Source organism: Nocardioides aquiterrae (assembly GCF_039526625.1).
GTDB classification, from domain to species: domain Bacteria; phylum Actinomycetota; class Actinomycetes; order Propionibacteriales; family Nocardioidaceae; genus Nocardioides; species Nocardioides aquiterrae.
In genome coordinates this window covers 15,801-69,274 of record NZ_BAAAJE010000034.1, presented here as the reverse complement: position 1 = coordinate 69,274, position 53,474 = coordinate 15,801, and the positions used below count along the sequence as shown (strand labels likewise).

Sequence of the window (53,474 nt, the reverse complement as noted above, 5' to 3'; positions counted from 1 at the left end):
GGGTACATCTAGACGGGGTCGATGTCGTCCGTGGTGATGGTGTCGAAGACCGGCTCCGGGAGCGGCTGCGGCTCGTGCTTCTTGGCCAGCCGCACCTCGCTGTGCGCGCCGCAGCCGTGGTCGAACGACACGATCCGGCCGTCGTCGTTGGCGTCGCCGTTGGCGCACACGCCGAACATCTCCGACAGCGGCCCGGCGATCCGCAGCAGGAACCCGCAGGTCGTGCACGCGTCCGGGGCCGAGCGAGCCAGCGGCGACTCCGGGCCGCCGTCGCCGTCGTACCACCGCTGCGCGGCGAGGTCGCGGCCCTCCGGGGAGAGCGTGCGGACCCGGCCGAGGCCGAGCTCCTGGGCGACGGCACGGACCTGCGCCTTGTCGTCGGCGTCCAGGGGGTCGTCGCCGAAGAAGTACGTCGGGACCAGGCGCGGGTCGTCGTCCTCGACCGGCAGCAGGTCGCCGGGCGACAGGTCGCCCGGCTTGATCCGCTCGCGGTAGGGCACCCACGGCGGCGCGACGATCGCCTCGTCGCCGGGGAGCAGCACGACCTCGTCGACCGTGACGTACTTCTGGCGCGGCGCGCGGGCCACCGTGACCGCCCAGCGCCAGCCGACGTACCCGGGCCGCTCGCAGGCGAAGAAGTGGGTGATGACCCGCTCCCCCTCGACCAGGTGGCCGAGGTGCTCGCCGACGTCCGCCGCGGCGACGTCCTCGAGGAGGGCGGTGCGGGCGGCGTCGACCGCCGCCACGGTGGCGGAGTCGGGCTTGGGGCGCACGGTCGTCGTCACGGACGAAATCATGACCCATGCGGGACGTCGATGTCAGGTCGGGTGGCAAGGAAGCGGGCAGGATGGGCTCCATGACGGACCTGCCGGACCCCGCGGCGCCCGGCGGCTCGCGGGTCGCCAGGGGCCTCGGGGCGACCGCTCGCGCGACCCGGCGGGCCGGCAGCTTCACGATGCGGACGGCGAAGCGCGCCGCCGAGGCGCAGGGCGCCGGCGAGTCCGGGCTGTCGCGGCTGATCCAGATGCACTTCTTCAACACCGCGGGCGACGCCGCGGTCGCGATCGCCCTCGCGGGGACCCTCTTCTTCACGGTGCCGTCGGGCGAGGCGCGCGGCCAGGTCGCGCTGTTCCTGGGCCTGACGATGCTGCCGTTCGCGATCGTCGCGCCGCTGATCGGCCCGTTCCTCGACCGGTTCGCCCACGGCCGCCGCTGGGCGATCGGCGCGACGATGGCCATCCGCGCCTTCCTCTGCTGGGTGCTCGCGGGCGCCGTGCAGACCGAGTCGACCTGGCTGTTCCCGGCCGCGCTGGGCGTGCTGGTGGCGTCCAAGGCGTACGGCGTGACCCGCGCCGCCGCCGTCCCCCGGTTGCTGCCGCAGGACTTCACGCTGGTCAAGGCCAACGGCCGGGTCTCGATGTCGGGGATCGTCGGCGTCGCGGTGTCGGGTCCGATCGCCGGCCTGGCCTCGCTCGCGGGCCCGGAGTGGGTGCTGCGCTACGCGTTCCTGCTGTTCGTCGCGGCCACCATCGCGGCCGTCCGACTGCCCCCCGCCGTCGACTCCAGCGCCGGCGAGGGCGACCTCGTGCTGCGCGGCGACGCCCGCGGGAAGCGCACGGGCAGCATGCGGATCCCGCCGGCGGTGGCGTACGCGCTGCGCGCCAACTGCGGCCCGCGCTGGCTGTCGGGCTTCCTAATCATGTTCATGGCCTTCCAGCTGCGCGAGAACCCGATCGACGGCTGGTCCACCGAGGTGCTCACCGCGCTCGTGGTCGGCGGCGCGGCGGCCGGCAACCTCCTCGGCGTCGTCGCCGCCTCGGTGCTGAAGCGGATCAACCCCGCGGTCACGGTGACCGCGATCCTGCTGGTCGACGTCGGCGTGGTCGTCTTCGCGTTCGTCCTGTACGGCGTGGTCGCGCTCGCGCTCCTGGGCCTGGTGGCCGGGCTCGGTCAGGCGCTCGCCAAGTTCTCCCTCGACGCGACCATCCAGCGCGACGTGCCCCACCGGGTGCAGGCCAGCGCGTTCGCGCGCAGCGACACCACGCTCCAGCTGGCGTGGGTGATCGGCGGCTTCGTCGGCATCGCGATGCCGATCGACCCGCCACGGCTCGGCCTCGGGGTCGCGGTGGCCGTGCTGGCCGCGTGGGCCGGGTTCGTGCTCACCCGGACGCCGCGGCGGACGCGGCCCGAGGTGCAGACCGGGAGCTGAGCGCGGGGCAGGGCAGGGCAGTCGTCGCGCGCAATTGCGCGACGAGACTGGGCTGGACGCGCTCCCACACCAGTCCGGCCCAGCAATTGCGCGACGAGACTGGGCTGGACGCGCTCCCACACCAGTCCGGCCCAGCAATTGCGCGACGAGACTGGGCTGGACGCGCTCCCACACCAGTCCGGCCCAGCAATTGCGCGGCCAGCCCGGGCGCGAGGGCCGTCGCGTGTCGGCTCTCGCCTACCGCTCCAGCTCGTCGGCGAGCGCGCGCAGCAGCTTGGCCGTCGGCCGGGCGGTCTTCGGGTCCGGGTGCCGGCCGTGGCGGTAGGCCTCGCCGACGTCGTCGAGCAGCCGGATCAGGTCCTCGACGATCGGGACCATCTCGTCCGGCTTCTTGCGCTTGGCGTCGCGCTGGCTGCGCGCGACCGAGGGGGTGCGGTCGAGCACCCGCACCTGGAGCGCCTGGTCGCCGCGGCGGCCCTGCGCGATCCCGAACTCCACCCGGGTGCCGGGCTTGAGGGTCGTGACGCCCTCGGGGAGCGCGTCGGCATGCACGTAGACGTCCGGGCCGTCCTCCTGCGACAGGAAGCCGAACCCCTTGCCGGCGTCGAACCACTTCACCTTGCCAGTGGGCACGGGTCTGTCCTCTTCCTGCACTCTGCCGTCGGACGGGGGGATGCTGCGGCGAAAGTCTAGAGGCGTTCGTTCATCGACCCCGAGCGGAATCCGCGCGGGTCGACCACGGCGACCTCGAAGCCCGCCTCGCGCACGCCGGCCAGCAGCCGCGCCTCGAGGTCGGCGGCCAGCGGCAGGAGGGCGGCGTCGACCTCGACCGAGGCCCGGTCCCCCAGGTCCCGCACCCGCAGGTCGACCAGCCCGGCCCCGCCCAGCGTCGCCCGCGCGGCGGCCTCCGCACGCTCGACCCGGCCGAGCCGGAACGGCGTCACCTCGACGCCGTACGCCACCCGGGACGAGAGGCAGGCCGCCGCCGGCTTGTCCCAGGTCGGCAGCCCCCAGCGCCGGGACGCCTCGCGGATCTGCGCCTTGGTCAGCCCGGCGTCGCGCAGGGGCGCGATCGCGCCCCGCTCGGCGGCGGCCCGGATGCCGGGGCGGAAGCCCGCGACCGCGTCGTCGGCGTTCGTGCCGGTGGCGACGTGGGCGAGGCCGCGCTCGGCCGCGAGCGGGGCGAGCACCTCGATCAGCTCGGCCTTGCAGAAGTAGCAGCGGTCCGCGCCGTTCGCGCGGTAGCCCTCGCGCTCCATCTCGTGGGTCTGGGGGGTCAGCACGTCGACCCCGAGGGACGCCGCGAACTCGCGGGCCGGGTCGCGCTCGACCTGCGGGAGCGAGTGGGAGTAGCCCGTGGCGGCGGCGACGTGCTCCGGGCCCAGCGCCCGGACCGCGGCGGCCAGGAGGAATGCGCTGTCGGCGCCGCCGCTGTAGGCGACCAGCACCGAGCCGCGCTCGCGCAGGTCCGCATCGAGCGCGTCGAGACGCAGCTGGAGGAGGTACCCGTCGAGCCAGGAGGGGAAGTCGCCGAGACCGTCGAGCACGACGTGCGTGCCGGCCGCGACGAGCTCCTCGCGCGTGCAGCCGCCGGTCAGCACCGAGACGCTGAGCGCACCCGCGGCCAGGGCGCCCTCGACGTCGTGCACGTGGTCGCCCACGTAGATCGTGGCGCCCTCGCGGCGTAGCACGTCGGCCTTCCCGACGCCCCACACCCAGCCCTCGAGGTGGTCGACGTCGAGCGCCAGGTGGTCGAGGTGCAGCTGCGCGTTCGCGGGGTACTTCCCGGTCACGACGACCACGCGGCCGCCGTACCGCCGGACCGCCTCGATCGCCTCGTGCGCACCGGCGAGGACCGGGACGTCGGCGATCGCGTGCTGGGGGTACAGCGCGCGGAACCGGTCGCCCGCCGCGGCGATCGCGTCGGCCTCGAGGTAGGGCTCGAGGACCTGGTCGAGCGGCGGTCCGAGCTTGGCGGTCATCTGCTCGACCGGGAACTCGACACCCAGCTCGGCGCCGAGCGCGCGGAGCACGCCCGCGAACCCGGGCACGGTGTCGATCAGCGTCATGTCGAGGTCGAAACCGACGACGAGGGGCGCTGACTGCATGGCCTCAGACTAGGGACCGAGGTGATGGAATTCGAAACTGCTGTCACAATGAGAGGCTCATGTGACGGCAGGGGGAACGGTGCGAGCGAGGATCGGGGCAGGCATCTCGGTGCTGGCGGCTGCCCTCGCGCTGGTGCTCCCGGCGCAGCCCGCCGCCGCGTCCGGCCCGGACGAGCTCTACCTCGTGACTCTCGAGGGCCCCGGCGCGACCGGCCTGCTCGGCCGCCTGGCGCTGCACGCCGAGCAGGACCGGGTGCTGGCCTCCGTCGGTGGCCCCGCTCCCGTCTACCGGTGGGCCACGGCGCTCAACGGCGTCGCCGTCCGCCTCTCCCCCGCCGAGGCCGCGCAGCTGCGCCGTGACGACGACGTCGCGCTCGTCGAGCGCGACGAGGTGCGCCCGCTGGCCGGCCGGCCGGCGCGGACCGGGCTGGTGCCGGGCCTCCCGGCGCGCGACCACGGCGGAGCCGGAGTGGTGATCGGGGTCGTCGACTCCGGCATCGCCCCGGAGAGCCCGGTCTTCTCGACCGTCACCGGCCTGGGCCGGTCGCCGCACGGGTTCGCGGGCGCCTGCCAGACCGGCGAGGGCTGGACCGCGGACACCTGCACCCGCAAGGTGATGGGCGCCCGATGGTTCGTCGACGGGTTCGGCGAGGACCGGGTGCGCTCGTCGGAGTCGCTCTCCGCACGGGACGCCGACGGCCACGGCACCCAGGTCGCGTCGATCGCCGCCGGCGACTCCGGCGTCACGGCGCGCGTGGGCGACCAGCGTCTCGGCACGTACGCCGGCGTGGCACCTCAGGCGCGGCTGTCGGTCTACAAGGCCTGCTGGACCGCCCCCGACCCGCACGACGACGGCTGCTCCACCGCCGACCTGGTCAGCGCCATCGACGCCGCCACCGAGGACGGCGTCGACGTCCTGAACCTCTCCGTCGGCGGCCCGGCCGGCTTCGACACCGTCGAGCGAGCGCTGCTCGGCGCCGCCGAGCACGACATCGTCGTGGTCGGGGCCGCGGGCAACGCCGCTCGCCGGTTCGCCGCGCACGGCTCCCCGTGGGTGACCACGGTCGGCGCGACGATCGGTCCGCTGCGGGAGGGACGCGTGGTCCTCGAGGACGGGACCTCGTTCACCGGCGCGATGGCCGCCGCGGACGAGGTGTCCGCGCGCCTGGTCGTCGGCGCCCACGCGGCGGCCGCCGACGCGACGCGGCAGGCCGCGCGGGTCTGCACGCCCGGCAGCCTGGACGCCGCCCGGGTGGCCGGCCGGATCGTCCTGTGCGAGCGGGGCGTGATCGGCCGCGTCGACAAGTCCGCGGCGGTCGCGCAGGCCGACGGCGTCGGGATGGTGCTCGCCAACCGCGGCCCGGGCTCCGAGGTCGCCGACTTCCACAGCGTGCCGACCGTGCACGTCGACGCCGCCGCCGGCCGCGCGCTGCACCGGTACGACGGCCGGGTGCGGCTGGTCCCGCTCGGCGCGGAGCGCACCACCCCGCAGGTCGCCCACTGGTCGAGCTCCGGGGACCCCGCCGGCCCGGCGCTGAAGCCCGACGTGGTCGCCACCGGCAGCGGCGTGCTGGGGGCGATCACCGGCGAGAGCTCCTGGGACCTCGCGGCCGGGACGTCGGTCTCCGCCGCGGTCACCAGTGGCGCGGCCGCCCTGCTCGTCGCCCGTCATCCCGACTGGTCGGCCGCGGCGGTCCGCTCCGCCCTGGTCACCACCGCTCGTGCCGTCCCCGGCGCCGGGGCGCTCCGGGCCGGCACCGGCCGGGTGGTCGCGGACCCGGCCCTGCGGCCCGGGCTGGTCTACGACGTCTCCCCCGGCGACTACCGGGCCTGGCTGACGGGCACGCTGACCGGCGACCTGAACACGCCGTCGGTACTGCTGTCCGGCGCCGCGGACACCGCCGTACGGACCGTCACGAACGTGACCGGACGGCGGCTCTACTTCTCCTCGCACGTGCGGGGCTTCGCACGCCACGACGTCCGGGTGACCCCGGCGGCGATGCGGCTCGGCCCGGGCGAGAGCGCGACCTTCACCGTGACCGTCGGCCGCACGTCGGTGCCGCAGCCGGACGACGACGGCTGGATCACCTGGCGCGGCGCGACCGGGACCGTGACCCGGATCCCCGTCGTGATCTCGCGCTGACCGTCCTGTCCCGTCGTCAGCCGAGGCCGAGAGCGCGGGCGGACTCCTCGCGCATCTGGACCTTGCGGATCTTGCCGGTGACGGTCATCGGGAACTCGTCGACGACCATCACGTAGCGCGGGATCTTGTAGTGCGCGAGCCGGCCGGTCGCGTACGCGCGGACGGCGTCGGCGTCGAGCGGGTCGGCCCCGGCGCGCACCTTGATCCAGGCGCAGAGCTCCTCGCCGTACTTCTCGTCGGGGACACCGATCACCTGGACGTCCTCCACGTCGGGGTGCTGGTAGAGGAACTCCTCGATCTCGCGCGGGTAGATGTTCTCCCCGCCACGGATCACCATGTCCTTGATCCGGCCGACGATGTTGCAGTAGCCGTCCTCGCGCATCTCGGCGAGGTCGCCGGTGTGCATCCAGCCGTCCGCGTCGATCGCCTCGGCGGTCTTCTCCTGTTCGTCCCAGTAGCCGAGCATCACCGAGTAGCCCCGGGTGCAGAACTCCCCCGGCTGCCCGCGCTCGACGGTCTCGCCGGTGACCGGGTCGACGATCTTGATCTCGACGTGCGGGTGGACCCGCCCGATCGTCGCGGTCCGCCGCTCGAGGTCGTCGTCGGCGCGGGTCTGGCAGGAGACCGGCGAGGTCTCGGTCATCCCGTAGGCGATCGACACCTCGGCCATGTGCATGTCCGTCACGCACCGCTTCATCACCTCGACCGGGCAGATCGACCCGGCCATGATCCCGGTCCGCAGCGACGACAGGTCGTGCTCGGCGAACGTCGGGTGGTTCTGCATCGCGATGAACATCGTCGGTACGCCGTACACGCCGGTGCACCGCTCCTCGGCGATGGTGCGCAGGGTGATCTCGGGGTCGAAGCCGGGGGCGGGGATCACCATCGTGGCGGCGTGGCTGGTGCAGCCCAGGTTGCCCATCACCATCCCGAAGCAGTGGTAGAACGGCACCGGGATGCACAACCGGTCCTCGTGCGTGAAGTTGATCAGCTCGGTCGTGAAGTAGCCGTTGTTGAGGATGTTGCGGTGGCTGAGCGTGGCGCCCTTGGGGTAGCCCGTGGTGCCGGACGTGTACTGGATGTTGATCGGGTCGTCCGGGTCGAGCGTCCAGGTTACCAGCTCGGCGAGCGAGCCGGACGACGCGGTGAGCTCCTCCCACTCCGGGGAGCCGAGGTAGACGACCTGCTCGACCGGGGTCTGGTCGAGCACCTCGGTGACCATCGCGCGGTAGTCGGAGGTCTTGAACGACGGCGCGGAGACGAGCAGCTCGGTGCCCGACTGGTTGAGGGCGTACGCCAGCTCGTGCGTGCGGTAGGACGGGTTGATGTTCACCAGGACCGCGCCGATCTTCGCCGTCGCGTACTGGGTGAGCGTCCACTCCGCGCAGTTGGGCGACCAGATGCCGACCCGGTCACCCTTCCCGATGCCGGCGCGGACCAGCCCGACCGCGAGCGCGTCGACGTCGCGGTCGAGCTCGGCCCAGGTCCAGCGGCGCCCGCTCGCGACCTCGACCAGCGCCTCGCGGTCCGGGTGGTCGGCGACGGTGCGCTCGAAGTTCGCGCCGATGGTCTCCTCGAGCAGGGGCGGCTCGAGCTCGCCCTTCGCGTAGGCCTCCATGGCAGGAACCTACGCCCGCCGGGGTTGGCTCAGCGTTGCGGCGCTCGACAACGGAAAGGCCCCGGTCCCACAGCCAGAATCAGGAGTTCTGTTCGGCCATCCGGACCAGGGCCTCGAGTGCCTGGGGGGTGTCCCCCGCGACCATCGGTCCCATGTCGACCGCCCCGGGGCCGGAGATGTGCGTGCGCACCGTCACCTCCGATCCGGAGTCCGTCGCCTTCACCTCGTGGTCGATGTGGAAGACGAGGTCGCCCATCGTGACCCGGTCCAGGAACCGGCTGCACGGCTCGACGATCTCGAGCACGAACGGCGCCTCGACGCCGCCGGTGAGGGTCATCGTGCCCGCCGCGCCCTCGGCGAAGTGGCCCTCCATGCAGACCTGCTGCACGGATGGATCCCAGCAGTGCCAGCTCCCGACGTCCGACCACAGGTGCCAGACGTCCTTCGGAGATGCGCTCGTCGTCACGGTGCCCTCGTACTCGAAGCTCATAGGGGCACGCTACGCATCAGGCCCCGTCGCGGGAAGGCCTGCGGGGAGGACCGAGTCGAGGTAGTCCCGGACCCGACCCTCGTCCCAGCCCCTCGACTCGCGGAGTCCGAGCGCCATCGCGTCGAGGTACGCCGGTGCGGGGTGCCGGTGCTCGACGTGGTCGGCGCCGTGCGGCGCGGTGAAGGTCAGCAGCGGCGCGCCGTCGTACCGGCCGACCTCGACGAGCGTCTCGTACCGGCCCGGCCCGAGCTCGTGCCGGCCACCGTCCAGGGGCGCCAGCGCCAGGGCCTCGAGCGGGTGGCCGTCGGCCGGGTCCCGGTACATCTCCTGGGCCGCGATGTCGGCGAGCTGGCCCGCGGTGACCAGGTAGCCGCGCGCGGCGGTGAACCCGGGCGTCTCGTGGTCGTAGAACGCCACGCCGCCGCCCCACTGCGGGGACTCGCCGGCGAAGTAGGTCGTCCCGGGCAGGTCGACGGGCACCGACCGGGCCGGGAGCGTGCGGTCGCGGGCACCGGGGTTGACGCGGGTGCCGCCGGGCGGGCAGCCGCCCTGCAGGTAGCAGGCCAGCCGGGCGGCCGACATGTTCGATCCGTAGGAGACGTACCAGACGTGCGACATGACCCCTCGACCCTCGCACAGCAAGCGGTCCGGAACGGGCCGGGCCCCGCCACCCAGGGGGTGACGGGGCCCGGCAAGGTGCTCCTGCGTCGGCTCAGCTGCGCCCGACCCGAACGGTCATCACGCCGTTCTTCGCGACCTTGACCACGCGGATGGTGGTGCCGGTCTTCGGGACGTTCACCGAGTACCAGCCCGGCTGGTAGAAGCCCGGGTGGGTCCCGCCGCTGGTGGTGTGCTCGTCGCTGTCGAACCACCAGTCGAGGGTGTCGTCGAACTGCGGCTGGGCCGGCTGGCCCTGCAGCGTGTACGGCTTGCCCTGGTAGTGCAGCTGCTGCGACGGGGTGCGCGTCAGCGAGAACGCCGAGTCGGCCGTGAGGACCTTGGTCCGCAGGATCGAGCCGTCCGGCGCGTGCTGGAACTCCGGGTGCGCGTCGACCGGCAGGATCTCGCCCTCACCCGGGTGGTCGCCCACGTTGTTGTCGGTGTGCGAGGTGTCCCAGTAGCTGATCAGGGCGCCCGGGGCGAACCGGAAGTGGTCGACCCAGTCCGGCTTCTTCGTGTTGCCCGCGAAGTTGTAGACGTGCTTCAGCGTCTTGTCGCGGCCGACGTACTGGCGGTTGTCCACGAAGTAGGCGTTGAGGAACGGCTTGGTCTCCTCGGAGTGCACGGCCTCGAACCCGTCGAACACCCAGCCCTGGTCGGCGGTCTCGGCGTCACCGATGTTCTCGCCGTCCAGGGTGATGTTGTCGACCTGGAAGCCCGGGTACGTCGCGGCGCCGTCGGTGAGGTACTCCCAGCGGATCGCGTTCGTGCCGACGGGGATGGTCGCCGTGAGGTCGACCCAGGCACCGTCGGTCGTCCCCGAGATGCCGGTGCCGCTGCCGTTGAACGTGCCCTGGTCCTCACCGGGGTAGCTCTGGCTGTTCGGGACGTCGGTCCACGTCTCGCCGCCGTCGCTCGAGGCCTGCAGGAACGCGTAGTCCCAGCCCTCCTCGATGTCGTACCGGACCTTCGCGGTCAGCTCCCCGCCGCCCGAGACCTCGCGGGTCATCGTGTGGTCGAGGTTGTCGCCCTTGCCGGAGTAGTAGAACTTCTCGCCGCAGGTGTCGCACGGGTCGCCGTACTGGAAGGTGACGTTCTTGTCCGGCAGCAGGACGACCAGACCGTTGGGGCGGGTGCCCGAGGTGGACTGGCCGGGACGCAGCTTGTAGGTGCCGGGACGCCCGGCGCGGGCGACGTCGTAGTCGAGCCAGCCCAGCTGGAACTTGTCCCACGCGCCGAACGGCTGCGGCTGCTCGCCGATGCCCTGGTCGCCGCCGAGGCTGCCGCGGGACTGGGCCATCAGCGACCAGTGCTCCACGGTGTTGCTCGCCCCACCGGTGTTGCCGGAGGTGTCGTACTCGTCCGGAAGGCCGAGGTCGTGGGCGTACTCGTGCGCGAACACGCTGAGGCCGCCGTTCTCGGGCTGCATGGTGTAGTCGCTGACCCACACGCCGGTCGGGTTGTTCGGGATCTGGACGGCCGCGCCGTTCGGGTCGGACACGCCGCCCTCGCCGACCTCGACGCCGCCGATGGCGGGGCCGGGGCCGGTGCCGTTGGCGTGGATGCCGACGTTGCCGCGGTGGCTCCAGATGGCGTCCTGGCCGTAGATCGGGTCACCGTCCGCCTCGTCACCGCCGGCGTGCACGATCTGGAAGTGGTCGATGTACCCGTCCGGCTCGCTGAAGTCGCCGTCGCCGTCGTAGTCGTAGCGGTCCTGCTTGTCGAACGTCTTGAGGTAGTCCTGGATCCGGGTCATCGACCAGCCCGCGTCCAGCCGCCCCTGGGTCCACTCGGCGAGCGCGTCGCGCACCAGGAACCAGACGTTGCTGCAGACGATCGAGCCGCAGTAGTCGCTGCCGTAGCGCGCCTCGTTGAAGGGGACCTTCACCCACGCCGTGACGTCGCCCTCGACCGAGTAGATGCCGGAGGACTGCTGCTCGTAGAACTTCTTCATCCGGTTGAAGTACAGGCCCTCGTAGTGGGACCGGTTGTAGTCCTTCTGCCAGACGGTGGAGTTGTCGACCGAGCGGTCGGGCTTCGGGATCTGGTTGTGCAGTGGGCCGTCGTACCGCTGGGCGCCCGACTCGGGGTCGTCCGGGAACGCGCTGTGCCGGGTGTCGCCGAACTCGGCGAGGACGACGAAGATGCGGTCCTTGCCGGTCTGCGCGACCTTGCCGTAGGCGCCGCGGCCGACCTTCTCGACCGCGCCCTTCCCGCCGGTCCGCAGCCGCTTCTCGAGGGCCTGCTGGCGGAGCTGGTCGTAGTGGGTCTTCCAGCCCGGCGTGATGTTGTCGGAGGGGGTGTCCGACCGGTGCTCGCCCGAGGGCGCCGAGCCGGCCGGCTCGGCGCCGGCCTGCGGGGTGGTGAGCGACAGCGCCGTGGCTGCCGCAAGGAGCGTTGCGGTCGCCGATGCGGCGACGCGGGTCCTGCGCAAGAGATGCCTCCTGGGGTGTCGGGGCGGTGGAACGCCCGGGGGCTCCTGGCAAGCTCGGCCGACACCGGATCGCAGTGCCGAGTCACTGGTCAGGAGGGGAGCAGTTGACACGCCGGGACGCGCGCAGCGGAAGAGGCGGGACCGTTCGTTACCGGACCGTTACCGAATTCGAGGAACTCCGCGGTCAGCTCTCCCGGGCGACCGACATGATCCGGTCGCCGAACCGGACGTGGTCGCCGTCGAGGAGCGTGGTCGGCCGGCCCGCCGCGAGGTCGCGGGCGACGCCCTGGCGGAGCAGCACCGTCCCGTTGGTCGAGCCGCGGTCCATCACGACCAGGACGCCGTCGGCGACCACCTGCAGCTGCGCGTGCGTCTTCGACAGCGACATGTCGTCGGACCGCAGGGCGACCAGCTGGCCGGGGTCCTCGCCCGACCGGGGCTCGGGCCGCCGGCCGACGAGCGTCAGGCCCTCGACGAGGAAGGACTCCCCCGAGTCGAAGCTGACCCGCCACCGCGCGGCCGGGCCCTGCGGCTCGGGCACCAGCGGGTAGCCGAGCTGCTGCCGCGGCACGCTCGGCTCCGGGCCGGGAGCGCGGTGCTGGGGGGCGGGTGCCGGCGTGGGTGCCGGCGTGGGAGGCGGCGTGGAAGGCGGCGTGGGAGCCGGGGTAGGAGGCGGGGTGGGGGGCGGCGGTGGGGCCGCGGGCGGCGGTGGGGGTGCCGGTACGGGTGCCGCCGACCGGGGCGGGGGCGGGGGCGGGGTGGTCGGCACGGGCACCAGGCGCATCGCGGTCAGGTTCACGACGTGCGGCGGCCCCTCGTCGACGACCGCGGGCTCCTCGGGGACCGGGCGCACGTCCAGCACCGCGGAGCCGGCCAGCCGGTCGTGCCACCCCTGCCGGCGGCCACTGGGGTCCATCGCCGCGGTCCAGGCGAGCGTGGCGGTGCCGAGCCCGAAGGTGGGCAGCGTCGCCAGCCCGAGCACCAGCTGCCGCACGAGCGCGCGCCGGGCGCCGATCGGGGCGCCGGTCCCGGCGTCGAGCACCCGGATGCCCAGCGCGGCGTTGCCGGGCGAGCCGCCCGTGCGGCCGAGCACCAGCGCGAACGCGGCGTACTCGACGAGGGCGACCGCGACGACCACCGCGATGCCGGCGACGACCCGGTCCCGGTCGATGAGGTAGCGCCAGGCGAGGTACGCCGCGACCGCCCCGACCGTCCAGGCGATCAACCGGTCGATCGCGAACGCGTAGAAGCGCCGGTCGAGGTCCGCCGCGGTCACGGGGCGACGACCTGGATGCTCACTCCGTCGCCGAGGTCGACCACGGCGCCGGGGATCAGCTGGGCGGCGACACCGGCCCTGAGGTCTTCGGGCGGCAGCCCCGGCTGCAGGAGCAGGGTGCCGTTCGTGGACCCGAGGTCGGTGACCACGGCCGACCCGTGGTCGGCGCCCGAGCCGGGCCGGATCTCGAGGTGCGTCGACGAGATCTCCTGGTGCGGGCTGGGCACGCGCACCAGGCGGGTCTCGCCCTCGGTGCCGGCGCGGACCTCGGGCGCCCGGCCGACGAGCACCACCCGGTCGACGTCGACGGTCTCGCCGTCCGGCAGGACCAGCCGGGCGACCGGCCGGGCGGTGACCGGCGGGGCCGGGGGCTGGCCGGGGATGCCGGGCAGCGGGCGGGCCGGGGTCGGCGTACCTCGCTGGGTGTGGCCGTCGTGGTCGGTGTCGACCCCGGGCTCGTCCCAGTCGGCCGACGCGATGCGGACCAGGCCGCGGGAGAGGACCAGGTCCTCCGGGGCGTGCTCTCCGGAGACCTCGAGGTGGATGCGGGTCACGCCGGTCAGGGTGCGCTCCACCCAGGTGGTGGCGGAGTCGCCGTCGACGTGCACGACGTCGTCGCCGGCGCCGGTGGCGAAGTGGGCGTACGCCTCCCCGCGCAGCACCACCCGGGTCTCGTCGCCCTCGCGGCTCACGAGGACGAAGCCCGGCAGGTCCCGCAGGCCGGAGGAGATCAACGCGTCGAGGGTCTCGTCGAAGCCGGCCCCGGCGTCGACGAGCTCCCACACGGCCGCGACCCGCGCCTTCTCCGTCGGCGGCAGCACGACGACGGCGTTCTCGCCGAACACGCCGAACCACTCGCCGCCGCGGTAGGACCAGGTCACGGACGTCCTCCCAGCTTCTCCTCGAGGCTGGCGCGCTGCCGGTCCGCGTCGTAGCCGTCCGTAGAGGCGGTCCCGACCACGTCGACGACGATCGCGGTGGCGTTGTCCTCCCCGCCGGCGACCACGGCGGCGGCGACCAGCCGGTCGGCGGCGTCGCGCGGGTCCGCGGCCTCGGCGAGGATCGTCGCGATCGCGTCGTCGTCGAGCATGCCGTTGACGCCGTCGGTGCACAGCAGGATGCGCTCGGCGTCCGCCAGCGGGACGACGAAGTAGTCGGCCTCGACACCGACCGCGTCGCCGAGCGCGCGGGTGATGACGTTGCGCTCGGGGTGGGTGGCCGCCTCCTCGGGGGCGATCTGCCCGGCGTCCACGAGCTCCTGCACCAGGCTGTGGTCGGTGCTGACCTGGTCGAGCCGGCCGCCGGCGAACCGGTAGATCCGGGAGTCGCCGAGGTTGGCGAGCAGCCAGGCGAGGCGGTCGTCGTCCTCGACGAGCAGCGCGGCGACCACGGTCGTGCCGGCACTGCGCCGCCGCTCGATCCCCTGCCGGGCCTGCTCGTCGGCGTACTCGAGGAGCCGTCGCTGGGCCGCCTCCAGCGCCCCGGCGACCGCCTCGCGGGCGCGGTGGGGGTCGTAGCCCGCCTCGGCCAGCCGGCCGAACTCCTCCACCGCGATCGCGCTCGCGACGTCGCCGCCCTCGTGGCCGCCCATGCCGTCGGCGACGACGTACACGGGCGGCACGGCGAGGTAGGCGTCCTCGTTGACCTCACGGACCCGGCCGACGTCGGTGGCGGCGCCGTGGTGGAGCTCGACCTGCCTCATGGGCGTGAGCCTGCCGGTAGCGTTGGGGGGATGTCCACGGGGTACCGCTCGCTCGCCGACCAGCTCAGGAGCTGGCCGGACGACCGGCTGTCCCGACTGCTCCTCGACCGCCCCGATCTCGCCACTCCGGCCCCTCACGACTCCGGCCAGCTGGCGTCGCGTGCCGCCACCCGGTCCTCGCTGCTGCGTGCCCTCGACCAGCTGACCCAGGCCGAGCTCAGTGTCCTAGATGCCCTCGTGGTCGTGGGCCAAACCACCGCCGCCGGGCTGGCCGGGCTGGTGCACGCCGCCCCGGAGTCGGTGGCCGCGGCGCTGGACCGGCTGCTCGGCCTGGCCCTGGCGTGGGAGTCCGCGCAGGGCATCCGCGCGCTCAGCGGCGTCGCGGACGCGCTCACGATCAGCGGGCTGCGCCCGTTCTCCGCCGAGCCGCTCGCACCGGAGGAGGTGCGCCGCCGGCTGGCGGAGCTGTCGCCGCAGGCGCGCACCCTGCTCGAGCACGTGCTGAAGTCCGGTGGCGAGGCGACCACCGGCACCTCCCGGCACACGGTGCTGCCCGACGAGGCCGAGACACCCGCCGAGGAGCTGCTCGCCCGCCGGCTGCTGGTGCCGCGCGGCGGCGGGGTGGTCGTGCTGCCCGGCGAGGTCGGGGTCGCGCTGCGCGGCGGCCGGACCACGACCGAGCCGGTCGACGAGGTGCCCGAGCTGGCGACCGCGGAGCGCGCGGAGTCCCTGGTCGACCGGGCCGGCGCCGGCGCCGCCTTCGAGGCGGTACGCCGGGTGGAGCTGCTGCTCGACCACTGGGGCCTGCACCCGCCGTCGGCCCTGCGCAGCGGCGGCCTCGGCGTCCGCGACCTGCGGGCGACGGCCGTCGAGCTGCACGTCGACGAGCCGACCGCCGCCGTCCTGGTCGAGGCGGCGTACGCCGCCGGGCTGCTCGCCACCGCCGCCGACCGCGACGGCAACCCCGTGTGGATCCCGACCGACCTGTACGACCAGTGGTCCCAGCGGCCGACGGCGGAGCGGTGGTCCACCCTGGTCGCCGCCTGGCTGGAGAGCCCGCGCACCCCGGGCCTGGTCGGTCAGCGCGACCCGGCCGGCAAGGTCTGGAACGCCCTCGCGCCGGAGCTGGCCGGCGTGCACCAGGTCGAGAGCCGGCGGATGGCGCTGGCCGAGCTCGCGGCGCTGCCGCCCGGCATCGTGCTGGCCGCGGGCACCGGGATCCCGTCGCTCGTGTCGCGGATCGCCTGGCTGCGGCCGCGGCGACCGCGGACCCGGGCGGACCAGGTCGCGTGGGCGGTCGACGAGGGCGCCGTCCTCGGCGTGGTGGCGCTGAACGGGCTCGCGTCGTACGCCCGCGCGCTCCTCGACGACGACCGGGCGGCGGCCGAGCAGGCGCTCGCGCAGCTGCTGCCCGAGCCGGTCGACCACGTGCTGCTCCAGGCCGACCTGACCGCGGTGGCGCCCGGGCCGCTGGAGTCGCAGCTCGCCCGGCGCCTGCAGCTGGTGGCGGACGTCGAGTCCCGCGGCGGCGCGACCGTCTACCGGTTCACGCCCGGGTCGGTGCGGCGCGCGCTGGACACCGGCTGGACCGCCGCGGAGGTGCACGAGTTCGTCGCGTCGGTCTCACGGACGCCGGTGCCGCAGCCGCTGAGCTACCTGGTCGACGACACCGCGCGCACGTTCGGCACGGTGCGGGTCGGCCACGCCGAGGCGTTCCTGCGCTCCGACGACGAGGCCGCGCTGACCGAGCTGCTGCACCACCCGCGCGCCGGGACGCTCGGGCTGCGCCGGATCGCGCCGACCGTGCTGGTGGCGACGACGCCGCTCGACGTCCTGCTCCCCCGGCTCCGCGAGCTCGGGGCCGCCCCGGTGGTCGAGGCCGCGGACGGCACCGTGCACGTCGCCCGCCCCGACCTGCTGCGGGCGCGGACGCCCAAGGAGCACCGCGGCCGGCACGCCCGCACCGCGCGGGACGCCGCCCACGTCTCGCACGCGGTCACCGCGATCCGGGCCGGCGACCGGGCCGACGCGGCCCGGCCCGCCACCCCGGCCGCGGCGCTGTCGCCGAGTGGGTCGATGGCCGCGCTCCGCGAGGCGGTGGAGGGCCGGGCGACCGTGCTGATCGGCTACGTCGACAACCAGGGGACCACCTCCGAGCGCCTGGTGGACCCCCTCCGGGTCGAGGGCGGCTCGCTCACCGCGCACGACCACCGCAGCGACGACGTACGGACCTTTGCCGTGCACCGGATCACGACCGTGCGCCCGGTCACCGGCTCCTAGGTACTGTTGAAAGGTGGACTTCCTCCGGTACGCCGAGGCCTCGGCCGCGCTGCTCAACGCCGACATGTCGCACGTCGACGGGCTGGTGGCGTACCTCGACGGCCGGGATCGGCTCCAAGCGCGCGCGACCGACCGGGACTGCATGCTGCTGCGGAAGTTCCAGCGCGAGCTGCGCCCGGTCTTCGAGGCCGGCGAGGCGGACCGCGTCTCCGAGGTGGTCGGGGGGCTCAACGAGCTGATGTCGCGGCACCCGATCACCCCGCGGATCTCCGACCACGAGGGGCACGACCTGCACCTGCACGTCGCCACCGACAACGCCAGCGTCGCCGAGCTGCTGGTGAGCGAGTCGCTGCTCGGCCTGGCGAACGTGGTCTGCGACCTCGGCCCCGACCGGCTCGGCGTCTGCTCGGCCACGCCGTGCACGAACGTCTTCGTGGACACCTCGCCGAACCGGTCGCGCCGCTACTGCTCGGAGCGCTGCTCGTCGCGCGCCAACGTCGCCGCGTTCCGCGCGCGGCAGAAGGCGGGTGCCGGGGCGTGACTCACGACGGTCCCCTCATCGTCCAGTCCGACAAGACCCTGCTCCTCGAGGTCGACCACGAGCGCGCGGACGACTGCCGCAAGGCGATCGCGCCGTTCGCGGAGCTGGAGCGCTCGCCCGAGCACGTGCACACCTACCGGCTGACGCCGCTGGGGCTCTGGAACGCACGGGCCGCCGGGCACGACGCGGAGCAGGTCGTGGACACGCTGCTGGAGTACAGCCGGTACGCCGTACCGCACGCGCTGCTCGTCGACGTCGCCGAGACGATGGCGCGCTACGGCCGGCTGCGGCTGGAGAAGCACCCGACGCACGGGCTGGTGCTGGTGTCGAACGACCGCCCGGTGCTCGAGGAGGTGCTGCGCGCGAAGAAGGTCGCCGGCATGCTCGGCGAGCGCATCGACGACGACACCGTGGCCGTGCACGCCTCCGAGCGGGGCAACCTCAAGCAGGCGCTGCTCAAGCTGGGCTGGCCGGCGGAGGACTTCGCCGGGTACGTCGACGGCGAGGCGCACGCGATCGCGCTCGACGAGACCGCCTGGCACCTGCGCACCTACCAGCGCGAGGCCGCCGAGTCCTTCTGGCACGGCGGCTCGGGTGTGGTGGTGCTGCCGTGCGGCGCCGGGAAGACGCTGGTGGGCGCGGCCGCCATGGCCGAGGCCCAGGCGACGACGCTGATCCTGGTCACCAACACCGTCTCGGCCCGGCAGTGGAAGGACGAGCTGGTCCGGCGGACCTCGCTGACCCCCGACGAGATCGGCGAGTACTCCGGCGCTGTCAAGGAGATCCGGCCGGTCACGATCGCGACGTACCAGGTGCTGACGACCAAGCGGAAGGGCGTCTACCCGCACCTCGAGCTGCTGGACGCCCGCGACTGGGGCCTGATCGTGTACGACGAGGTGCACCTGCTGCCCGCGCCGATCTTCCGGATGACCGCCAACCTCCAGGCCCGGCGCCGGCTGGGGCTGACCGCGACGCTGGTGCGCGAGGACGGCCGCGAGGGCGACGTGTTCTCGCTGATCGGGCCGAAGCGGTACGACGCGCCGTGGAAGGACATCGAGGCGCAGGGGTGGATCGCGCCCGCCGACTGCGTCGAGGTGCGGGTGACGCTGCCGTCCTCCGAGCGGCTGCTCTACGCGACCGCCGAGCCCGAGGAGCGCTACCGGCTGGCGTCGTGCACGCACCACAAGATCGACGTCGTCCGGTCACTGGTGGAGTCGCACCCGGGCCAGCCGACGCTGGTGATCGGGCAGTACATCGAGCAGCTCGACGAGATCGCCGCCGCCCTCGACGCGCCGGTGATCAAGGGCGAGACGTCCGTGAAGGAGCGGCAGCGGCTCTTCGAGGCCTTCCGCTCCGGCGAGGTCGGGCTGCTCGTGGTGTCCAAGGTCGCGAACTTCTCCATCGACCTGCCGTCGGCCGAGGTCGCGATCCAGGTCTCCGGCTCGTTCGGCTCGCGCCAGGAGGAGGCCCAGCGCCTCGGTCGGCTGCTGCGCCCCAAGTCCGAGGGCAAGTCCGCCCACTTCTACACGATCGTCTCCCGCGACACCGTCGACGCCGACTTCGCCCAGAACCGGCAGCGGTTCCTCGCCGAGCAGGGGTACGCCTACCGGATCGTGGATGCGGAGGACCTGCCGGCGTAGGGGGGTGGGGTGCCGTCGGTTTCCCCGGTCGACCGGGGAAACCTGCACTTGCTGGCCGAAACTTCGGCCGACAAGTGCAGGGATCGGCCGACAAGTCAGCCGACGTCGAGGACGTCGTTCTCCAGCCACGCGGCACCGGGCGCGCCGCCGACTTGCAGGCAGCGGACCACGATCCCGGTCCCGACGTCGAGCGCGACGTCGTAGTGGTCGGGATACTCCCGCCCGCGCCGAGCCTCCGGCACCTGGTCCAGGCTCTCGAAGTCGGCGAGCAGACCCGCCTCGCTGTAGAGCAGCTCGCAGCAGTTGCCGCCGCACCGCGGCTCGTACCCCGGCAGGGCGCGCAGGTCCGCACGCCAGGCGAGGCGTCCGGCGACCTCGTCCTCCCGCAGGTTCGTCACCTCGACGTGGTGGCTGAGCTCGACCGGGTCCAGCATCGCCACCCAGCTGTAGTTGCCGTACATCGGGTCGTCGTAGCCGACCTCGAACGACGACGGCCGCTGCGCGACGAGGCCGTCGGGGCGGTACGCCGGCGTCGCCTCGTGGGGCAGCACGGGCTCGGGAGGAGGCGGCGCCGCCGGAGACCCGTCGGGGACGAACGAGCCCACCATGACCCGGGTGTACGGCAGCCCCGACGCCCGGACCTCCCGGCCGTCGGGCAGGCGCACCAGCAGCTCGCCCGGCCGCCGCACCCACGCCTCGCAGGCGCCGGGATACGCCGACCGGTGCCGGAAGTGCAGCGTCGTCCAGCGCCACGGCGAGCTGCGCGCCAGGGCCTGGAAGTCGTCCGCGGTCGGGATCACCCGACCACGCTAGGCGCGCCGCTGGAGCGGGCCCAGCGAATTCCGCCCGGTCAGCCTCGGACGTACACCGTCCGCTCGAAGCGGAGCTTGCCGAGCCGTCCCCGGATCGTCAGCGCCTCGCGGCCCTCGTCGACCCCGTCCGCGCGGGTGGGGATCCGCAGCACCGCGCTCGTGCGGCCGTGCCGCAGCTGCTTGAACACGTACGGGTGGTAGGTCCACAGCGGCTGGTCGAGGTCGACGTCCTCGCCGACGTGCGACTGCACCCAGGCGGACCGGACGTCGCGCACGGCGACGTTCGGCGCCGGCCCGAGCACGACCTTGCCGCTCGCGTACAGGTCGTAGTCGACCGGCCGGGCCAGCGTGATCGCCCACTCGGCGGGCTGCCCCTCGTCCACCGTGCGGTGCACCGGGCGCACCGTCATCCGCGGGGTCGGGTCGTCGTCCACGACGGTCAGGCCGCCGACGTACGCGTCGGTCATCATGTTGCGCACCGCCCAGGTCGAGACCTGGGTGATCAGCTTCCCGAAGTCGTCGCGCCGGTCGGCCTCGTAGCGGATCGGGATGCTCCCGCCCGTCTGCCCCGGCGCGAGGTCGACCATGAACCGCTGGACGTCGCCGAGCTGCTGGCCGGCCGTGGTGACGGAGAACCGCGCCGGTCGGGTGACCTCGCCGTTGACCGTGAACGGCAGGCTCGCGGAGACCGTGCCGGGCCCGTCGCCCTCGGCGACGCGCACGTCGCCGACGTCGATGGTCGGCAGCCGCACGTCGGGTACGGCGGCCAGCGCGGCCGGCGCCGCGCCGAGGTCGGCCACCCAGATCCGCCCGTGGTCGCTGTCGGCCACCAGGTCGACCCCGGTGATCCGGCTGAGGTCGACACCGGTCGCCCCGGACGGGTCGACCATCAGCGTCTGCGCCCAGTACTTCTCGGTGTCGTCGCGCTGGCCGAGCGCGGGCAGCGTGCCGTCGCCGACCGGCGTGACCAGCGCGCTCGCGCCGTCCGCGTCGGTGAGCCGGACGCGCAGTCGCGCATCGCCCTGGTCGGGGTCGACGATCGTGCGCAGCTCCAGGCGGCCGGCGCTCAGGTCGAGCGGGTCGTCGAGCACGAACCCACCGGACTGGCCGGCCGCGGTCCACGTCATCTCGAAGAACTCGCGCGTCACCAGGTGCTCGTACTGCTCCGGCCAGTGCGGGTGCACGCCGGCCCACTCGATGCCGTACGTGCACGACGCGACCTTCGCGGGGTCGTTGGCGCCCTGGCACATCCGCGTGCTCGCGCCGTCCGCGAGGTCGAGCGACGCGGTGCCGCCGGGCGTCCGGACGTCGCGGCCGCCGCCGACCGCCTCGCTGAGCACCTGCGCGTCGCCGACCGACGGGACCGTCACGCGCGAGCCGTCGAACAGCGGCAGCACGTCCTGCTCGTCGTTCGCGAACAGGTGCACCGCCCCGGCGACGTACGCCGTGCCGACGCTCTGCTGCTCCTCGGGCGTGAGCCGGTCGGGGTTCTTCGTGCCGCACTCGTCGCGCTTCGGGCCGTACCAGTCGTCCCACGCCGGGGCCTGGGCGATGCCGGGCGTCCACTCGGTGTTGAAGTAGTTGTGGTTCGCGCCCATCACCAGCACCGAGCTCTTCAGCGACGTGTCGCCGGTCGTGAGGTCGCGCGAGACGTCGGTGAACCGCTGGCCCTGCAGGTCGCTGACGTCGCCGTCGCAGAACGGCAGCAGCGTCACCGTCGGCACGTACGGCGCGGTCTGGGTGCCGAAGTTCGTGGGCGCGATCAGCACCTGCCCGACGATCCGGTACGGCGCGCTCAGCGGGATCTGGATGGACGCCCGGTCGACGCCCTCGCCGCCGCGGCTGTGCCCGACCAGCACGACCCGGCTGAGGTCGACCTGGTGGGCGGTGGCGAGGCCGACCCAGTGGTCGAGGTGCTTCTCGACGATCTGGGCGCGGGCGTCGGCGCCGCCGTCGGCGAGCCGGTAGTCCTGGGCGTTGATGCCGTTCACGCGGATCGAGACCGTCGCGTAGCCCTGCGAGGCCAGCACCTGCTGGATGTAGTCGTAGCCCAGCTGGCTGGGGATCTCCAGCTGCGGCGGCCGGCACGGCCACGCGCCGTCGCCCGCGCTCTCGTCGTTCGGGTCGTAGCAGACGCTGTGCCGGCCGTGCAGGAACAGCACGAGCGGCCGGGGCCCGGTCGCCGCGTCGGCGGCGGGCTCGACCACGTGGCCGACCATCTCGATCGGCTCCGGCATCCCGGCGATCTTGACCGGGTCGAGCTGGTAGTCGCTGGTCGTCACGTCGTACGGGCCGGGCGTGGCCGGGTCGACCGGGAGCGTGGTGGCGCCGGGCAGGTCGAGCGCCTTGCCGGCGGCGGTCGTCCCGGCGCGCAGCCGGTCGTCGCCCCGCGCGTCGAGGCGGTCGCCGGAGAGCAGCACGTCGAGGTCGGCGGCGTCGGGACGGGTGTCCGCGCCGACCACCGCGTGGACCGTCCGCCCGTCGGCGGCGATCGTCGGCGGCCCGATCCGCAGGCCCGCCGGGCCGACGATCGTCGGCCGGTCGCCGGTCATCGGGAGCCGGCTCGGCGAGCGCCAGGACACGTCGTACCGGTCGCCGCCGAGCCACCGGACCTGCCAGGCGCCGCGGTCGGTCGCCTTCACCGGGGCGGCCGCGGCCACCGCCGGCGTACCCCCCGTGACGGCGGCCGTCGTGACGGTCGTGGTGAGGATCGCGGCGACGGCGACCAGGACGGCGCCGGTGCGCCTGCGAGCTCCCATGCCGTGCATCATGCCGTCTCCCACTCCCGCCTGCCGCCGATTACGCACGTACGACGCCGGGTGGGCCGGTCCGGTTGCGGTCCAGTCCGCGGGCCGCGAATTCGGGCGTTCCGCTGCGCGCACCGGGGAACCGACGTCTCCTACCGGTCATGACCATCCGCACCTTCATCGCGACGCTCGCGATCGCGCTCGCCGGCCTCGTCTCGGTGCCGGCGCACGCGGCCGCTCCGTCCGCCGACGCCAGCGTCCAGATCGCCACCCACCCCTGCACCCGGACCTCGAGCGGCTCCTGCATCCGGGGCGGCCAGTTCTGCCCGCAGTCCAAGTACGGCCAGAGCGGCTGGGACGCCCAGGGGCGGCGCTACGTGTGCAAGGGCGACCGCACGCACCCCCACTGGATGCGACCCTGACCCCGGCCCGGCGTCCCAGCGTTCGGCGTCGATTCGGGCGGGCGCCGGAGTCGACCTAGGCTGGATCACCGTGAAGGTGCTGCTGCTGGAGAACATCCACCCGCTCGCGGTCGAGATCCTCGAGGCGCGCGGCTTCGAGGTGGAGCTGCGCACCGGATCCCTGTCCGAGGACGAGCTGGTCGCGGAGCTGCCCGGGGTGCACCTGCTCGGGATCCGGTCCAACACCCACCTCACGAAGCGGGTGCTCGACGCCGCGCCGGACCTGCTGGCGGTCGGCTGCTTCTGCATCGGCACCAACCAGGTCGACCTGCTGGCGGCCGCGGACCGCGGCATCGCGGTGTTCAACGCGCCGTACTCCAACACGCGCAGCGTCGTGGAGCTGGTGATCGGCGAGATCATCATGCTGGCGCGCCGGCTGGCCGAGAAGACCGAGCGGATGCACGCGGGCGTGTGGGACAAGTCCGCGAAGGGCAGCCACGAGATCCGCGGCCGCACGCTCGGGATCGTGGGCTACGGCAACATCGGCACCCAGCTCTCGAACCTGGCCGAGGCGCTGGGGCTGCGGGTGATCTTCTTCGACACCGCCGACCGGCTCGCGCACGGCAACGCCCGGCGGATGAAGACCCTCGACGACCTGCTCGCCGAGGCGGACGTCGTGAGCCTCCACGTGGACGGACGGCCCGGCAACGCCGGCATGTTCGGCGCGGAGGAGTTCGCGAAGATGAAGCCGCGCAGCCTGTTCATCAACGCGGCGCGGGGCATGGTGGTCGACGACGTCGCGCTGCGGGAGAACATCCTGTCCGGCCACATCGCCGGCGCCGCTCTCGACGTCTTCCCGGTCGAGCCCAAGGCGCAGGGCGACCCGTTCGAGTCGGTGCTGCGCGGCCTGGACAACGTGATCCTGACCCCGCACGTGGGCGGCTCGACCCAGGAGGCGCAGGAGGAGATCGGCTACTTCGTGGCCGGCAAGCTCGCCGGCTTCGCGCTGGAGGGCCGCACCGAGCTCTCGGTCAACCTGCCGGTCGTGCAGGCGCCGCAGCTCGTCGCCGGGCACCGGATCGGCTTCCTGCACGTGAACCTGCCCGGGGTCCTGGCCAGCGTGAACGGCGTGCTCGCCGACGCCGGCGCGAACGTCACCGGCCAGTACCTCTCCACCCGCGGCGAGCGAGGGTACGTCGTCACCGACACCCTCGACCCGCTCCCGTCCGACGCGCTGGAGAAGCTCGCCGAGGCCGAGCACGCCGTCTGGCTGCGGACCTGGGACGCCCGCACGTCGTAGCCGCTTCTGGGGAACCGGCCGTCCATGGAGAAGATCACCGACCGGCTCCTGAGCTGGGCCTCGATCCTGGACGAGGGCACCCGCGCGCAGGCCGTGACCACGGCGGGCATGCCGTTCATCCACCCGCACGTCGCGCTGATGCCGGACGCGCACCTCGGGCTCGGCGCGACCGTCGGCTCCGTCATCCCGACGCTCGGCGCGATCATGCCGGCCGCGGTCGGCGTCGACATCGGCTGCGGGATGATCGCGGTCCGCACCCAGCTCACCCGGGACCGGCTCCCGGCCGACCGCCGCGCGCTCCGGCAGGAGATCGAGCGCGCGGTCCCGCTCTCGGCCGGCGCGGCCAACCGGACGATCAGCCGCGACCACACGCGTGAGCGGTTGGTCCGGCTGCGCGAGCTCGCCTCGCGGGCCGGGTTCGACCCGGCGTCGTACGTCAAGCGCTGGGACCTGCAGCTCGGCACCCTGGGGTCGGGCAACCACTTCATCGAGGTGACCGCCGACGAGTCGTCCCGCGTCTGGCTCTTCCTGCACTCCGGGTCCCGCGGCGTCGGCAACAAGATCGCGCAGCGGCACATCGACGTCGCGCGCCGGCGCTGCGCCGGCGAGGACCTGCCCCACCGCGACCTCGCCTACCTCACCGAGGGCACGCCCGAGTTCGACGCGTACATCGCGCAGATGCGGTGGGCGCAGACCTACGCGCTGCTCAACCGCGAGGAGATGATGGACCGGGTCGTGCGCCAGGTCTCGGCGTGGGCCGGCGAGGAGGTGCAGCGGCTCGAGGAGATCAACTGCCACCACAACTACACCGAGGTCGAGGAGCACTTCGGGAAGCGGGTGTGGCTCTCCCGCAAGGGTGCGATCAACGCCGAGGCCGGCCGGCCCGGGCTGATCCCCGGGTCGATGGGCACCGCGTCGTACGTCGTCAGCGGGCGCGGCAACGCGGACGCGCTGAACTCGGCGCCGCACGGCGCCGGGCGCGCCTACTCGCGGACGAGGGCCCGCAAGACCTTCTCGATCGAGGACCTGCGCACCGCGATGGGCGACATCGAGTACCGGGACACGTCCGCGTTCATCGACGAGATCCCCGCGGCGTACAAGGACATCGACGTGGTGATGGCCGACTCCGTCGACCTGGTCGAGGTCCGGCACACCCTGCGGCAGCTCGTGAACGTCAAGGGCGACTGACGGGCCGCACGTAGGCTCGGGGGCATGGCGGGGGTACGCGAGCGACTCGGGACCGAGCTCTTCCTGCGCGTGGCCGGCCCGGACGGCGCCAAGCACGCGGAGCGCATCCACGGCACGCCCGGGCCGCGCTGGTTCGAGCCGGACAGCCCGATCGCGCGGGTGCACGGCGACGCGGCGATGTTCGTCGGCGGCATCCGGGCGGTGCTGCTGCAGACCCTGCACCCGGCCGCGATGCGCGGCGTCGCCGAGCACTCCGGCTACCGCGGCGACATGTGGGGCCGGCTCGCACGCACCAGCCGGTTCATCGCGGTCACCACGTTCGGCACCGCCGACGACGCGGCGCAGGCGGTGGCCGCGGTCCGCGCCATCCACGAGCGGGTGACCGGCACGATGCCCGACGGCACGCCGTACGCCGCGAGCGACCCACACCTGCTGGGCTGGGTGCACGCCGCCGAGATCGACAGCTTCCTGCTGGCGCACACCGTGTACGGCGAGGAGCCGCTGGTCGGCGCCGAGCGCGACACCTACGTGGCGCAGGCCGCCGAGGTCGCCCGCCGGCTCGGCGTCGTCGACCCGCCGACCACCGAGGCCGAGCTCGCGGCCACGCTGGCGGCGTACCGCCCCGAGCTGCGCGGCACGCCGGAGGCCCGCGACGCGGTCGCCTACCTGGTGCTCCACCCGGAGCTCCCGCTGCTGGCCCGGGCGCCGTACGGCGTGCTCGTGGCCGCCGCCGTGGGCCTGATGCCGCGGTGGACCCGGTGGCCGCTGCGACTGCCCTGGCTGCCGGTCTCGGAGCGCACCGTGGTGCGCGCGCTGGGCGGCCTGGCGACCGGCACGATCCGCTGGGCGATGACTCCCGGCCGCGAGCAGCGCGTCTTGAGGAAAGCCTGAAGTTTCCTTGCACGGTGGTCCAGACGGGCTGCCTACGATGAGCACATGCGCTCCCCCGCCCGCGTGCTCGTCGCCCTCGCCGTCGTCCTCGTGACGGCGCTCGCGGGGCTCGCCGCGCCGGCGCAGGCGACCGACACCCGACAGCTGGTGTACGGCGCGATCAAGTGCCCGAAGCTGTCGAAGTGTCCCGGCATGAAGGTGCTGTGGTTCGACAAGAACTGGAACTACCTGGGCACCGCCCGCGCGAACGGCGGGGGCTACTCGCTCCGGCTCGCGCCCGGTGGCTACCACCTCCAGTTCGTCGACCAGCGCCCGGCGTACGACACCTCGAAGTACGCCCCGACCGACATCGCCGTCACCGTCGGCCGGCACACGGTCAGCAAGAGCGTGACGATGAAGCCGGGCGCCGCCATCACCGGCCTCGCCCAGGCGGGCGGCAAGCCGCTGCGCAACGCGCGGATCGTCGCCGCGAACAAGTCCGAGCAGTCGTTCGCCACCACCGCGAACAAGAAGGGCCAGTTCGCGGTCGGCGGGCTGCCGGCGGGCCAGTACTGCCTGTTCACCTACGACAAGGCCAAGAAGCACGTCGGCAAGTGCACCTGGGTCGGCGGCGTGAACTTCGGGCAGGTCAAGGACAGCCGGGTCACGCTGACCAAGACGGCCGGCAACCTCACGGTCTTCCTCAAGACCAGGGACGGCGGCCGCGCGCCCGCCTCCACCGTCACCGTCACCAGCCGGACGACCGGGCAGTGGTGGTCGACCAAGGCGCGCGACGGCAAGGCGGTGCTGCGCGGGCTCTACCCCGGCCGCTACAACCTCAAGTACGACGGCGGCGGCATCTGGCTCGGCGCGACCGGAGTGGTGCACGGCGGGTCGGTGCGGCCCCAGCGGATGGCGTTCGGCGACTTCACGGTGCCGAAGCGGGGAGCGTGGGTCACCGGGGCCGTGGTCGACGGCGGGGCGCCCTCCTACCCGATGGCCGATGCCCAGCTGCGCCTGTTCGACGCGGCCGGCCGACTGGTCGCCAGCGCCACGTCGGACAGCGACGGCAACTTCCGGCTCCAGGGCCAGCTCACCACCCAGGACGGGATGACGATCCTCGTCGACCCGAAGGCGAACAGCGGTGGGTGGATGCAGGGCGCCATGTGGTGCAAGTTCGACGAGGGCACGTTCGAGCCGGTGAGCGTGACGACCGGTGTCGAGACCTACGTCGGCGACATCCAGCTCCCGAGGTCGACCGGTTCCGACCAGACCGCGGAGTGCCGCCCGTAGGGTCAGCCGATCGTCATGTCGTCGTCGCCCCAGTAGGCGCGCATCGACGTGATCCGGCCGTCGTCGTCGAACGTCATCACGTCGAACGGCGCGAGCGTGTAGGTCACGCCGTCGGCGACCGTCTGCACCTCGAAGTGGAACGCCGCCTCGCCGCCGGCGATGCGCACCGCCAGCAGCCGGGTCCGCTGCTCCAGGCCCTCGAGCGCGGAGTAGAACGCGGTGATCGACTCGCGGGTCTTCAGCACGTCGGAGCCGACGGGGTCCTCGACGGTCGCGCCCTCGGCGTAGAGGTCCACGATCTCGGCCGCGGTGCCGCTGGCGACCAGGCCGACGTACCGGTCCACGACCTCGCGGATCCGCTCCCTGCTGGCGGCCACGGCCCGCCCTGCCTTTCTGTAACACGTTCCAGTTGTCCGGCCCACCGTAGCGCCTCCCGACCCGGTGCTGCTTCCATGTCCGGGTGGACCTCCTGCTGGCCTGGCCGCTGCCCGGCGCCCGCGACCTGGGCGCGCAGCTGGCCGCGTCGTACGCGCACCCGGACCGGGGCTACCACGACGTCCGGCACCTGACCGAGGTGCTCGAGCGGATCCACGAGCTGGCGTCGCACGGCGCGGAGTTCGACCGGATGGCCGTCGTGCTCGCGGCGTGGTTCCACGACAGCGTGTACGACGCCCAGCCGGACGCCGAGAAGCGGTCCGCCGCCTGGGCCGCCGAGGCGCTGCCGACGCTGGTCGAGCCGGCCATCGTCGACGAGGTGGTGCGGCTGGTGCTGATCACCGAGCACCACCGGCCGGCCGACCGCGACCGCAACGGCTGCGCGCTCTCCGACGCGGACCTGGCGATCCTGGCCGCCCCGCGGCAGCGGTACCGCGAGTACGTCGCCTCCGTGCGCCGGGAGTGGGCGCACGTCTCTGACGCCGACTTCGTCGCCGGCCGCTCCGCGATCCTGCGCGACCTGCTCGCCAAGCCGCACCTGTTCCAGACCCGCTACGCGCGGACCGCCTGGGAGTCCGCCGCCCGGGCGAACGTGGAGTGCGAGCTGGGCGCGCTGGTGGGATAGTCCCTGACGAACGTGTGGTGTGGGAACGTTCCCACACGACATTTTCGTCAGGGACTACCGCGGTTTGCGCCTCCGGAGGCCGGCCAGGGTGAGCCGGCGGACCAGCTCGCGGGACGACACCGGGGTGGCGCCGGCGGCCACGACCTGGTCGTACCACTCGGCGGGCACGTCGTAGTGGTCGCGGTCGAAGCCGCGCTCGGGGATGCCGACGACCCGGGCGAAGGCGTGCAGCTCGTCGTACGACGCGTCGCTGGCCAGGTGCGACCACAGCCGCCCGTGCCCGGCGGCGTTGGGCGGGTCGATGAGGATCATCCAGCGGTGCGCTGCGCGCGCTCCAGCGCGTCGTCGAGCAGCAGCCGCCAGGAGCGGACGTGGGCCGCGTCGACATACGCCTTGTACGACGCGCCCGGCCGCGCCTGCCGGTCGATCCGGAACTGGCGCACGCCCGCCCGCACGAACCACGGCACCTGCTCGGCCACCAGCCCGCCTCCGGGCATCAGCGTCCGGGCGACCAGCGGGTCGGCGGCGGCCAGGTCGAGCAGCTCGTCGTACCCCACCTCCAGCCCGCGCGGCGAGCCCGCGGAGCACACCGCGACCAGGCCGGGCAGGTCCGCGAGCCGGCGCCAGGAGCGGCGCAGGTCCAGGGTGTCGTCGATCGCGCGGCCGAAGGTCCACGGCACGTGCGGCAGCTGGCCGGCGAGGTAGGCGCAGGTCTCGGTGTCGACCTCGAGGTCGGCATCGAGGAAGCCGAAGGAGACCCCGGTGGCGCCCGAGCCGAGGTAGTCACCGGCGAGCCCGACCAGCCGGGTCATCTCGCCGCCGGTGGTGCTCCAGGTGTCGTTGAGGCAGAGCACCACGAACACCGGCAGCTCGGTCTCGCGGCAGACCGCCGACACGAGCGCGGGCTCGGGCGACATCCCCTCCGGGCCGGAGAGGTGCAGGCGGTCGGCGCCGCCCTCCTGCGCGCCCGGTACGTCGCGCGGGTCCTGGACGGCCACCTCGAGGAGCGCGGGGCCCATGCCGGCATGGTAGGCGCGGAGCGCCCGCGGATCGGGGAGCCGCGCTGGAGCGTGGGGGCATGATGGGGGAATGGACAACGCCCTGCTGTTCGACGCGCGCGCCCGCGTGCTCGCCGACCTCCAGGCCCGCAACCACGCCACGGCCCAGGCGGTGTCCGCGCTCGAGGAGGCGGTGTCCCAGCGCAAGTGGTGGGCCGAGCAGTGGCCCGAGGGCGCGCAGTACGTCGCCGGCCTGGTCGCGCAGGACGTCCAGGACGCGCTGTTCGAGACCGTCGGCCGCTGGCCGGTGTGCCTGGACTGCGGCGACCGCGCGCCCGTGCACGCGCTCTACATCCAGCCCGACCTCGGCGGCCCCGACCCGGTGTGGGTCTGCGAGGAGACCGGCGACGTGGTGGCGCCGCTCGGCGGATTGTGACGCCTTCGCTGGCTGGATCTCGACACGGCGGTCGCGACCTCGCGAGCTCGGTCGCGCGCCTCGCTCGATCACCATCAGCGGGTCCGCTGGCGCGTCCCCGCTAACCCTCCGAGCCCACCTGGAGCCACATCGTGTACCGGTCCGCCCGGTACACCGTCCGCGAGACCTCGACCACCTTGTCGCCCGCGAGCCCGCGCCGCGAGTGCCGCAGCACCGGGCCGCCCGGCTCGATCTCGAGCAGCTTGGCCTCCTCGTCGCCGGCGATATCGGCGTTGATGGAGTCCTCGGCCCACGTCGGGCGCAGGCCGCGCGACTCGAGCGCGTCGTACAGGCTGGTCGGCATGCCGCTCTGCAGGAAGCCCGGGATCAGCACCTCGTTGAGGTAGGCGTCCTCCACGCACATCGGCTGGCCGTCGGCGCGACGGAGCCGGCGCCAGTGGATGACGGCGTCCCCCTCGGTCACGTTCAGCGCTCGCGCCACGCCGGGGCCGGCCTGCTCGCGGCGGGCCAGGAGGGTCTGCGACTCGGCCAGCAGGCCGCGGCGCGCCATCTCCTCGGTGTAGCTCGTCAGTCGGCTCGCGGCCCGCCGGGGACGCGCGACGAACGTGCCCCTCCCCGGGATCCGCTCGAGAAGGCCCTCGACCACGAGGGCATCCATGGCTTGTCTCACCGTCATGCGGGCGACCCCGAACCTGTGCACCAGCTCGCGCTCGCTCGGTGCAGGTGAACCGGGTGCCGCCCCCGTGACGAGAGTGCGCACGTATTCGCGCACCTGGACGTGCTTGAGCGCACGCCCCTCAGTCACCAGCAACTCGTCCACAAGACGAAATCTAGGTGGCCTAGCCCGGTTTCGTCCCGGGATCGGCAAAACCCCGGAGATCCTGAGGAGTTCTTGAGGTCGTTCTCGACGATCACACCGGGCCCCAGGGCCCCTGGCGGCCCTCAGGGATCTCCCGGATGGTGAGGGGTCGGTGGGGTCCGGCAGGCTGGGGCCATGACCAGCGCCCCGACCCCCGCGACGGCCCCGGCCGCCCGTGCAGTGGACCTGCGGAAGACCTACGGATCCGGCGACACGGCCGTGCACGCCCTGGCCGGGGTGACCCTCGACCTGGAGGCCGGTCGCTTCACGGCGATCATGGGCCCGTCGGGCTCGGGCAAGTCGACGCTGATGCACTGCATGGCCGCCCTCGACACCCCGACGTCGGGCGCCGCCGAGGTCGGGGGCACCGAGCTGGGCCGGCTCAAGGACAAGGAGCTGACGGCGCTACGCCGGGAGCGGATCGGGTTCGTCTTCCAGGCCTTCAACCTGATCCCGACCCTGACCGCGGCCGAGAACATCCTGCTCCCGCTCGACCTGGCGGGCCGCAAGCCCGACCGGGCGTGGTTCGACACGGTGATCGACGCGGTCGGGCTGCGCGACCGGCTCGACCACCGGCCCACCGAGCTGTCCGGCGGGCAGCAGCAGCGCGTCGCCTGCGCCCGGGCGCTGGCCAGCAAGCCGTCGATCGTGTTCGCGGACGAGCCCACCGGCAACCTCGACAGCACGTCGGGCGCCGAGGTCCTCTCGTTCCTGCGGCGCAGCGTGGACGACTTCGGCCAGACGGTCGTGATGGTCACGCACGACGCGGTGGCCGCGTCGTACTGCGACCGGGTCGTCTTCCTCGCCGACGGCCTGGTCGTCGACGAGATCCACGACCCGCAGCGGGAGCAGATCCTGGAGCACATGACCCGCCTGCAGGACCTGGCGGCCGCCCGGACCGGCCGGGCCTGAGGGGTACGGCGTGCTCAAGCTGACCCTGCGCAACCTGTTCGCCCGCAAGGTGCGACTGGTGATGAGCGGCCTGGCGATCGTGCTGGGCGTGGCGTTCCTGTCCGGCGTCCTCGTCTTCAGCAACGGCCTCTCGTCCACCTTCGACAGCATCATCTACAGCTCCACCCCCGACGGGGTCGTCCGCGCCGAGCAGACGTCGTCGTTCGACTCCGCCCCCACCCAGACCACGCAGACCGTCTCCCCCGAGGTGGTCGACCGGCTCGCCGCGCTGCCCGAGGTGGCCCGCGCCGACGGCGACGTGGTCGGCATCGGCATGAGCCTGCTCGCCTCCGACGGCACGCTGGTCGGCGGCACCGGCGCACCGACGCTCGCGTTCAACCACACCGACGGGCCCAACATGGCCGGTGACCCGCCGATGCTGCTGAGCAGCGGCCGCTGGCCCACCGCGGCCGACGAGATCGTGCTGGACGACGCGGCCGCCGAGAACGGCGACTACCGGCTCGGCGACGAGGTGAAGCTGCTCGCGCCGTTCGGCAGGTCGGAGCGCACGGCGACCCTCGTCGGCACCGCCGAGTTCAACGGCGGCGGCACCGCGGGCGCCACCCTGCTCGTGTTCAGCACCCGGGGCGCGCAGGAGCTGTTCCTGGACGGGGCGGACGCGTTCAACCAGGTCTCGCTCACCGCTGCGGACGGCGTCACCCAGGAGCAGCTGGCGGCGGCGGCCGACCGGGTCGCGCCCGCCGGCTTCGAGGCGGTCACCGGCGACCAGGTCGCGCAGGAGTCCCAGGACGCCGTCGGCCGGTTCCTCGACGTGATCTCCACCTTCCTGCTGGTGTTCGCGATCATCGCGGTGATCGTCGGCGGCTTCATCATCGTCAACACGTTCACGATCCTGGTCGCGCAGCGCAGCCGCGAGCTGGCGCTGCTGCGCGCGCTGGGCGCCTCGCGCCGCCAGGTCACCGCGTCGGTGCTGGTCGAGGCCACCGTGCTGTCGGCGCTGGCCGCGACCCTCGGGATCGGGCTCGGGTGGCTGCTCGCCCGCGGCCTGGCCGCGCTGTTCCGGGCGATCGGGCTGGACATCGCCGGCGACGTCCTGACGCTCGACGCGCGGTCGGTCCTCATCAGCTACGCGGTCGGGATCGGCGTGACCCTGGTCGCCGCCTTCCTCCCGGCCCGGCGCGCCGGCCGGGTCGCGCCGGTCGCCGCGATGCGCGCCGACCCGGCGCCGGCGCGGGACTCGCTCCGCCGGCGCACGGTGATCGGCGCCGTGCTCATGGCGGTCGGCGCCGGGTTCGCCGTCGTCGGCGTCCGGGGCGGCCCGGGGCCCGACGCGCTCTGGGTCGGCATCGGTGCGGGGATCTGGATCCTGACCGCGGCGGGGATCAGCTCGGTGCTCGGCCGCCCGGTCCTGCTCCTGTGCCGCAGCCTGTTCGGGCGGCTCTTCGGCACGGCCGGCCGCCTGGCCGGCGACAACGCGCTGCGCGACCCGCGTCGTACCGGCGCGACCGCGTCGGCCCTGATGATCGGGCTCGCCCTGGTCTCCTGCATCGGGGTGCTGGCCGCCTCCCTCAACGCGTCGGTCGACGACGTCGTGGACGAGGAGTTCACCTCCGACTTCCTGGTGCAGAGCACCAACTTCCTGCCGTTCACCACCGCGGTCGGCGACGACCTCGCGAACGTCGCCGGTGTGGCCACGGTGAGCCGGCAGCAGTGGACCGGGGCGAGGGTGGACGACTCGACGGTCTTCGTGACCGGCAACGACGCCGCCTTCGACGACATCTACGACCTCGACGTCGTCGACGGGCGCCAGGAGCTGCACGGCCACGAGGCGCTGGTGACCCGCGGCTTCGCCGCGGACCACGACCTCCGGGTCGGGTCGCCGCTGGAGCTGACGTTCCTCGCCGGCAGGGCCCTCGACCTCGAGGTCGCGGGCATCATCGAGGGCAGCGAGACCACCGGCGACGTGAGCGTCCCGCTCGACCTGCTCGCCGACGCCGGCGTGCCCCGCCAGGACACCAGCCTCAGCATCGTGCTCGAGCCCGGGGCCGACCCGGTGGCCGTCGGCGCCGCGCTCGACGAGGCGGTGGCGTCCACGCCGATCGTGGCGGTCTACGACAAGCAGGAGTTCGCCGAGTCGATCCGCGGCCAGGTCAACCAGCTGCTGTACATGATCTACGGGCTGCTCGCACTGGCGATCGTGATCGCCGTGATCGGGATCGTGAACACGCTCGGCCTGTCGGTCATCGAGCGCACCCGGGAGATCGGCCTGCTCCGGGCGATCGGCATGAGCCGACCACGACTGCGGCGGATGATCACCCTCGAGTCGGTCGCGATCGCGGTCCTCGGCGCGGTGCTCGGCATGGCGATCGGCCTGGTGATCGGGGTCCTGCTGCGGCAGTCGTTGAAGGACAACCTCACCTCCCTGGGGCTCCCCCTGGGCCAGCTGCTCGTGTTCCTCGTGATCGCCGTGCTGGTCGGCGTCCTCGCCGCGATCCTCCCCGCCGTCCGGGCCGCGCGGCTCAACGTGCTGGAGGCGATCGCCACCGAATAGGGGTCGAACATCTGTTCGATCCCGGCGTATGCTGTGCCCATGGACTTCCAGGGCTCGCTGTTCGGGGCGCCGACCGCGGAGGCGCCGGCGTTCGACGGGATCTCGCGGCGGCTCCTGACCCGCGGGGCGTGGGTCGACCTCGCCCGGGCCTGGCTGCCCGAGGCCGACGACGTGTTCGCGACGCTCGTGCGCGACGTCCCGTGGCGAGCGGAGCGCCGGCAGATGTACGACCGCGAGGTCGACGTACCCCGGCTGCTGCACACGTACGGCGTCGGCGAGCCGCTCCCCCACCCGGCGCTGGCCCGGGCGCGCGGGGCGCTGTCGGCGCACTACCGGCCGGAGCTGGGCGAGCCGTTCGTGACCGCGGGGTGCTGCTACTACCGCGACGGGCGCGACAGCGTCGCGTGGCACGGCGACACCATCGGCCGCGGCAAGACCAGCGACACGATGGTCGCGATCGTCTCCCTCGGCGACCCCCGCAAGCTGATGCTCCGCCCGCGGCTCGGCGGCGCCTCGATCTCGGTCGAGATGGGCCACGGCGACCTCCTCGTGATGGGCGGCTCGTGCCAGCGCACCTGGGAGCACGCCGTTCCGAAGGTCGCCCACGCCGGGCCACGCGTCTCGGTGCAGTTCCGCCCGCTGAACGTGTTCTGAGGCCTGCCGGCGCGGTGTGTGAGCCTTCGCGGCCGGGTACTGCCGCGCCATGACCACGCTCCCAGCCGCGGAGTCGATGGGCTTCGGCCCGCTCCGCATCGCCTTCGACGGGCGGGTGCTCCGACCGCGCCCCTGGACCGAGGCACAGGCCACCTGGGCCGCCGAGATCCTGGAGACGGCCCCGCCGGGCGCCGTGCTCGAGTTGTGCGCGGGCGCGGGCCAGATCGGGCTGCTCGCCGTGCTCGGGTCGTCCCGGCGACTGGTGTGCGTGGACGTGAACCCCGCGGCGTGCGAGTGGGCACGGCACAACGCCGACGCGGCCGGCCTCGGCGCCCGGGTCGAGGTCCGCGAGGGGCCGATGGAGGACGTGCTGCGCGACAGCGAGCGCTTCGCGCTCGTGGTGGCCGACCCGCCGTGGGTGCCGCGGGCGCGGGTCGGCGACTACCCGGAGGACCCGGTGGTCGCCATCGACGGCGGGGACGACGGCATGGACCTCGCCTGGCTGTGCGTCGACGTCGCCCGGAGCCACCTGACGCCGCTGGGCACCCTGCTGCTGCAGCTGGGCACCGTCGAGCAGGTCGACGCGCTGCGGGCGCGCCTGCACGGCGACGACGACTTCGTCGTCACCGAGGTGCGGTGGTGCGACCGGGGCGTGCTGGTCCGGCTGGACCTCACGTAGGACGCAGCTTCTCCGGCAGCACCTTGTGGGTGCCGTCGCACCACGGGAACGACTGCGACCGGTCGCACCGGCACACCGCGGTCACGGGGCGCGTCGTCTCGTGCGCCACGCCGTCGGCGTCCTCGATCGTGTGCTTGCCGCGCAGCAGCATCGGGCCGCCGGGGCACAGCACGATGTCCGGGTGCTCGTAGCCGGCGGTCGGTTCGGTGGACGTGCTCACGCGACCTGCTCCTCGTCGGCGCCCCAGCGGGACAGCATGGTCCGGGCGAAGCGGTCGTCGAGGTCGAGGCAGGTGAACGCCCCGAACCAGACGTCCTCCTCGAGCTCGGGCTCCTCCTCGAGCAGCGCACCGATGATCGTGCGCACGGCGAGCTGCTCGTGCACGGCGTCGGCCTCCACGTGCTCGGCGTAGTAGGCGACCATCTCGGCCGGGAAGCCCAGCCGCTCGAGCCCCTGCGCCATCCGCCGCGACGGCAGCGAGCTGGTCGCCTCGAACGCCGCGAGGTGCCCGAGCGCCGCCCCGCGCAGCCGGCGCTGGAGGCCGAACATCGAGACGGTGTTGTGCTGGTCGAACGCCTCCTGCGGCATCACCTCGAGGTGGGCGTCGTACGACGCCTCGAGGCCGGTCGCCCGCAGCCCCTCGGCGAACAGGTGGTGGTGGAGCCGGTTCGGGTCGCCGTCGCCGTACTCGTCGAACTGCAGCTCCATCAGCGCGGCCTTGGCGCGCACCCCGAGCCGCGGCACCAGCCAGGCGACCGGGTCAGACTCCTTGAGGTGGTAGAGCGACTTGACGCGCAGCAGCTCGACCGCCTGGTCGTACGTCGCGTCGCGATGGACGTGCCGCGCCAGCGACGCGCCCTCCTGCTGGTCGAGCCAGCCGAAGAAGTCCTCGACGAAGGAGAGCCCCTCCGGCCGCGCGAACCGCGCGCGGAGCCGGGACTCGAGGTCGCGCTCCAGCACGACGCGGACGCGCACCAGCTGGGGGTCCCACTCGAGCGCGTCGTCGACGTCGTCGAAGCCGCGGTAGTGCAGCTCGTGCAGCGCCCAGAGAGCGAGGGCGGCGTCCTCACCCTCGGCCGCCGGGGTGGCGGCGAGGACGGTGTAGAAGTCGTCGGTGCCGGACCGCAGGGCTCGGAACAGCTCCTCGGTCAGCGGCCCGCGCGGGTCGGGAACGTGCATGTCGCGGGTGTACCCGGCACCCGCGACGTGCAGTCCTGTTCGTGTCGCGCGTCTCGCTCGCCTGCGTCCTCGCTCAGAACTTCACCTGCGGCGCGACCTCCTGGCCGTCCGGGGCCTCGTAGAAGTCGCGCTTGTGGACGTTGGCGATGCCGGTGAAGAACATCCACGGGATGGTCTGGGTGAGCTTGTTCAGCGTCGCCACGGCGTCGTTGTAGTACTGGCGCGCGAAGGAGATCTGGTTCTCGGTCTCGGCCAGCTGCTGCTGCAGGTCCAGGAAGTTCTGGTTCGCCTTGAGGTCGGGGTAGTTCTCGGCGACCGCGTTGAGGTTCACCAGCGCGCCCTGCAGGCGGGCGTCCGCGGCGGCCTTGGCCGGGACGTCGTCGCCCTTCGCGGCGGCCTGGACCCCGGCGCGCGCCGCGGTGACCTCCTCGAACACGCCCTTCTCGTGGGCGGCGTACCCCTTGACGGTCTCGACCAGGTTCGGGATCAGGTCGGCGCGCCGGGTGAGCTGGACGTCGATCCCGCCGAGCGCCTCCTGCGCGCCGATGTCGGTGGTGCGCAGCTTGTTGAAGCCGACGATCACGAAGCCGACCAGGGCGACGATGACGACGACGATGACGATGATGGCGATGAGCATCTGAACCTCTCAGGTGGATGGAGCTCTGCTGGATCGGAGCACCCCGGTGGTCACCACGAGCCGACTCCGCCACCGCCGCCGCCACCGCCACCGGAGAAGCTCCCGCCGACGCCTCCCGACGACGACGACTTCTGCGTGGCCTCGTACGACGAGATCGCGGAGCTGACGGTGGACTGGAAGTCGCCGACCATGGACGAGACGGCCGACCCGGCGGCCATGCCGCCGTAGTAGCCGCCGAAGTACGACGGGACCGGCGGCTCGGAGCCCATCTCGGTGCGGTACTTCTCGGCCCACTCGTCGGCGCACCCGAACGCCACGGCCCACGGGACGTAGGCCGTGTAGAGGTCCTTGCGCGCGGCGAAGTCGAAGCGGTCCTCGGCGGACGGCGTGGACAGGATCCGGCGGAAGCCGCCGGAGCGGGACCAGAGGTCGCGGCCGGCGCGGGTCCGCCGGGTGCCGGCACCGGTCGCGGCGAGCCCGGCCCCGAAGACCGCGAACAGGCCGGGGACCAGGCCGAGCAGGGTCATGTCGAGCGGGTTCCACCAGGCGATGGCGAGCACGGCGAGGGCGCTGGCGCCGATGACCAGGGCCCCGCGGTTGCCCAGGCCGCTGGCGACCATCAGCCCGGAGCTCCGCGCCCAGCTGCGGGTGGACTCCTCGAACCGCTCCATCTCGGCCTTGAGCCGCTTGCCGGCCTCGACGTCCTTCGGGCTCGCCCGGAACGAGGCGCCCGGGCCGCCGAGCAGGTGCGCGACGCCGGAGGTGACCGGGTCCAGGCCGGCCCATCCCTCCGAGCCGTTCTTGTCGGTGATGGTCCAGGTGTCGTTCGACCGGTTCAGGTCGATGGCCCCCCGCTCGGCGGCGTACATCAGCGTCGCGACGTACTGCTCGTCGCCGACGTCCTCGCTGACGAGGTACGCCGCCTGTGCCGGGCCGATCCCCTCGGGTGGGGCGTACAGGAGCGGGAACCCCGGGTCCTGCTCCCGGGTCCGCCGCACGAGCACGAAGCCGAGCAGGCCGGCGCCCACGGCGAGGAGGAGGACGAGGACCGCGACGGGCACGCTGGTGCCGAGCACCGCGTCCCAGCGCTGCGTCCAGGGCAGCTCCTTGCCGGGCGGGGGCGTCGGGATGTCCATGCCGGCGAGCAGCGTGACCGGGGTGCCCGGCTCGAGGGCTCCCGTCCGCACCCGCAGGGTGTCGGTGCCCTCGCCCTGCGGACGGCACCCGCCGGTCTGCCCGGCGCCGACGGCGCACTCGACGTGCTCGGCCGCGGCGGGCAGGTGCACGGTCAGGTTCGCCTCGCCGATCTGCGGGCCGTGCGGGACGAGCTCCCAGTAGAGCTGCGTCTCGCTGTCGGCGTCCACCCCCGGCTCCAGCACGCCGTCGACCTCGTAGTGGATCCGGTAGGTGTGGTTGCCGGTCGACACCGTGCTGTTCGGATCGCCGACCCGCGCGACGAGGTAGCGCCGACCGCTCTCGTCGCTCAGCTCCACCGGGACGTCCTGGCCGTCCATCGTGACGACGACGTCGTGCGGGTCGCGGCGCGCGTGCGGCGCGTTCGGGTCCCGGCGGTCCCAGTAGCGGAAGATGCCGTGCTTGCCGCCGACCAGGAACGCGACGTCGAGCGTCTCGTCGACCGTGAGGTCGCCGTTCTCGTCCACGTCCAACGTGGCGCGGTAGCTGTCGATCGAGATGTCCGAGTCGATCGCAGCATCCCCGCCGGACCGGATGAGTGCCGGCACCACGAGCACGAGGCACAGCACGGCGAGGCCGACCAGGTAGCCCACGACGCGCTTCATGAGCGGGAGCCTAGGGCCGCGACCACCCGCGCCGTCGGAAAACCGCGTGCCCGCTGTCGGTGCCGCTTGCTTGACTGGACCCGATGACCTCGCAGACCGCCGCCAAGCCCACCCTCGCCTCCTTCTGGCACGACCTCCCCCGCGAGGGGAAGCTGCTCCTGTCGGTGGTGGTCTTCGAGTTCATCGGCACCGGGCTGGTGCTGCCGTTCCACGTCGTCTACCTGCACGAGGTGCGCGGCATCGACCTGGGGCACGTCGGCCTGCTGCTCGGCCTGCCGCCCCTGGTCGGCTTCCTGATCGTCGGTCCGGGCGGCTCGGCGATCGACCGGTTCGGCGCCCGGCGGATCCTGATGGCGGCGCTGGTGCTCCAGGTCGTCTCCAACACCCTGCTCGCGTTCGCCCGCACCGAGTACGCCGCGGCGTTGGCGCTGCTGCTGTCCGGGGCCGCGTTCGGCGTGACCTGGCCGGGCTTCCAGTCGCTGATCGCGACCGTCGTGCCCGTCGAGCTGCGGCAGCGGTACTTCGGCGTGAACTTCACGCTGCTCAACCTCGGCATCGGGATCGGCGGCATCCTCGGCGGGATGCTCGTCGACGTCGACCGGCTGGTGACCTTCCAGGCGATCTACCTCGCCGACGCGGTCTCCTACCTGCCCGCGCTGCTCCTGCTGGCCGTGCCGCTGCGACACGTGGCGGGCCGGGTCGAGCACCCGCACGGCACGGCGCCGGCGAAGGTGAGCTACCTCGAGGTGGCTCGCCGGCCCGCGGTCGGCACGTTGATGCTGCTGAGCTTCGTGTCGTCGTACGTCGGCTACTCGCAGCTCAACGCCGGGATGCCCGCCTTCGCCCGCGCCGTCGGGGAGGTGTCGACCCGCGGCCTCGGCCTGGCGTTCGCGGCGAACACCCTGGTCATCGTGGTGCTGCAGCTGTTCGTGCTGCAGCGCATCGAGGGCCGCCGGCGGACCCGCGTGATCGCGGTGATGGGCGTCGTGTGGGCCGGGTCGTGGCTGCTGCTCGGCGCGACCGGGCTGGTGTCCGGCACCGTCGGCGCCACGCTGCTGGTGGCGGCGTGCGCGTCGGTCTTCGCGTTCGGCGAGACGCTGCTGCAGCCGACGATCCCGGCGCTGGTCAACGAGCTCGCGCCCGACCACCTGCGCGGCCGCTACAACGCGCTCAGCTCGGGCACCTTCCAGCTCGCCGCGATCATCGCGCCGCCGGTCGCGGGCTTCCTGGTCGACCACGACCTCGGCGCGCTCTACATCGCGTCGCTGGTCGCCGGCTGCCTGCTGACCGGCGTGATCGCGGTGGTCCGCCTCGAGCCGCAGCTCAGCCCGGAGGTCAACGGCGTCCGGCCGCGCCTGGTCGACGACCCGGGCGAGCTCTCCTCGGCCTCCGCGAAGACGATCAGCGCCGCGACCGACTGACCACCCACCTCAGCACCAGCAGCGCCAGCAGCACCCCGGCCGCCTGCTTCCAGTACGTCTTCGCCAGCACCGGCAGCACCGCCGCCCCGAGGTCCAGCGAGTCGTCCTGCGCCGGAGCGGGGCGGGGGGCCGGTGGGGCCGGCTCCGCGACGTGCTTCGGTGCGGTCTCCTCGGATACTCCCTGACGATCGTGCTCCTCCGAGGGCGGTTCGACGACATTTTCGTCAGGGACTACCGCATCGGACGGCTCCGACAGGCGCTGCTCGAGGCAGTCCACGAACTGGCCGAGGAGCTTGTCGGAGACGTCCTGCATGACGCCGCGGCCGAACTGGGCGGGCTTGCCGGTGATGGACAGGTCGGTGACCACCTCGACGTCGGTGGCGCCCGAGGCCGCCGGCGCCATGGTCAGGGTGACCGTGGCGCCGGCGGTGCCGTTGCCCCGCTTGTCCTTGCCCTTGGCCTCGACGACGAACCGGTGCGCGGCCTCGTCCTTCTCCACGAACGTGCCGGAGCCGTTGTAGACCAACGCGATGGGGCCGAGCTTGACCTTCACCGAGCCCGAGAACTGCTCGCCGTCCACGGACGTCACCGAGGCGCCCGGGAAGCACTCCGCGACCGATGCGATGTCGTTGAAGTGCGCCCAGGCCTCGTCGACGGACGCCGGGACGGTGAACCGGTGGGTGAGGTCCATCAGGCGACCCCGGCGGCTGCCAGCACCGCGCGGCGGGTGAGGACCCGCGCCAGGTGCCGGCGGTAGTCGGCGTCGCCGTTGAGGTCCGAGGGCGGCTCGGTGCCCTCGGCGGCCTGCTCGGCGGCGGCGCGTACGGCGTCCTCGGTCGCGGGCTGCCCGGCCAGGGCCTCCTCGACCGCCCGCGCCCGGAGCGGCGTCGAGCCCATGTTGGTCAGCCCGATCCGGGCCTCCGCGATGGTGCCACCGTCCGTGCGGACCGTCGCCGCGACCGCGACGATCGGCCACTGGTGGGCGACCCGCACGAACTTCTCGTACTGGGCGCCCCAGCCCCCGCGCTTGGGGATGCGGACCTCGGTGAGGATCTCGTCGTCGCCGATCGCGGTCTCGAACAGGTCGACGAAGAAGTCGTCCGCCGCGACCGTCCGGGTGCCGCCCGGGCCCTGGATGACGAACTCCGCCCCCAGCGCCAGCGCCGGCGCGCCGAGGTCGCCCGCCGGGTCGGCGTGCGCGAGCGCGCCGCCGAAGGTGCCGCGGTGCCGCACCTGGGCGTCGGCCAGGTGCTCGATCGCCTTCGAGATCAGCGTCGCGTGCTCCTCGACCAGCGGGTCGGAGCCGACGACCGCGTGCGGCGTCATCGCGCCGATCACGATCGCGTCGCCGTCGTCGCGCACGCCGCGCAGCGACTCGATCCGCCCGAGGTCGATGACCATCTCCGGCGCGTTGAGCCGCATCCGCAGGACCGGCAGCAGGCTCTGCCCACCGGCGATGATCTTGGCGTCGTCGCCGTGCTGGGCCAGTGCGGCCAGCGCGTCCTCGACCGAGGTGGGTGCCACGTAGTCGAACGCTGCGGGGATCATGCGCCCGCTCCTTCCGTGCTGGACTGGCCGGGCATCTCCTGGTTCCCGGCTGCGCCCCCGGCCTCGAAGTGCGGCATCGCCGCACCCTCGGTCGGGCCGCCCGCGCCGGGCCCGTTGATCGCCTTCCACACCCGTTCGGGCGTGCACGGCATCTGGATGTCGTTGACCCCGAGGTGACGGACGGCGTCGACGACCGCGTTGACGACCGCCGGCGTCGAGGCGATCGTGCCCGCCTCGCCGACGCCCTTCGCGCCGAGGCTGTGCGCCGTGGCCGGCGAGGTCGTGTGGCCGGTCTCGAAGCTGATCGTGTCGGCGGCCGTCGGCAGCAGGTAGTCGACGAAGGAGCCGGACACCAGCGTGCCGGAGTCGTCGTACACCGCCTCCTCCCACAGCGCCTGGGCGATGCCCTGCACCAGGCCTCCGTGCACCTGGCCCGAGACGATCAGCGGGTTGACGATGTTCCCGATGTCGTCGACGCAGACGTACTTGCGCATCTTCAGCGCGCCGGTCTCGGTGTCGACCTCCATCGCGCACAGGTGGGTGCCGTGCGGGAAGGAGAAGTTCTCCGGGTCGTACGTCGCGTCCGAGTCCAGCGACGGCTCCACTCCCTCGGGGAAGTTGTGCGCCGTGAACGTCGCGAGCGCGATCTCGCCGATGGCCATCCCCTGGTCGGTGCCGCGGACCGTGAACCGGCCACCCGCGAACTCCAGGTCGTCCACCGACGCTTCGAGCAGGTGGGCCGCGATCGGCTTCGCCTTCTCGATCACCTTGTCCGCCGCCCGCACCAGCGCCTCGCCGCCGACCGCGAGCGACCGCGATCCGTAGGTGTCGAGACCCTTGGGCGCCACCTGGGTGTCGCCGTGCAGCACCTCGACGTCCTCGAAGGCCACCCCCAGCCGGTCGGCGACGATCTGGCTGAACGCCGTCTCGTGGCCCTGCCCGTGCGCGCTGGCCCCGGTCACCACCTCGACCTTGCCGGTGGCGAGCATCCGCACGCTGGCGTGCTCCCAGCCGCCGGCGCCGTAGTCGAGCGAGCCGAGGACCCGGGACGGGGCGAGGCCGCACATCTCGGTGAACGTCGAGATGCCGATGCCGAGCTGCACCGTGTCGCCGCGCTCGCGGCGCTCCCGCTGCTCGGCGCGCAGCTCGTCGTACCCGAACATCTCCTTGGCCTTGGCGGTGGCCTCCTCGTAGTTCCCCGAGTCGTACTGGAGGCCGCAGACCGAGGTGAACGGGAACTCCTCGTGCTTGATCCAGTTCTGCTCGCGGATCTGCAGCGGGTCGACGCCGACCTCGGCGGCGAGCTCGTCCATCAGCCGCTCGATCGCGAACGTCGCCTCGGGCCGGCCGGCGCCGCGGTAGGCGTCGGTCCAGGTCTTGTTGGTGAGCACGGTCTGGACGTTGAACTGGTAGCTCGGGAACTTGTAGATCGCGTTGAACATGAACGCCCCGAGCACCGGTACGCCGCCGCCCACGAGGGAGACGTAGGCGCCGAGGTCGGCGAGCAGCTCGACCTTGAGGCCGGTGACGGTGCCGTCCTTCTCGGCCGCGAGGGTGAGCTTCTGCCACTGGTCGCGCCCGTGGTGGGCGGTCAGCAGCGACTCGCTGCGGGTCTCGGTGTACTTCACCGGCTTGCCGAGCCGGCGGGCCACGGCCCAGGTGATCCACTCCTCGGGGGTGGTCTGCAGCTTGCCGCCGAAGCCGCCGCCGACGTCGGGGGCGATCACCCGGATCTTCGACTCGGGGACGCCGGTCGTGGCGGCCAGCGCGAACCGGACGATGTGCGGGATCTGCGTGGAGGTCCACATCGTCAGCTGCTCGCTGGTGGGGTCCACGACCACCGATCGGGGCTCCATGAACGCCGGGATCAGGCGCTGCTGGCGGTACTCGCGCTCGATGACGATGCCGTCGCCGCGCGCCTTCTCGATCGCCTCGTCGACGCTGGCGCCGGTGCCGGCCTCAGCCGAGTCGAAGCGCCACAGCGCCGACTTGTTGGTGCCGAGGTCCGGGTGCGCCAGGACCGTGTCGGCCGCCGCCTCCTTCAGGTCCAGGACGGCCGGGAGCTCCTCGTACTCGACGTCGACCAACTCGGCGGCGTCACGGGCCTCGGCGGCGGACCGCGCGACCACGACCGCGACGGTCTCGCCGGCGAAGGCGACCCGGTCGGACGGCATCGGCAGGTGGGTGGGGGCGACCTGGTCGGGCGTGATCGGCCAGGCGTTGATGTTGACGCCCTGGGACTCCCCGAGGTCGGCACCGGTGAGCACGGCGACCACGTTGGTGGCCGCCGACGCCTGGGACGTGTCGATCGACGTGATCCGCGCGTGCGCGAACGGGCTGCGCACCATCGCCAGGTGCAGCATCCCGGGCAGGGTCAGGTTGTCGGTCCAGCGGGTCCGGCCGGTGATGAGGCGCTGGTCCTCCTTGCGCCGGCGGTCGCGCCCGACCTCGCGCTCGACCTCGGCGGTGGTCACGAGGTCACCCCCTGGCCCGCGGCGTGCTGCACGGCACGGACGATGTTGTGGTAGCCCGTGCAGCGGCACAGGTTGCCCTCGAGGCCGAGCCGGATCTCCTCCTCGGTCGGGTTCGGGTTGTTGTTCAACAGGTCGACGCTCTGCATGATCATCCCCGGCGTGCAGAACCCGCACTGCAGGCCGTGGCACTCGCGGAAGGCCTCCTGCACCGGGTGCAGCTGCCCGTCCTGGGCGAGGCCCTCGATCGTGGTGACCTCGCCGCCGTCGGCCTGCACGGCCAAGACGTTGCACGACTTCACGCTGGTGCCGTTGAGGTGGACCGTGCAGGCGCCGCAGTTGCTGGTGTCGCAACCGATGACGGTGCCGGTCTTGCCGAGCTTCTCGCGGAGGTACTGCACGAGCAGCATGCGCGGTTCGACGTCGTCGGAGACCTGGGCTCCGTCGACCGTGAGGATGATCCGGTTCATACGATGGGAGACTAGAGCCGGACGGTTGGTCAAAGGTAGGGCCTGGACGAAATTCGATCGCCCAACCTGCCTGACGTCAGCGCTGCGCGGCCGCCAGCCGCCCCTTCAGCAGCGGTACGGCGGGGTGCGGCGCCCCGGCGAGCCGCGCCAGGCAGGCCTCGACGACCTCGGTGTCGTACGGCGCCAGCTCGCAGTAGCGCACCACCGCGTCCGGCTGGGGGTCGGCGAGCAGCGCCTCGCGGACGGCGACCGCGACGTACTCGGCCAGCTCGGTCAGCGCCGGGCTGTTGGTGCCGGGCAGCAGGTCGCCGCCGTACGCGTCGACGGCCGCGGCGACCCGCCCGCGACGCAGCAGCGAGAGCACCAGGTCGACGTCGGTGGCGACCGGCATGCTGAGCCGGTACGGGCGGGAGGAGAGCTGGCCGCCGAGCGCGGACCGCAGGTGCGACACCTCGGCCTTGAGCGTCGACAGGGTGACCGCCTGGTCGCCGTACACCAGCGCGTGGAGGTGCTCGAGCGACAGCCCCTCCGGGTGCATGGCGAGCAGCGCGAGCACCTCGGTCTGCCGGCGGTTGAGCAGCAGCCGTTGGCCGTCCAGCCAGGTCTCCGCGGTGCCGAGCAGCCGGAGCACCAGCCCCGACTGCGAGCACTCGTCGGCCGCGCCGGCCACCGGGTGGGCGTTCGAGACCGGCATCGCGGTCTCGATCAGCCGGGCCAGCACCCGGGCGGTGGCCAGGCCGATCGGGTGGGTGCGGTCCCAGGTCGTGGAGATGTCGATGACGCCGAGGTGGGTGCCGGTGACCGGGTCGTGCAGCGGCGCGGCCCAGCAGACCCAGTTGTGCACGATCGGGGCGTAGTGCTCGGCGCTGAACACCGTCGCCGGCGCGGTGTGCCGGTTGGCGAGGTCGAGCGCGTTGGTGCCGACCGACTGGTCGTCCCACCGCCCGCCGGCCACGAAGTTCACGGTCTCGGCCTTGCGGCGCATCACCCGGCCGCCGTAGGTCCAGAGGATCCGGGTCTCGGGGTCGGTGACCGCGACGACCAGGTCGCCGTCCTCGGCGGTACGCCGCAGCTCGGCCTCCACCCGCTCGACCGCGGTCTGCAGCGGCGAGCCGCGCCAGTACGCCGCGGTCTCGGACTCGTCGGCGAGCGGCGCCTCACAGACGTCCGGGGTGATCGCCGCGACCGAGCGCGTCCAGCTGCTCAGGATCTCGGGCCGGACCAGCGTCGCGGCGTCGTCCCCGCGCTCGACGAACGAGGTCCATGCGCGGACGGCGTCCATCCGCCGAGTCTGGAGCTCGCTGCGAGCCATGCGCACGAACGTAGCATCGGGCTGGTGACGCGGGTCACAGGTCTCGGTGGATGCGCCCGTCCAGGGTGCCGAGCCGCTCGCCGGTGCCGCCCCAGCGGCCCGCGACGATCTCGGCCGCGATGCTGATCGCGGTCTCCTCAGGCGTCCGCGCGCCGAGGTCGAGCCCGATCGGGCTGGAGAGGCGGGCGATCTCCTTCTCGTCCACGCCGGCCTCCCGCAGCCGGGCGAGCCGGTCCTCGTGGGTGCGGCGGGAGCCCATCGCGCCGACGTACGCGACCTCGGGCAGCCGCAGCGCCACCTCCAGTAGGGGGACGTCGAACTTGGGGTCGTGGGTGAGCACGGTGATGACCGTGCGGCCGTCGATGCGGCCCGCCTCCGCCTCGGCGGCGAGGTAGCGGTGCGGCCAGTCGACGACGACCTCGTCGGCGTCGGGGAACCGGCTGTTCGTGGCGAACACCGGCCGGGCGTCGCAGACCGTCACGTGGTAGCCCAGGAAGCTGCCGACCCGCGCGACGGCGGCGGCGAAGTCGATCGCGCCGAACACCAGCATCCGCGGCTTCGGCGCGAAGGCCCAGACGAACACCCGCATCCCCTCGCCGCGGCGCTCGCCGTCCGGGCCGTAGGTCAGCGTGGCGTTGTGGCCGGCGGCCAGCAGGCCCAGCGCGTCGTCGTGCACCGCGTCGTCCGCGCGCGTCGACCCGAGGCTCCCGGAGACCGGCAGGTCCGGGCGGACGATCAGCCGCCGGCCGAGCCAGGCGGGGTCGGGGTGCTCGATGACCGTCGCGAGCGCGACGGGACGGCCGGCCTCGACGTCCTCGGCGATCTCGCCGAGCTCGGGGAAGGTCTCGCGGTCCACCTTCTCGACGTACACGTCGAGGATGCCGCCACAGGTCAGCCCCACGGCGAACGCGTCGTCGTCGGAGACGCCGTACCGCTCCAGGACGGGGACGCCGGTCTCGACCACCGACTCGCCCAGCTCGTAGACCGCGCCCTCGACGCAGCCGCCGGACACCGAGCCGACCGCGGTCCCGTCGGGTCCGACCAGCATCGAGGCGCCCGGCGGCCGCGGGGCGGACCGGAACGTCGCGACCACGGTCCCGACGCCCACGGACTCGCCGGAGCGCCACCACTCCAGCAGCTCGGGAAGCACGTCACGCACGGGAGATCACCTCCGACAGCTCGGCGAACGTCGCGAGGGAGTGCCCGGCGACGAAGTCGTCGCAGTGCGGCAGGGCGGCGACGACGCCCTGCTGGACGGGCTCGTACCCGGACTTGCCGCGGTGCGGGTTGACCCAGACGACCCGGTGCGCGATCCGCTGCAGGCGCGCCATCTGCTCGCCGAGCAGGGCGGGGTCGCCGCGCTCCCAGCCGTCGCTGAACACCACCACGACCGCTCCGCGGGCCATCCCCCGCTGGCCCCAGCGGTCGAGGAAGAACCGCAGCGTCTCGCCGAGCCGGGTCCCGCCCGACCAGTCGGGCACGGTCTCGCCCGCGGCGACCAGCGCCCGCTCGGCGTCGCGCAGCCGCATCGCGCGGGTCACGTGGGTGACCCGGGTGCCGACCGTGAACGTCTCGACCGACGGTGCCACCTGGCTGAACCGGTGCGCGAGGCGGAGCAGCGCGTCGGCGTACCCGCTCATCGAACCGGAGACGTCGACGAGCAGCACCACCCGGCGCGGCCGGACGCCGCGGCGCCGCCAGGCGATCTCGGCCGGCTCGCCCATCCGGCGCAGGGACGACCGCAGCGTGCGGGAGGCGTCGACCTGACCGCGGTGCCAGCGCCGGTGGCGGGCGGTACGGCGGACCGGCGGGCGCGGGGTGAGCGTCGCGAACATCCCGGCCAGCCGGTGCTTCTCGGCGTTCGAGAGCGCGGCGACGTCACGGTGCCGCAGCACCTCGCTGTCGCTCGCCCGGGCGCGGACCACCTCGTCGGAGGCGTCCGCCTCGCCGTCGCCGTCCCCCAGCGGCAGCCCGGACAGCTGCGGTGCCGGCGGCGCGACGGCCGGGCGCGGACGCGGCAGCCCGTCGCGGGAGCCGAAGTACTCGTGGAAGACCGGGTCGTACCGGGCGAGGTCGTCGGGCCCCGCGCACAGCGTGGCCCGGCCGGCGAGGTACGTCGCGCGGGGGTCGCCGGCCCCGAGCACCGCGGCGGCGGCGAGGAACCCCTGCGACCGGTCCTGGGTGACGGGGACGCCGGCCGCGCGGAGCGCGCGGGTGAAGCCGAGGAGGACTTCGTCGGCCTGGCGACTCATCGTGGGCGGTGTCGTGGGCGCGGTCATGGTCGGAGCATCTGGTCCAGGGCGTGGCGCACGCGGTCGGCGTCCTCGCGGTACTTCACGAGCGCGCCGAGGGTCGCGGCGGCCGACGCCAGGTCGATCTCGGCGGTGCCGAGGTAGTGCAGGGCCCGCGCCCAGTCGAGGGTCTCGGCGACGCCGGGCGGCTTCTGGAGGTCGTCGCGGCCGCGCAGCTGCTGCACCAGCTCGACGACCTGCCGGCGCAGCTGCTCGGAGACCTCGGGCGCGCGGCTGCGCAGGATCTCCACCTCGCGCTCGAGCCCGGGATGGTCGATCCAGTGGTAGAGGCAGCGCCGCTTGAGCGCGTCGTGCAGCTCGCGGGTGCGGTTGGAGGTGAGCACCACGAACGGCGGGGTCGCGGCGCGCACGGTGCCGAGCTCGGGGATGGACACCTGGTAGGTCGAGAGCACCTCGAGCAGGAACGCCTCGAACTCGTCGTCGGCGCGGTCCACCTCGTCGACGAGCAGCACGGCCGGGCTCTGCTGCAGCGCCTGCAGCACCGGGCGGGCGAGCAGGAAGCGCGCGTCGTACAGGCTCTTCTCGGCCTCCTCGACGTCGGCTCCGCCCGCGGCCTCGAGCGCGCGCAGGTGCAGGATCTGGCGCGGGAAGTCCCAGTCGTAGAGCGCCTGGGTGGCGTCGATGCCCTCGTAGCACTGGAGCCGCACGAGCGGCAGGTCCAGGCTCTCGGCGATCGCCTCGGCGAGCGCGGTCTTGCCGGTGCCGGGCTCGCCCTCGAGCAGCAGCGGGCGCTGCATCCGGAGCGCCAGGTAGGTCACCGTCGACAGGGCGTCGTCGGCGAGGTAACCGGTGCGGCCGAGGCGGGCGGCCACGGCAGCGGGTGACTCGAGGGCCATGCCCTCAAGGCTACGCGGCCGGGTGTTGGTCAACGGTTGGGAACGTCGACATCGCGGCCGGTGGCGAGGTCGCCGCACTCGACGACCTCCGCCTGGTGGGCGGCGAGGTAGCCGCGGGCGCCCCGGTCGCCGTCGGTCTCGGCGACGACACCGGCCCAGTGGTCGCGGCCCAGCACGACCGGGTGGCCGGGCCGCCCGTCGTAGGCGGCCCGCCGCAGCGTGCCGGCGTCCGGCGCAGGGTCGAGGAGGCGGCGGACGACGTCCGCGCCCACGTCCGGGAGGTCGACGAGCGTCACCACGACCGCGTCGGCGTCGGTGCCCGCCGCGGCCGTGAGCCCGGCGCGGAGCGAGGCGGACATGCCGTCCTCCCAGTCCGCGGCCACGACCGCGGTGGCACCGGTGCCGTCGAGGAGCCGCAGCGCCTCCTCGGCACGGGCGCCGAGGACGACCGTGGTCCGGGCGCAGCCTCCGTCCGTCAGGACCCGGATGCTGCGGACCAGCCAGTCGTCCACGAGGGCCTTCGGCCGGCCCATCCGCGAGCCCGCGCCCGCGGCGAGCAGCAGCCCGTCGGTCATCAGGAGAAGGCTTGCTCGTAGAGCGCGGCGAGGTCGGCGGAGTACGGCGCGCTGAAGCCGCACACCGTGACCTGCCCGTTGGTCGCGCTGACCAGGTAGCGCCCGCCCTGCCGGAACTCCACCGCCCCCACGAGGGCTCGCAGCTCCTCCGCGGGCGCCTGCACGCGGACCAGGTCGGTCGGGTCGCCGGCGTACCAGTGCCCGACGGTGAGCGTGACCACCCCGTCGGCGAGCGTGGTCACCGTGCCGTCGAAGGCGACGGTCTGCTGGGCGAGGGCCTCGGCGTTCGGCACCATGCACTTGGCGGCGTACGCCGTCGGGCTGGGCGCGGAGAGCTCGGTGACCGTCTCGCTGTCGGCGGCGGTGGGCGGCGCGGCGGGGTCGTCGTCGTGGCCGACGATCGCGAACACCCCGACGCCGGCGATGATCAGGACCGCGGCGGCCGCGACCAGCCAGGTGAGCGGGCCGCGCCCGCGAGTGCCGGTCGCACGGTTCTCGGTGGTCAGCTCGGTGCTCATGACGTCCTCCAGGAGTCGGGCCACCCGCTCGGGGTCGGCCGGCGGGAGGGCAGTCGCCGGATCGGCCGCCCGCAGGCGGTCGCGCAGCTCCGCGTCGTGTCGGTCGGTCACGGCCTTCTCCCCTCTCTCGACTCCTCATGTCCGGCAGCGCCCACCCTCTTTCGCAGGCGGTCGGACAACTTCTTCCTCGCGCGCGTGAGGCGGATGCTCGCGGCGTTCGGCGTGATGCCGAGGACCGCGCCGATCTCGGCGGGCGTGAGCTGCTCCCACGCCCACAGGCGGAGCAGCTCGGCCTCCTCGGCCCGCAGCGCCGCCAGCGCCTCCTCGAGCGCCGGGTCCTCGGGTGGCTCGGCGTCGGCCGGCAGCGCCATGATCCGCGCCGCCACCCGCTCCTGCCGGCGCGCCGAGCGCTCGGCGTTGCGCAGGCAGTTGCGCGCCACGGCGTACACCCAGGGCAGCGGCTGGTCCGGCAGCTCGGTCGCCCGGCGCCAGCAGACCAGCAGCGTCTCGGCGAGCACGTCCTCCGCCGTCTCGGGGTCGGTACGGCGGGCGAGGTAGCGCCGCACCGGCTCGATCAGCCCCGGCGCAACCTCCTCGAATCGGTCCCGTCGGCTCTCGTCCACGTCCTCCACCCTCGCATGTCGGTCGTCGCCCGCGTACCCAGCAGGGCCGACGTCGAGACCTCCCCGCCGGCCACGGTCCGTCCACACCGGTCGATCCGGACGCCGTCGTCCACAGGCCGCGGGCGGCGACCCCGGCGGCGTCCGCGGGGCTCCCTACGGTCCGGGGCATGGGAAAGAAGAACCGGGCCCGAGGGGCCGACCGGGCCCGCAGACGCCGGCAGACGTGCGCCGACGAGGCCGCGGTCGCGTGGCTGGACGCGGCCGCGCGACCGGGCGGCCGCGCGACCGGGCTGCGCCGGCTCGCCCAGCTGCCGCCTTCCGCGGCCCTGGCCGCCGCCGACCGGCTGGCTCACACCCTCGCCACGCACCTCTGGCACCACGGGTGGCAGCCACGGGAGCTCTACCGGCAGGCCCGGGTCCAGGCCCGGGGCACGACCACCCGGCTCGTCGAGGTCGCGGTCGTCGCGGACCTCGACCGGGTCCTCGCAGGCGACGCGGAGCTGCATCCGGACTGGGCGGCACAGGCCGCGCAGGTCGTCGAGGCCGACCCGGACGCGACCGCGGGCTGGCTCGGGCACCGACCGCCCACCTCGGAGTACCCCGCGATAGCCGAGGCCCTGGGCGTACTGGGGCGCCTGCCCCCGCTCGAGGTCCTCGTGCCGCCACCCGGGACGCTGGTCGTACCGGGACGTGCGACGTCGGCGGCCGACCCGGTGCTGGACCGCGTGCGGCACCTGCTCGCCAAGGCCGAGTCGACGGAGTTCGAGCCCGAGGCGGTCGCCCTGACCGAGAAGGCGCAGGAGCTGATCACCCGGCACGCGCTCGACCGGGCGCTGCTGCATGCAGACGCTCACGACGTCGCCGGCGAACCCACGCTGGTCCGGATCGCCGTCGACCCGCCGTACGCCGACGCGAAAGGCCTGCTCCTCCAGAGGGTGGCGGCGGCCAGTCGCTGCCGGGCGTTCTCCCTGACCGGTCTCGCACTGGAGGCGGTCGTGGGCAACGCCCACGACCTCAGGGCCGTGGAGCTGCTCTTCACGTCGCTGCTCGTGCAGGCCCAGCACGCCCTCGCCGAGGCCGGCCGCGCGGCTCCGCCCGGCTCACACCCGCGAGGGCAGGCGTTCCGGTCCACCTTCCTGCTTGCGTACGCGCGCCGCATCGGCGAGCGGCTGGCGGCCGTCAACGAGCACGTCCTCGGCACGCACCCCTCCGACCGGTCGGCGCTGCTGCCCGCCCTGCGCGCCGACCAGGACAAGGTCGACGCCTTCCTGCACGAGCGTTTCGGCACCCTCACCAACTTCCCCGTCCGCGGCGGAGGAAGCGCCGCCGGCTGGGCCAGCGGCACGATCGCCGCCGACCTGGCGCACCTGACCGCCGGCGACCTCGGCTCCCGGTCCGCGCCCGCCTGATCCGGTCAGCGGGCGGCGACCGCCTCGACCTCGACCAACTGGTGGGCGTAGCCGAGCGCGGCCACGCCGAGCAGCGTGCTCGGTGCGTCGTGGTCGCCGAACGCGGCGCGCACCACCTGCCACGCCGTCACGAGGTCGTCGCGCTCGGCGCTGGCGACGTACACCGTGGACCTGGCGACGTCGGCGAGCGTGCAGCCGGCCGCCGCGAGGGCGGCCGCGAGGTTGTCCATGACCCGCTGCGCCTGGGCCGCGACGTCCCCCGGCGCGACGACCTCGCCGTCGTCGTCGAGCGGGCAGGCCCCGGCGGTGAAGACCAGGCTGCCCGGCCCGGCCATGCTGGCGTAGGCGTACGGGACGTCGTCGGACAGGGACTCGGCGCGGATCAGCTCGACGGGCACGCGCGCGATCCTGCCCGGGCGGTGGTGGCCGTGCCCACCGACTTTCGGGTCGTGTGCCTGAGAACGCGCCATGGCGCGTTCTCAGGCACACGACCCGAAAGTGGC

General features: G+C 73.5%; 50 protein-coding genes. 18 read left to right on the top strand and 32 right to left on the bottom strand.

Translation table 11 applies throughout. The features are described 5' to 3' along the window. Window positions 1–8 precede the first annotated feature (8 nt). Window positions 9–797 carry a DUF3027 domain-containing protein gene (locus tag ABD086_RS24580; protein ID WP_425571705.1) on the bottom strand — a complete coding sequence of 263 codons (789 nt, stop codon included), beginning with the start codon at window positions 795–797 and terminating at the stop codon, window positions 9–11. A 59-nt stretch (window positions 798–856) separates the two neighbouring features. Between ABD086_RS24580 and ABD086_RS24575 the strand changes: the two genes are divergently transcribed. After that, window positions 857–2,209 carry an MFS transporter gene (locus tag ABD086_RS24575; protein WP_343911195.1) on the top strand — a complete coding sequence of 451 codons (1,353 nt, stop codon included), beginning with the start codon at window positions 857–859 and terminating at the stop codon, window positions 2,207–2,209. Between the two features lie 237 nt (window positions 2,210–2,446). Here the strand turns inward: ABD086_RS24575 and ABD086_RS24570 are convergent, their stop codons facing one another. Then, on the bottom strand, window positions 2,447–2,842 hold the full coding sequence (locus ABD086_RS24570; RefSeq protein ID WP_343911193.1) for a cold-shock protein: 396 nt from the start codon (window positions 2,840–2,842) through the stop codon (window positions 2,447–2,449). Between the two features lie 56 nt (window positions 2,843–2,898). Further along, the gene (gene larE / locus ABD086_RS24565; RefSeq protein WP_343911191.1) at window positions 2,899–4,317 is read right to left on the bottom strand and encodes an ATP-dependent sacrificial sulfur transferase LarE; all 1,419 of its coding nucleotides are present in this window, start codon (window positions 4,315–4,317) and stop codon (window positions 2,899–2,901) included. Between the two features lie 79 nt (window positions 4,318–4,396). Here larE and ABD086_RS24560 point away from each other — a divergent pair, with 79 nt between their 5' ends. After that, entirely contained in the window at window positions 4,397–6,460 is a 2,064-nt protein-coding gene (locus tag ABD086_RS24560; RefSeq protein WP_343911189.1) for a S8 family serine peptidase, read from the top strand. Window positions 6,461–6,476: 16 nt separating this feature from the next. On the opposite strand, the gene ABD086_RS24555 is transcribed toward ABD086_RS24560, so the two are convergent. The 7 genes from ABD086_RS24555 to ABD086_RS24525 all read right to left on the bottom strand — a co-directional run bounded on the left by ABD086_RS24555 (window position 6,477) and on the right by ABD086_RS24525 (window position 14,640). Then, on the bottom strand, window positions 6,477–8,078 hold the full coding sequence (locus ABD086_RS24555) for an AMP-binding protein (protein ID WP_343911187.1): 1,602 nt from the start codon (window positions 8,076–8,078) through the stop codon (window positions 6,477–6,479). A gap of 79 nt (window positions 8,079–8,157) precedes the next feature. Then, on the bottom strand, window positions 8,158–8,568 hold the full coding sequence (locus ABD086_RS24550) for an SRPBCC family protein (protein WP_343911185.1): 411 nt from the start codon (window positions 8,566–8,568) through the stop codon (window positions 8,158–8,160). A 9-nt stretch (window positions 8,569–8,577) separates the two neighbouring features. Next, window positions 8,578–9,186: a histone deacetylase gene (locus tag ABD086_RS24545; RefSeq protein WP_343911183.1), complete on the bottom strand. Its 609-nt coding sequence runs from the start codon at window positions 9,184–9,186 to the stop codon at window positions 8,578–8,580. Between the two features lie 94 nt (window positions 9,187–9,280). After that, the gene (locus ABD086_RS24540) at window positions 9,281–11,662 is read right to left on the bottom strand and encodes an immune inhibitor A domain-containing protein (RefSeq protein WP_343911181.1); all 2,382 of its coding nucleotides are present in this window, start codon (window positions 11,660–11,662) and stop codon (window positions 9,281–9,283) included. Between the two features lie 184 nt (window positions 11,663–11,846). Further along, window positions 11,847–12,938, bottom strand: a complete 1,092-nt coding sequence (locus ABD086_RS24535; RefSeq protein WP_343911179.1) for an RDD family protein — start codon at window positions 12,936–12,938, stop codon at window positions 11,847–11,849. Then, window positions 12,935–13,819: an FHA domain-containing protein gene (locus ABD086_RS24530; RefSeq protein WP_343911177.1), complete on the bottom strand. Its 885-nt coding sequence runs from the start codon at window positions 13,817–13,819 to the stop codon at window positions 12,935–12,937. Before ABD086_RS24530 ends, ABD086_RS24535 begins: the two co-directional genes overlap by 4 nt. Continuing rightward, on the bottom strand, window positions 13,816–14,640 hold the full coding sequence (locus ABD086_RS24525) for a PP2C family protein-serine/threonine phosphatase (RefSeq protein WP_343911175.1): 825 nt from the start codon (window positions 14,638–14,640) through the stop codon (window positions 13,816–13,818). Before ABD086_RS24525 ends, ABD086_RS24530 begins: the two co-directional genes overlap by 4 nt. A gap of 30 nt (window positions 14,641–14,670) precedes the next feature. Between ABD086_RS24525 and ABD086_RS24520 the strand changes: the two genes are divergently transcribed. Genes ABD086_RS24520 through ABD086_RS24510 form a run of 3 tightly spaced genes read left to right on the top strand, consistent with a single transcriptional unit; the run spans window position 14,671 to window position 19,101 of the window. Continuing rightward, entirely contained in the window at window positions 14,671–16,920 is a 2,250-nt protein-coding gene (locus ABD086_RS24520) for a helicase-associated domain-containing protein (RefSeq protein ID WP_343911173.1), read from the top strand. A 13-nt stretch (window positions 16,921–16,933) separates the two neighbouring features. Further along, a complete protein-coding gene (locus ABD086_RS24515) occupies window positions 16,934–17,461 on the top strand; it encodes a CGNR zinc finger domain-containing protein (protein ID WP_343911171.1) in 528 nt (175 codons plus the stop codon). After that, on the top strand, window positions 17,458–19,101 hold the full coding sequence (locus tag ABD086_RS24510) for a DNA repair helicase XPB (RefSeq protein ID WP_343911169.1): 1,644 nt from the start codon (window positions 17,458–17,460) through the stop codon (window positions 19,099–19,101). The genes ABD086_RS24515 and ABD086_RS24510 overlap by 4 nt, the downstream gene beginning before the upstream one ends. A 95-nt stretch (window positions 19,102–19,196) precedes the next feature. Here the strand turns inward: ABD086_RS24510 and ABD086_RS24505 are convergent, their stop codons facing one another. Both ABD086_RS24505 and ABD086_RS24500 read right to left on the bottom strand, forming a co-directional pair. Further along, the gene (locus ABD086_RS24505; RefSeq protein ID WP_343911167.1) at window positions 19,197–19,901 is read right to left on the bottom strand and encodes a hypothetical protein; all 705 of its coding nucleotides are present in this window, start codon (window positions 19,899–19,901) and stop codon (window positions 19,197–19,199) included. Between the two features lie 50 nt (window positions 19,902–19,951). Continuing rightward, window positions 19,952–22,672: an alpha/beta hydrolase gene (locus ABD086_RS24500; protein ID WP_343911165.1), complete on the bottom strand. Its 2,721-nt coding sequence runs from the start codon at window positions 22,670–22,672 to the stop codon at window positions 19,952–19,954. A 149-nt stretch (window positions 22,673–22,821) separates the two neighbouring features. Here ABD086_RS24500 and ABD086_RS24495 point away from each other — a divergent pair, with 149 nt between their 5' ends. From ABD086_RS24495 to ABD086_RS24475, 5 genes are all read left to right on the top strand, one after another. After that, window positions 22,822–23,082, top strand: a complete 261-nt coding sequence (locus ABD086_RS24495) for a hypothetical protein (RefSeq protein WP_343911163.1) — start codon at window positions 22,822–22,824, stop codon at window positions 23,080–23,082. A gap of 70 nt (window positions 23,083–23,152) precedes the next feature. Then, on the top strand, window positions 23,153–24,361 hold the full coding sequence (gene serA, locus ABD086_RS24490) for a phosphoglycerate dehydrogenase (RefSeq protein WP_343911161.1): 1,209 nt from the start codon (window positions 23,153–23,155) through the stop codon (window positions 24,359–24,361). Between the two features lie 24 nt (window positions 24,362–24,385). Next, window positions 24,386–25,549 (top strand): RtcB family protein, encoded by a 1,164-nt coding sequence (locus tag ABD086_RS24485; protein WP_343911159.1) that lies wholly within the window; start codon window positions 24,386–24,388, stop codon window positions 25,547–25,549. A 24-nt stretch (window positions 25,550–25,573) separates the two neighbouring features. Then, entirely contained in the window at window positions 25,574–26,440 is an 867-nt protein-coding gene (locus tag ABD086_RS24480) for an oxygenase MpaB family protein (RefSeq protein WP_343911157.1), read from the top strand. A gap of 45 nt (window positions 26,441–26,485) precedes the next feature. Continuing rightward, complete coding sequence (locus tag ABD086_RS24475) at window positions 26,486–27,712, top strand: MSCRAMM family protein (protein WP_343911155.1); 1,227 nt, start codon at window positions 26,486–26,488, stop codon at window positions 27,710–27,712. Between the two features lie 2 nt (window positions 27,713–27,714). Here ABD086_RS24475 and ABD086_RS24470 read toward each other — a convergent pair whose 3' ends face one another. Next, entirely contained in the window at window positions 27,715–28,089 is a 375-nt protein-coding gene (locus tag ABD086_RS24470; protein ID WP_343911153.1) for a nuclear transport factor 2 family protein, read from the bottom strand. A gap of 83 nt (window positions 28,090–28,172) precedes the next feature. On the opposite strand from ABD086_RS24470, the gene ABD086_RS24465 reads away from it, so the two are divergent. After that, window positions 28,173–28,772 carry an HD domain-containing protein gene (locus tag ABD086_RS24465; protein WP_343911151.1) on the top strand — a complete coding sequence of 200 codons (600 nt, stop codon included), beginning with the start codon at window positions 28,173–28,175 and terminating at the stop codon, window positions 28,770–28,772. 54 nt (window positions 28,773–28,826) lie between these two features. Here the strand turns inward: ABD086_RS24465 and ABD086_RS24460 are convergent, their stop codons facing one another. Beyond that, window positions 28,827–29,084 carry a DUF4031 domain-containing protein gene (locus ABD086_RS24460; RefSeq protein ID WP_343911149.1) on the bottom strand — a complete coding sequence of 86 codons (258 nt, stop codon included), beginning with the start codon at window positions 29,082–29,084 and terminating at the stop codon, window positions 28,827–28,829. Further along, window positions 29,081–29,791 carry a copper homeostasis protein CutC gene (locus tag ABD086_RS24455; RefSeq protein WP_343911147.1) on the bottom strand — a complete coding sequence of 237 codons (711 nt, stop codon included), beginning with the start codon at window positions 29,789–29,791 and terminating at the stop codon, window positions 29,081–29,083. Before ABD086_RS24455 ends, ABD086_RS24460 begins: the two co-directional genes overlap by 4 nt. 70 nt (window positions 29,792–29,861) lie before the next feature. Here ABD086_RS24455 and ABD086_RS24450 point away from each other — a divergent pair, with 70 nt between their 5' ends. Further along, a complete protein-coding gene (locus ABD086_RS24450) occupies window positions 29,862–30,206 on the top strand; it encodes a hypothetical protein (RefSeq protein ID WP_343911145.1) in 345 nt (114 codons plus the stop codon). Window positions 30,207–30,306: 100 nt separating this feature from the next. Here ABD086_RS24450 and ABD086_RS24445 read toward each other — a convergent pair whose 3' ends face one another. Next, window positions 30,307–30,966: a GntR family transcriptional regulator gene (locus ABD086_RS24445; protein WP_343911203.1), complete on the bottom strand. Its 660-nt coding sequence runs from the start codon at window positions 30,964–30,966 to the stop codon at window positions 30,307–30,309. 234 nt (window positions 30,967–31,200) lie between these two features. Between ABD086_RS24445 and ABD086_RS24440 the strand changes: the two genes are divergently transcribed. From ABD086_RS24440 to ABD086_RS24425, 4 genes are read left to right on the top strand one after another with little or no spacing between them, the layout of a single operon-like run. Continuing rightward, window positions 31,201–31,977: an ABC transporter ATP-binding protein gene (locus tag ABD086_RS24440; RefSeq protein ID WP_343911143.1), complete on the top strand. Its 777-nt coding sequence runs from the start codon at window positions 31,201–31,203 to the stop codon at window positions 31,975–31,977. 10 nt (window positions 31,978–31,987) lie between these two features. Beyond that, window positions 31,988–34,528 (top strand): ABC transporter permease, encoded by a 2,541-nt coding sequence (locus tag ABD086_RS24435; protein ID WP_343911141.1) that lies wholly within the window; start codon window positions 31,988–31,990, stop codon window positions 34,526–34,528. A 39-nt stretch (window positions 34,529–34,567) separates the two neighbouring features. Then, window positions 34,568–35,182 carry an alpha-ketoglutarate-dependent dioxygenase AlkB gene (locus tag ABD086_RS24430; protein ID WP_343911139.1) on the top strand — a complete coding sequence of 205 codons (615 nt, stop codon included), beginning with the start codon at window positions 34,568–34,570 and terminating at the stop codon, window positions 35,180–35,182. A 49-nt stretch (window positions 35,183–35,231) separates the two neighbouring features. After that, on the top strand, window positions 35,232–35,861 hold the full coding sequence (locus ABD086_RS24425; protein WP_343911137.1) for a methyltransferase domain-containing protein: 630 nt from the start codon (window positions 35,232–35,234) through the stop codon (window positions 35,859–35,861). Here ABD086_RS24425 and ABD086_RS24420 read toward each other — a convergent pair. The 4 genes from ABD086_RS24420 to ABD086_RS24405 all read right to left on the bottom strand — a co-directional run bounded on the left by ABD086_RS24420 (window position 35,854) and on the right by ABD086_RS24405 (window position 39,476). Further along, window positions 35,854–36,081, bottom strand: coding sequence for a CDGSH iron-sulfur domain-containing protein (locus tag ABD086_RS24420; protein ID WP_343911136.1), 228 nt, complete (start codon window positions 36,079–36,081; stop codon window positions 35,854–35,856). The two genes, ABD086_RS24425 and ABD086_RS24420, sit on opposite strands and share 8 nt — an antisense overlap. Beyond that, entirely contained in the window at window positions 36,078–37,040 is a 963-nt protein-coding gene (locus ABD086_RS24415) for an iron-containing redox enzyme family protein (protein ID WP_343911134.1), read from the bottom strand. The genes ABD086_RS24420 and ABD086_RS24415 overlap by 4 nt, the downstream gene beginning before the upstream one ends. 73 nt (window positions 37,041–37,113) lie before the next feature. Next, window positions 37,114–37,677 carry a LemA family protein gene (locus ABD086_RS24410; RefSeq protein WP_343911132.1) on the bottom strand — a complete coding sequence of 188 codons (564 nt, stop codon included), beginning with the start codon at window positions 37,675–37,677 and terminating at the stop codon, window positions 37,114–37,116. Between the two features lie 50 nt (window positions 37,678–37,727). Beyond that, window positions 37,728–39,476, bottom strand: coding sequence for a DUF2207 domain-containing protein (locus ABD086_RS24405; protein ID WP_343911130.1), 1,749 nt, complete (start codon window positions 39,474–39,476; stop codon window positions 37,728–37,730). An 83-nt stretch (window positions 39,477–39,559) separates the two neighbouring features. Here ABD086_RS24405 and ABD086_RS24400 point away from each other — a divergent pair, with 83 nt between their 5' ends. After that, complete coding sequence (locus ABD086_RS24400) at window positions 39,560–40,897, top strand: MFS transporter (protein WP_343911128.1); 1,338 nt, start codon at window positions 39,560–39,562, stop codon at window positions 40,895–40,897. On the opposite strand, the gene ABD086_RS24395 is transcribed toward ABD086_RS24400, so the two are convergent. From ABD086_RS24395 to ABD086_RS24345, 11 genes are all read right to left on the bottom strand, one after another. Further along, window positions 40,878–41,588, bottom strand: coding sequence for an SRPBCC family protein (locus tag ABD086_RS24395; protein ID WP_343911126.1), 711 nt, complete (start codon window positions 41,586–41,588; stop codon window positions 40,878–40,880). The genes ABD086_RS24400 and ABD086_RS24395 overlap by 20 nt on opposite strands. Continuing rightward, on the bottom strand, window positions 41,588–42,445 hold the full coding sequence (locus ABD086_RS24390; protein ID WP_343911124.1) for an FAD binding domain-containing protein: 858 nt from the start codon (window positions 42,443–42,445) through the stop codon (window positions 41,588–41,590). Before ABD086_RS24390 ends, ABD086_RS24395 begins: the two co-directional genes overlap by 1 nt. After that, on the bottom strand, window positions 42,442–44,919 hold the full coding sequence (locus ABD086_RS24385; RefSeq protein ID WP_343911122.1) for a xanthine dehydrogenase family protein molybdopterin-binding subunit: 2,478 nt from the start codon (window positions 44,917–44,919) through the stop codon (window positions 42,442–42,444). The genes ABD086_RS24390 and ABD086_RS24385 overlap by 4 nt, the downstream gene beginning before the upstream one ends. Then, complete coding sequence (locus ABD086_RS24380; protein WP_343911120.1) at window positions 44,916–45,386, bottom strand: (2Fe-2S)-binding protein; 471 nt, start codon at window positions 45,384–45,386, stop codon at window positions 44,916–44,918. Before ABD086_RS24380 ends, ABD086_RS24385 begins: the two co-directional genes overlap by 4 nt. Window positions 45,387–45,462: 76 nt before the next feature. Beyond that, entirely contained in the window at window positions 45,463–46,698 is a 1,236-nt protein-coding gene (locus tag ABD086_RS24375) for a sigma-54-dependent transcriptional regulator family protein (protein ID WP_343911118.1), read from the bottom strand. A gap of 34 nt (window positions 46,699–46,732) precedes the next feature. Beyond that, the gene (locus ABD086_RS24370; protein ID WP_343911116.1) at window positions 46,733–47,857 is read right to left on the bottom strand and encodes an XdhC family protein; all 1,125 of its coding nucleotides are present in this window, start codon (window positions 47,855–47,857) and stop codon (window positions 46,733–46,735) included. After that, on the bottom strand, window positions 47,850–48,977 hold the full coding sequence (locus tag ABD086_RS24365; RefSeq protein WP_343911113.1) for a vWA domain-containing protein: 1,128 nt from the start codon (window positions 48,975–48,977) through the stop codon (window positions 47,850–47,852). The genes ABD086_RS24370 and ABD086_RS24365 overlap by 8 nt, the downstream gene beginning before the upstream one ends. Continuing rightward, window positions 48,974–49,846: an AAA family ATPase gene (locus ABD086_RS24360; RefSeq protein ID WP_343911111.1), complete on the bottom strand. Its 873-nt coding sequence runs from the start codon at window positions 49,844–49,846 to the stop codon at window positions 48,974–48,976. The genes ABD086_RS24365 and ABD086_RS24360 overlap by 4 nt, the downstream gene beginning before the upstream one ends. Window positions 49,847–49,875: 29 nt before the next feature. Then, complete coding sequence (locus ABD086_RS24355) at window positions 49,876–50,421, bottom strand: nucleotidyltransferase family protein (protein WP_343911110.1); 546 nt, start codon at window positions 50,419–50,421, stop codon at window positions 49,876–49,878. Continuing rightward, the gene (locus ABD086_RS24350; RefSeq protein ID WP_343911109.1) at window positions 50,421–51,050 is read right to left on the bottom strand and encodes a hypothetical protein; all 630 of its coding nucleotides are present in this window, start codon (window positions 51,048–51,050) and stop codon (window positions 50,421–50,423) included. Before ABD086_RS24350 ends, ABD086_RS24355 begins: the two co-directional genes overlap by 1 nt. Beyond that, the gene (locus ABD086_RS24345) at window positions 51,047–51,562 is read right to left on the bottom strand and encodes an RNA polymerase sigma factor (RefSeq protein ID WP_343911107.1); all 516 of its coding nucleotides are present in this window, start codon (window positions 51,560–51,562) and stop codon (window positions 51,047–51,049) included. Before ABD086_RS24345 ends, ABD086_RS24350 begins: the two co-directional genes overlap by 4 nt. Before the next feature lie 167 nt (window positions 51,563–51,729). Here ABD086_RS24345 and ABD086_RS24340 point away from each other — a divergent pair, with 167 nt between their 5' ends. Then, window positions 51,730–52,971, top strand: coding sequence for a DUF2786 domain-containing protein (locus ABD086_RS24340; protein WP_343911106.1), 1,242 nt, complete (start codon window positions 51,730–51,732; stop codon window positions 52,969–52,971). A gap of 5 nt (window positions 52,972–52,976) precedes the next feature. Here the strand turns inward: ABD086_RS24340 and ABD086_RS24335 are convergent, their stop codons facing one another. After that, entirely contained in the window at window positions 52,977–53,369 is a 393-nt protein-coding gene (locus ABD086_RS24335) for a RidA family protein (RefSeq protein WP_343911103.1), read from the bottom strand. Window positions 53,370–53,474 lie beyond the last annotated feature (105 nt).

Coding starts and splice junctions, on each gene's coding strand:
- ABD086_RS24430 (WP_343911139.1), top strand. CDS start 34,568: ATGGACTTCCAGGGCTCGCTGTTCGGGGCGCCGACCGCGGAGGCGCCG.
- ABD086_RS24525 (WP_343911175.1), bottom strand. CDS start 14,640: ATGAGGCAGGTCGAGCTCCACCACGGCGCCGCCACCGACGTCGGCCGG.
- ABD086_RS24405 (WP_343911130.1), bottom strand. CDS start 39,476: ATGAAGCGCGTCGTGGGCTACCTGGTCGGCCTCGCCGTGCTGTGCCTC.
- ABD086_RS24455 (WP_343911147.1), bottom strand. CDS start 29,791: ATGGGCCCCGCGCTCCTCGAGGTGGCCGTCCAGGACCCGCGCGACGTA.
- ABD086_RS24500 (WP_343911165.1), bottom strand. CDS start 22,672: ATGGGAGCTCGCAGGCGCACCGGCGCCGTCCTGGTCGCCGTCGCCGCG.
- ABD086_RS24545 (WP_343911183.1), bottom strand. CDS start 9,186: ATGTCGCACGTCTGGTACGTCTCCTACGGATCGAACATGTCGGCCGCC.
- ABD086_RS24380 (WP_343911120.1), bottom strand. CDS start 45,386: ATGAACCGGATCATCCTCACGGTCGACGGAGCCCAGGTCTCCGACGAC.
- ABD086_RS24355 (WP_343911110.1), bottom strand. CDS start 50,421: ATGACCGACGGGCTGCTGCTCGCCGCGGGCGCGGGCTCGCGGATGGGC.
- ABD086_RS24460 (WP_343911149.1), bottom strand. CDS start 29,084: ATGATCCTCATCGACCCGCCCAACGCCGCCGGGCACGGGCGGCTGTGG.
- ABD086_RS24360 (WP_343911111.1), bottom strand. CDS start 49,846: ATGGCCCTCGAGTCACCCGCTGCCGTGGCCGCCCGCCTCGGCCGCACC.
- ABD086_RS24390 (WP_343911124.1), bottom strand. CDS start 42,445: ATGATCCCCGCAGCGTTCGACTACGTGGCACCCACCTCGGTCGAGGAC.
- ABD086_RS24550 (WP_343911185.1), bottom strand. CDS start 8,568: ATGAGCTTCGAGTACGAGGGCACCGTGACGACGAGCGCATCTCCGAAG.
- ABD086_RS24410 (WP_343911132.1), bottom strand. CDS start 37,677: ATGCTCATCGCCATCATCGTCATCGTCGTCGTCATCGTCGCCCTGGTC.
- ABD086_RS24450 (WP_343911145.1), top strand. CDS start 29,862: ATGGACAACGCCCTGCTGTTCGACGCGCGCGCCCGCGTGCTCGCCGAC.
- ABD086_RS24575 (WP_343911195.1), top strand. CDS start 857: ATGACGGACCTGCCGGACCCCGCGGCGCCCGGCGGCTCGCGGGTCGCC.
- ABD086_RS24475 (WP_343911155.1), top strand. CDS start 26,486: ATGCGCTCCCCCGCCCGCGTGCTCGTCGCCCTCGCCGTCGTCCTCGTG.
- ABD086_RS24495 (WP_343911163.1), top strand. CDS start 22,822: ATGACCATCCGCACCTTCATCGCGACGCTCGCGATCGCGCTCGCCGGC.
- ABD086_RS24440 (WP_343911143.1), top strand. CDS start 31,201: ATGACCAGCGCCCCGACCCCCGCGACGGCCCCGGCCGCCCGTGCAGTG.
- ABD086_RS24375 (WP_343911118.1), bottom strand. CDS start 46,698: ATGGCTCGCAGCGAGCTCCAGACTCGGCGGATGGACGCCGTCCGCGCA.
- ABD086_RS24395 (WP_343911126.1), bottom strand. CDS start 41,588: ATGGACCTCACCCACCGGTTCACCGTCCCGGCGTCCGTCGACGAGGCC.
- ABD086_RS24415 (WP_343911134.1), bottom strand. CDS start 37,040: ATGCACGTTCCCGACCCGCGCGGGCCGCTGACCGAGGAGCTGTTCCGA.
- ABD086_RS24340 (WP_343911106.1), top strand. CDS start 51,730: ATGGGAAAGAAGAACCGGGCCCGAGGGGCCGACCGGGCCCGCAGACGC.
- ABD086_RS24400 (WP_343911128.1), top strand. CDS start 39,560: ATGACCTCGCAGACCGCCGCCAAGCCCACCCTCGCCTCCTTCTGGCAC.
- ABD086_RS24365 (WP_343911113.1), bottom strand. CDS start 48,977: ATGACCGCGCCCACGACACCGCCCACGATGAGTCGCCAGGCCGACGAA.
- larE (WP_343911191.1), bottom strand. CDS start 4,317: ATGCAGTCAGCGCCCCTCGTCGTCGGTTTCGACCTCGACATGACGCTG.
- ABD086_RS24520 (WP_343911173.1), top strand. CDS start 14,671: ATGTCCACGGGGTACCGCTCGCTCGCCGACCAGCTCAGGAGCTGGCCG.
- ABD086_RS24480 (WP_343911157.1), top strand. CDS start 25,574: ATGGCGGGGGTACGCGAGCGACTCGGGACCGAGCTCTTCCTGCGCGTG.
- ABD086_RS24485 (WP_343911159.1), top strand. CDS start 24,386: ATGGAGAAGATCACCGACCGGCTCCTGAGCTGGGCCTCGATCCTGGAC.
- ABD086_RS24580 (WP_425571705.1), bottom strand. CDS start 797: ATGATTTCGTCCGTGACGACGACCGTGCGCCCCAAGCCCGACTCCGCC.
- ABD086_RS24555 (WP_343911187.1), bottom strand. CDS start 8,078: ATGGAGGCCTACGCGAAGGGCGAGCTCGAGCCGCCCCTGCTCGAGGAG.
- ABD086_RS24425 (WP_343911137.1), top strand. CDS start 35,232: ATGACCACGCTCCCAGCCGCGGAGTCGATGGGCTTCGGCCCGCTCCGC.